37 protein-coding genes (1 of these 37 only partly in view) are annotated in these 46,643 nt (G+C 41.7%); 16 read left to right on the forward strand and 21 right to left on the reverse strand.

Annotated features, from left to right (window positions below; translation table 11 throughout):
• The 3 genes from C9I86_RS12270 to C9I86_RS12280 all read right to left on the reverse strand — a co-directional run.
• Window positions 1-1,031: the 5' portion of a glycerate kinase gene (locus C9I86_RS12270; RefSeq protein WP_107276473.1), read on the reverse strand. It extends 103 nt beyond the left edge of the window; only the first 1,031 of its 1,134 coding nucleotides appear in the window; it begins with the start codon at window positions 1,029-1,031; the stop codon falls past the left edge of the window.
• 15 nt (window positions 1,032-1,046) lie between these two features.
• Entirely contained in the window at window positions 1,047-2,312 is a 1,266-nt protein-coding gene (locus C9I86_RS12275; protein ID WP_107276474.1) for a GntP family permease, read from the reverse strand.
• 130 nt (window positions 2,313-2,442) lie between these two features.
• Window positions 2,443-3,600 carry a sugar diacid recognition domain-containing protein gene (locus C9I86_RS12280; RefSeq protein WP_107276475.1) on the reverse strand — a complete coding sequence of 386 codons (1,158 nt, stop codon included), beginning with the start codon at window positions 3,598-3,600 and terminating at the stop codon, window positions 2,443-2,445.
• A 94-nt stretch (window positions 3,601-3,694) separates the two neighbouring features.
• On the opposite strand from C9I86_RS12280, the gene C9I86_RS12285 reads away from it, so the two are divergent.
• The 6 genes from C9I86_RS12285 to C9I86_RS12310 all read left to right on the forward strand — a co-directional run bounded on the left by C9I86_RS12285 (window position 3,695) and on the right by C9I86_RS12310 (window position 9,899).
• Window positions 3,695-4,063: a YacL family protein gene (locus C9I86_RS12285; RefSeq protein ID WP_080158396.1), complete on the forward strand. Its 369-nt coding sequence runs from the start codon at window positions 3,695-3,697 to the stop codon at window positions 4,061-4,063.
• A 191-nt stretch (window positions 4,064-4,254) separates the two neighbouring features.
• Window positions 4,255-4,593 carry a P-II family nitrogen regulator gene (locus C9I86_RS12290; RefSeq protein ID WP_080158289.1) on the forward strand — a complete coding sequence of 113 codons (339 nt, stop codon included), beginning with the start codon at window positions 4,255-4,257 and terminating at the stop codon, window positions 4,591-4,593.
• A 50-nt stretch (window positions 4,594-4,643) separates the two neighbouring features.
• The gene (locus C9I86_RS12295; RefSeq protein WP_080158288.1) at window positions 4,644-5,873 is read left to right on the forward strand and encodes an ammonium transporter; all 1,230 of its coding nucleotides are present in this window, start codon (window positions 4,644-4,646) and stop codon (window positions 5,871-5,873) included.
• A 176-nt stretch (window positions 5,874-6,049) separates the two neighbouring features.
• Window positions 6,050-7,063 carry a Fe(3+) ABC transporter substrate-binding protein gene (locus tag C9I86_RS12300; protein WP_107276476.1) on the forward strand — a complete coding sequence of 338 codons (1,014 nt, stop codon included), beginning with the start codon at window positions 6,050-6,052 and terminating at the stop codon, window positions 7,061-7,063.
• 170 nt (window positions 7,064-7,233) lie between these two features.
• A complete protein-coding gene (locus C9I86_RS12305; RefSeq protein ID WP_107276477.1) occupies window positions 7,234-8,862 on the forward strand; it encodes an iron ABC transporter permease in 1,629 nt (542 codons plus the stop codon).
• Entirely contained in the window at window positions 8,862-9,899 is a 1,038-nt protein-coding gene (locus C9I86_RS12310) for an ABC transporter ATP-binding protein (RefSeq protein ID WP_107276478.1), read from the forward strand. The genes C9I86_RS12305 and C9I86_RS12310 overlap by 1 nt, the downstream gene beginning before the upstream one ends.
• Window positions 9,900-9,951: 52 nt before the next feature.
• Here C9I86_RS12310 and C9I86_RS12315 read toward each other — a convergent pair whose 3' ends face one another.
• Window positions 9,952-10,560, reverse strand: a complete 609-nt coding sequence (locus tag C9I86_RS12315) for a TetR/AcrR family transcriptional regulator (protein ID WP_107276479.1) — start codon at window positions 10,558-10,560, stop codon at window positions 9,952-9,954.
• Between the two features lie 226 nt (window positions 10,561-10,786).
• On the opposite strand from C9I86_RS12315, the gene hpt reads away from it, so the two are divergent.
• Window positions 10,787-11,320 carry a hypoxanthine phosphoribosyltransferase gene (hpt, locus tag C9I86_RS12320; RefSeq protein ID WP_080158283.1) on the forward strand — a complete coding sequence of 178 codons (534 nt, stop codon included), beginning with the start codon at window positions 10,787-10,789 and terminating at the stop codon, window positions 11,318-11,320.
• Window positions 11,321-11,375: 55 nt separating this feature from the next.
• Here the strand turns inward: hpt and can are convergent, their stop codons facing one another.
• Window positions 11,376-12,071, reverse strand: coding sequence for a carbonate dehydratase (can, locus tag C9I86_RS12325; RefSeq protein ID WP_080158282.1), 696 nt, complete (start codon window positions 12,069-12,071; stop codon window positions 11,376-11,378).
• A 118-nt stretch (window positions 12,072-12,189) separates the two neighbouring features.
• On the opposite strand from can, the gene C9I86_RS12330 reads away from it, so the two are divergent.
• A complete protein-coding gene (locus tag C9I86_RS12330; protein ID WP_080158281.1) occupies window positions 12,190-13,128 on the forward strand; it encodes an ABC transporter ATP-binding protein in 939 nt (312 codons plus the stop codon).
• Window positions 13,125-13,895: an ABC transporter permease gene (locus C9I86_RS12335; RefSeq protein ID WP_080158280.1), complete on the forward strand. Its 771-nt coding sequence runs from the start codon at window positions 13,125-13,127 to the stop codon at window positions 13,893-13,895. Before C9I86_RS12330 ends, C9I86_RS12335 begins: the two co-directional genes overlap by 4 nt.
• 100 nt (window positions 13,896-13,995) lie before the next feature.
• Here the strand turns inward: C9I86_RS12335 and panC are convergent, their stop codons facing one another.
• From panC to sfsA, 7 genes are all read right to left on the reverse strand, one after another.
• Window positions 13,996-14,889, reverse strand: a complete 894-nt coding sequence (gene panC / locus C9I86_RS12340) for a pantoate--beta-alanine ligase (protein ID WP_107276480.1) — start codon at window positions 14,887-14,889, stop codon at window positions 13,996-13,998.
• A 10-nt stretch (window positions 14,890-14,899) separates the two neighbouring features.
• Window positions 14,900-15,694 carry a 3-methyl-2-oxobutanoate hydroxymethyltransferase gene (panB, locus tag C9I86_RS12345; RefSeq protein ID WP_080158278.1) on the reverse strand — a complete coding sequence of 265 codons (795 nt, stop codon included), beginning with the start codon at window positions 15,692-15,694 and terminating at the stop codon, window positions 14,900-14,902.
• Between the two features lie 24 nt (window positions 15,695-15,718).
• Window positions 15,719-16,204 carry a 2-amino-4-hydroxy-6-hydroxymethyldihydropteridine diphosphokinase gene (gene folK / locus C9I86_RS12350; RefSeq protein WP_080158277.1) on the reverse strand — a complete coding sequence of 162 codons (486 nt, stop codon included), beginning with the start codon at window positions 16,202-16,204 and terminating at the stop codon, window positions 15,719-15,721.
• Window positions 16,201-17,631, reverse strand: coding sequence for a polynucleotide adenylyltransferase PcnB (pcnB, locus tag C9I86_RS12355; protein ID WP_107276481.1), 1,431 nt, complete (start codon window positions 17,629-17,631; stop codon window positions 16,201-16,203). The genes folK and pcnB overlap by 4 nt, the downstream gene beginning before the upstream one ends.
• Before the next feature lie 54 nt (window positions 17,632-17,685).
• A complete protein-coding gene (gene gluQRS, locus C9I86_RS12360; RefSeq protein WP_107276482.1) occupies window positions 17,686-18,570 on the reverse strand; it encodes a tRNA glutamyl-Q(34) synthetase GluQRS in 885 nt (294 codons plus the stop codon).
• 321 nt (window positions 18,571-18,891) lie between these two features.
• Window positions 18,892-19,341, reverse strand: coding sequence for an RNA polymerase-binding protein DksA (gene dksA / locus C9I86_RS12365; RefSeq protein WP_080158274.1), 450 nt, complete (start codon window positions 19,339-19,341; stop codon window positions 18,892-18,894).
• Between the two features lie 129 nt (window positions 19,342-19,470).
• The gene (sfsA, locus tag C9I86_RS12370) at window positions 19,471-20,184 is read right to left on the reverse strand and encodes a DNA/RNA nuclease SfsA (RefSeq protein ID WP_107276483.1); all 714 of its coding nucleotides are present in this window, start codon (window positions 20,182-20,184) and stop codon (window positions 19,471-19,473) included.
• Window positions 20,185-20,275: 91 nt separating this feature from the next.
• Here sfsA and hrpB (C9I86_RS12375) point away from each other — a divergent pair, with 91 nt between their 5' ends.
• The 5 genes from hrpB (C9I86_RS12375) to C9I86_RS12395 all read left to right on the forward strand — a co-directional run bounded on the left by hrpB (C9I86_RS12375) (window position 20,276) and on the right by C9I86_RS12395 (window position 28,698).
• Window positions 20,276-22,735 carry an ATP-dependent helicase HrpB gene (gene hrpB / locus C9I86_RS12375; RefSeq protein WP_107276484.1) on the forward strand — a complete coding sequence of 820 codons (2,460 nt, stop codon included), beginning with the start codon at window positions 20,276-20,278 and terminating at the stop codon, window positions 22,733-22,735.
• A 62-nt stretch (window positions 22,736-22,797) separates the two neighbouring features.
• Window positions 22,798-24,240 carry a site-specific integrase gene (locus C9I86_RS12380; RefSeq protein WP_107276485.1) on the forward strand — a complete coding sequence of 481 codons (1,443 nt, stop codon included), beginning with the start codon at window positions 22,798-22,800 and terminating at the stop codon, window positions 24,238-24,240.
• The gene (locus C9I86_RS12385; RefSeq protein WP_107276486.1) at window positions 24,240-26,195 is read left to right on the forward strand and encodes a hypothetical protein; all 1,956 of its coding nucleotides are present in this window, start codon (window positions 24,240-24,242) and stop codon (window positions 26,193-26,195) included. Before C9I86_RS12380 ends, C9I86_RS12385 begins: the two co-directional genes overlap by 1 nt.
• Window positions 26,183-28,282 (forward strand): integrase, encoded by a 2,100-nt coding sequence (locus C9I86_RS12390; protein ID WP_107276487.1) that lies wholly within the window; start codon window positions 26,183-26,185, stop codon window positions 28,280-28,282. Before C9I86_RS12385 ends, C9I86_RS12390 begins: the two co-directional genes overlap by 13 nt.
• 2 nt (window positions 28,283-28,284) lie before the next feature.
• Entirely contained in the window at window positions 28,285-28,698 is a 414-nt protein-coding gene (locus C9I86_RS12395) for a hypothetical protein (RefSeq protein WP_107276488.1), read from the forward strand.
• 110 nt (window positions 28,699-28,808) lie between these two features.
• On the opposite strand, the gene C9I86_RS12400 is transcribed toward C9I86_RS12395, so the two are convergent.
• From C9I86_RS12400 to C9I86_RS12425, 6 genes are all read right to left on the reverse strand, one after another.
• Window positions 28,809-30,206, reverse strand: coding sequence for a hypothetical protein (locus tag C9I86_RS12400; protein ID WP_107276489.1), 1,398 nt, complete (start codon window positions 30,204-30,206; stop codon window positions 28,809-28,811).
• Window positions 30,207-30,208: 2 nt separating this feature from the next.
• Window positions 30,209-33,097 (reverse strand): type I restriction endonuclease subunit R, encoded by a 2,889-nt coding sequence (locus tag C9I86_RS12405; RefSeq protein ID WP_107276490.1) that lies wholly within the window; start codon window positions 33,095-33,097, stop codon window positions 30,209-30,211.
• A gap of 67 nt (window positions 33,098-33,164) precedes the next feature.
• On the reverse strand, window positions 33,165-34,403 hold the full coding sequence (locus C9I86_RS12410) for a restriction endonuclease subunit S (protein ID WP_107276491.1): 1,239 nt from the start codon (window positions 34,401-34,403) through the stop codon (window positions 33,165-33,167).
• On the reverse strand, window positions 34,400-35,971 hold the full coding sequence (locus tag C9I86_RS12415) for a type I restriction-modification system subunit M (RefSeq protein WP_107276492.1): 1,572 nt from the start codon (window positions 35,969-35,971) through the stop codon (window positions 34,400-34,402). The genes C9I86_RS12410 and C9I86_RS12415 overlap by 4 nt, the downstream gene beginning before the upstream one ends.
• Before the next feature lie 82 nt (window positions 35,972-36,053).
• Complete coding sequence (locus tag C9I86_RS12420) at window positions 36,054-37,436, reverse strand: DEAD/DEAH box helicase (protein WP_107276493.1); 1,383 nt, start codon at window positions 37,434-37,436, stop codon at window positions 36,054-36,056.
• Window positions 37,430-37,954, reverse strand: a complete 525-nt coding sequence (locus tag C9I86_RS12425) for a hypothetical protein (protein ID WP_107276494.1) — start codon at window positions 37,952-37,954, stop codon at window positions 37,430-37,432. The genes C9I86_RS12420 and C9I86_RS12425 overlap by 7 nt, the downstream gene beginning before the upstream one ends.
• 102 nt (window positions 37,955-38,056) lie before the next feature.
• On the opposite strand from C9I86_RS12425, the gene C9I86_RS12430 reads away from it, so the two are divergent.
• The gene (locus tag C9I86_RS12430; RefSeq protein ID WP_107276495.1) at window positions 38,057-38,368 is read left to right on the forward strand and encodes a helix-turn-helix domain-containing protein; all 312 of its coding nucleotides are present in this window, start codon (window positions 38,057-38,059) and stop codon (window positions 38,366-38,368) included.
• Between the two features lie 82 nt (window positions 38,369-38,450).
• On the opposite strand, the gene hrpB (C9I86_RS12435) is transcribed toward C9I86_RS12430, so the two are convergent.
• Together hrpB (C9I86_RS12435) and C9I86_RS12440 are read right to left on the reverse strand one after the other, a co-directional pair.
• Complete coding sequence (hrpB, locus tag C9I86_RS12435; RefSeq protein WP_107276496.1) at window positions 38,451-40,916, reverse strand: ATP-dependent helicase HrpB; 2,466 nt, start codon at window positions 40,914-40,916, stop codon at window positions 38,451-38,453.
• Between the two features lie 151 nt (window positions 40,917-41,067).
• Window positions 41,068-42,735, reverse strand: coding sequence for a DNA cytosine methyltransferase (locus tag C9I86_RS12440; protein WP_158258942.1), 1,668 nt, complete (start codon window positions 42,733-42,735; stop codon window positions 41,068-41,070).
• An 819-nt stretch (window positions 42,736-43,554) separates the two neighbouring features.
• On the opposite strand from C9I86_RS12440, the gene mrcB reads away from it, so the two are divergent.
• Window positions 43,555-45,981, forward strand: a complete 2,427-nt coding sequence (gene mrcB / locus C9I86_RS12445; RefSeq protein WP_107276498.1) for a penicillin-binding protein 1B — start codon at window positions 43,555-43,557, stop codon at window positions 45,979-45,981.
• Window positions 45,982-46,317: 336 nt separating this feature from the next.
• On the opposite strand, the gene C9I86_RS12450 is transcribed toward mrcB, so the two are convergent.
• Window positions 46,318-46,643 (reverse strand): integrase core domain-containing protein (locus C9I86_RS12450; RefSeq protein WP_146142631.1); only part of this gene is annotated, 326 nt, incomplete at its 5' end.

The raw sequence follows: 46,643 nt of genomic DNA on the forward strand, positions 1-46,643 counted from the left end.
ACACTAAATACCGCGTCAATTCCATGGTCATAAACCACGCCACAATCTTGGCTTAAACAACCTGCAATACCAATTACGGGTTTATGGTATTGCTTGGCTGTACGTGCGACGCCAATCGGCGTTTTACCATGAATAGTTTGGCTATCAATACGTCCTTCACCTGTGATCACTAGATCTGCATCCTGAACAATGTCGCCCAAGTTAACCGCGTCGATCACGATCTCGATGCCTGAGCGTAATTGAGCATTAAATAAACCTAATAACGCCGCGCCCATACCGCCAGCAGCACCTGCTCCTGCTGTATTTTTAATATCTACACCTAAGTCTTGTTTTATGATTGCGGCATAGTGAGCAAGATGCTGATCAAGCGCGGCAACCATTGCTGGGGTAGCTCCTTTTTGAGGGCCAAACACCTGTGATGCCCCTTTTTCACCACAAAGGGGATTATCAACATCACACGCCACTTCCAGTTTTATATTGACAAGACGAGGATCGACCGTTGTGATATCAATGGTCGCCAGTTGTGCTAATGCTTGACCACCAAACTTAAGCGCTTGACCATTGCTATCTAATAGCTGTACGCCAAGTGCTTGCGCCATACCGATACCGCCGTCATTGGTCGCACTGCCACCGATACCAACAATAATATGGTCAACCCCGTGATCCAGTGCCGCTAGAATCAATTCGCCAGTACCATAACTCGTCGTGAGCATTGGGTTGCGCAGGTCAGGGCTAACAAGGTGCAAGCCAGATGCCGCTGCCATTTCAATAACCGCAGTTTTACCGTCACCCATGAGGCCAAAAAAAGCGTTAACTTGGGTTCCCAAAGGACCTGTAACTGCGTGCTCTATGATGGTGCCGTTACTGGCATCAACCAATGATTGCACCGTGCCTTCGCCGCCATCAGCCATTGGTAATTTAATGTATTCAGCCGTTGGCATCACTTGGCGAAATCCTGCTTCAATTGCAGTTGCCACTTCCATTGCGGTCAGGCTTTCTTTGTATGAGTCAGGAGCAATAATAATTTTCATAATCAATCAGCCTTGTTAAATAGTGAAGCCAAATACGCCAAAGATAAGTGTAGAAACGGTAGCAATCATTAAGCCAACAGCGGTTTCATAAGGGATTAGTTTTAAACGTTCATGCATATCCATATGAACTGAGCCGCCTGTCGCATGGAAGAAGCTACCGTGAGGCATATGGTCAAATACGGTGGCGCCAGCATGGATCATTGCCGCACCTGCAATGGCTGGGACACCTAATTCTAAAATAGTATGACTAAACACGCTTGAGGCTACCGCAGTACCTGCGGTGGTTGATGCTGTGGCTAGTGACATCATGGCACCAGAGATAGGCGCGAGTAAGTAAGAGGGTAATCCCGATGCTGTTAACACATCAATTAAGCCACTTTTTAAGCCTGAATTGGCAATGATGCCCGCGAGAGTACCAGTACCTAGTAACATCACCGCCACTGGCGCCATGCGGTTTAATCCAGAAACCGCAAAGTGGTTGGTATCACGGAAACGCTTCATGGCAATTGCACCCATTAAACCGCCTAATGGAAGGGCGATAAGTGGATCGACATTAATACCAGCGATAGGACGTAGGGCTAATAATGCAATGGCAACTAATGGAGCAACAATGGCGGTAGCAAAAGAGGGTAAACGGCTCAAATCAACATCAATAACTTCGTGGGCTTGGACTTTACTGCCTTTATTGACTAATTTTTTAGCAATAAAGTAAGCAAATAACATTCCACACAGTCCCGGAATAACACCTGCTGCCATGACGGATGTTAGAGGGACATTAAACGCATCTGCCGCAGCAATAGAGTTAGGATTGGGTGACATAACGTTACCCGCTTTACCGCCACCGACCATCGCTAATAGGATCGCCATTTTAGAAAGATCGGCACGACGGGCAATGGCTAATGCAATTGGGGCTACGGTAATAACCGCAACGTCCACAAAGACGCCAACCGCAGTAAGGATCATGGTTGCCATCGCAAGGGCTAATAACGCGCGCGTTTCACCCACTTTTTTGACAATTGTTTCTGCAATGGAGGTTGCGGCACCGGATTCAATTAAGACGCCAGCCAAGACACCAGCGGCGAGAATACGTAATACTGCAGTGACAATACCTTGAGCGCCACCAATCATCATGGTGACGGTCTCGGTTAAAGAGATACCACCAATAATGCCGCCCACCAGAGCACCAATGATCATGCCATAAGCGGGCGGTACGCGTTTTAAAATCAGTCCGATAGCGACGACCAGTGCTGCGAGGGCACCAAGGGTGGATACTTCAACCATTGTTCCATTCCAGTGAAAAGTTAAGATGGCTGCACTGTAGTGAATTTTGAAATGAGAAGCTTTAGGCAAACTAACAAATAAAGTGTGGTTAGCTTGCTAGTAATTTATGCATTTGCACAAATTACGTTAATTATGATTGACTAATGATAGCTAAATACAAACGAGTGATGTCACTTATCTTATTGATTTGTAAGTTGGTTTGTTGCTCGATTTTATCAAGTCGATAACGAAGTGTATTTCGGTGAATATGTAGCACTTGGCAGGTTTGAGCTAAATCACAATTTTGATCAAAAAATGCCGTTAAGGTTTTGACTAAGATTCCACGCGGATCATGATGCTTTAATTTTTCAAGTGGCGCTTGCAGTTGTTGGTAACGCCACGCCTCTGCGGTTATTTTATTGAGGAGCACGGGTAGAATATGATCTTGGTAAAAAAATACCTGTTGTGATGTTTGTTGATGGTGATTAAGTGCTGCTTCCATGGTTGCAGTGGCGGTTAAATAAGATTGTGCCAGCCCTTGAATTGTCGGGAAATAATCGCCTAGCGCAATTTTAATGGTGTAATTGGCTTCTTTATTAATACGTTTTAGCAGCTTATAAACCCGTTTTTGTTCAAGATCCCGTGACCAACCATTGTTAGTGAGTGTGATTGGTTTAAGTACCACCACTTCGTTGCGAGAAACTGAACTAATTGCCACTAAGTTATCCCGTTCAGGGTATTCAAGCAGATGAACTAAATGCTGCAAGTTTTCTAAAGAAAAAGCTTCACCATCATGAGGTAGTACTTTAATGACAGTCGCAATCCGTGGTTGTTCGAGCTCGATTTCTAATCGCTCAGCAATCGTATTTAGCTGCATGTCATCAAGGTTATCGTTATTGATGAGCTGCATCACCAACTCTTCTCGGTGGCGTTTATGCCATTCCACTTGGGTCATTAAAGCGGCTTGCTCAACAATTAGCTCGGCTGTCATTTTGACCAATTCACCATAATTACGCACGTCATCAGGATCCCCTGAAATACCTACGACACCAATAGCTTGTTGCTGAAACATAATTGGCAGATTGATGCCTGGTTTTACCCCTTGCAGTTGTTGAGAGGTTGCTTGATCTATCTCGATAATATGGTGGTTATTCAGCGCCAAAATAGCACCGTCATGGTATTGGTTTAGACGTTGTGGGTCGCCCGAGCCAATAATGCGCCCATGACAATCCATTACATTGACTGAATGCTTAATGATTTTCATAGTACGGGCAACGATTTGTCGAGCAATGGTGGTATTGAGTTGCATTTTAGTGAGAGATCCTGACAATGGGCGCCAAGCGCATTCTGCGAGCAGTGTAGCAGTTAACAACGAAGATGATCAGAGATGGGGTACTAAAGGTATGGATTACGAATTTAAAAAAAATACCTTGGACGGTAGTTATCATGCCATTTTTTCAATGGGCCATGAGGTATTAGGTCATTGGATCATTGACGAGCTTGGCAAGGATGTCGAAAAAATAGATATGGTAATAGATCAACTTAGTGCATTGAAAAATAGTACCAAAGAATGGCGATTAACGGGTGATGAACTGACGTTATGTTTACAAGATAACGAAGCTTTGGTTCAAGCTAACTGTCTGTTTTCTGAAGAAGATGAAGATTTTGAAGAAGATTTTCATTTTTATGATGAAGAAAGTATGTCGGTGTGTGGTTTTGAAGATTTAGCGCAAGCATTAGAAGCTTGGCGAGCATTTGTGATCCGTTTTTAATCAGGTTATTTATCAGTAGCCGTTAGATGCTATATTACAGTGAAAAGGCTGCACCTATATGGTGCGGCCTTTTTTTGTTTATGGTGATTTGTTTTTTAATTTCTTTATTAAACAGTGAGTTAAATAATTGGCACGATGATTGTTTGTTGTTTAATCATAATGGGGAATACATTGAAAGTAAGGAGCAAATCATGAAAATAATTAATGCGATTATTAAGCCATTTAAATTAGATGATGTACGCGAAGCATTGGCCGTTGTCGGTGTTGAAGGAATGACAGTATCAGAAGTAAAAGGATTTGGGCGTCAAAAAGGGCATACCGAATTATACCGTGGCGCTGAATACCAAATTGATTTTTTGCCTAAAGTAAAATTAGAAATCGCGACTCAGGCAGAAAATTTGGATGATATTGTTGATGCTATCAGCAAGGCTGCGCAAACAGGAAAAATCGGTGATGGCAAAATATTTGTTTATGATCTTGAACATGCCGTACGTATTCGAACAGGAGAAGTAGACAGAGAGGCGCTTTAGTCGCAGCATGGATATAGGATCATAAACATCAGGTATAAGGGAAGGTTACCATGGAATTATCAACGACAGTAATTGAATTACGCTACGCACTCGATACATTTTTCTTTTTGATTTCAGGTGCATTAGTGATGTGGATGGCAGCAGGTTTTGCCATGTTAGAAGCAGGTTTAGTCCGTTCAAAAAATACTACTGAAATACTCACCAAGAACTTTTGTTTATACGCCATTGCGTGTACGACATTTTTATTAGTCGGCTATAACATCATGTATGTCGATAACAGCGGCGGTGGTTGGTTACCCTCATTTGGCGCATTAATTGGTACTCAAGCTGAAGGCGCAGATCACTCTTTAGAATCCGATTTCTTTTTTCAGGTCGTCTTTGTTGCTACCGCAATGTCAGTAGTATCAGGCGCGGTTGCTGAGCGTATGAAGTTGTGGTCATTTTTATTATTTTCAGTGGTGTTAACTGGCTTTATTTATCCGGTTGAAGGTTACTGGACATGGGGCGGTGGTTTCCTTTCTGAAGCGGGTTTTAGTGACTTTGCTGGTTCTGGTATCGTTCATATGGCAGGTGCTGCCGCTGCATTAGCGGGTGTATTACTGCTTGGCGCTCGAAAGGGTAAATACGGTAAAAACGGTGAAGTGCACCCTATTCCTGGTTCAAACATGCCTTTAGCTACTGTCGGTACATTTATTCTATGGTTTGGTTGGTTTGGCTTTAACGGTGGTTCACAGTTAATGCTGTCTGATTTTGAGAATGCGACCGCTGTTGGACAAATATTTTTAAACACTAATGCCGCCGCTGCTGCTGGTGCCATTATTGCTCTTGCGGTGTGTAAAATCTTATGGGGTAAAGCTGACCTTACTATGATTCTTAACGGCGCATTGGCCGGCTTGGTTGCCATTACTGCTGACCCATTATCACCATCACCATTAGCTGCAGTTGCGATTGGTGGTGTTGCAGGAGCATTAGTGGTGTTTAGTATTATTGGCTTTGATAAGGTAAAAGTTGATGATCCCGTCGGTGCGATTTCTGTTCATGGCGTGTGTGGTTTATTTGGCTTAATGATGGTGCCGTTAAGTAATCCAGATGCCGATTTCATGACCCAGTTATTTGGTGCTGCGGTTATCTTTGGCTGGGTATTTGGTGCAAGTTTAGTGGTATGGGGAATATTGAAATTCACTATTGGTATTCGTGTCAGTGAAGATGAAGAGCTTGAAGGTATGGACTCACATGACTGTGGTGTTGATGCTTATCCTGAATTTGTCAGTGTAAAATAGCAATAATAGCTGCATTTAAGTGCTGTTAAAGTGTAAAAAAACGTCATCGCTTGCGGTGGCGTTTTTTTGTAATGAAGTGTTACAGCTCGATTGTGTTCGAATGTGAAAAACGTATAATCCTTTATCAATCTAATTGAGAAACATTATCATTACATTTTGCATTAAGGGATTTAGCAATGAAAAAACTTTTAGCTACCGCTGTTTTCTTCGGTTTGACCGCACCTCAAATCGCGACAGCGGCGGAAGAAGTCAATGTCTACTCATACCGCCAGCCATTCCTTGTTGAGCCAATGTTTAATGAGTTCACCAAAGAGACGGGTATTAAGGTTAACGTTAAGTTTGCTAAAGAAGGCATTGCTGAAAAACTTCAGCAAGAAGGTGAGTACAGTCCTGCGGATGTGGTACTGACGACAGATATTAGCCGTTTGGTTGAATTATCAGATAAGCAGCTGGTTCAAGCCGTTGATAGCAAAGTTATTGATACGAATATTCCGGCACAATTTCGTGATAATGAAGATGAGTGGTTTGCATTAACACTGCGTTCTCGTAATGTTTATTCATCAAAAGATCGCGTCGGTAAATTACCCGCATCTTTTGATTACAGTGATTTAGCTAAGCCTGAATGGAAAGGCAAACTTTGTACGCGTTCAGGAAAGCACCCATATAACGTTTCGCTTGTTTCAGCGATGATTGCCCACAATGGTGAAGCGGCAACGAAAACATGGCTTGAAGGTGTGAAAGCGAACTTAGCGCGTAAGCCTCAAGGTAATGACCGTGGTCAAGTACAAGCGGTGAAAGAAGGTTTATGTGATATCGCCATTGGTAACAGCTACTACCTAGGCAAAATGGTTAACGATCCAAACCAAAAAGCATGGGCAGAAGCGGTTGAAATTAACTTCCCAGGCCAACAAGGTAACGGTACTCACGTTAACGTCAGCGGTATGGCAATGGCGAAATACGCACCGAATAAAGATAATGCGCTAAAGTTAATGGAATTCTTAACGGCAACCACAGCCCAACAAATGTATGCTGAAGTGAACTATGAATACCCAGTTAAAGCGGGTGTTAAGCGTTCAGAGTTAGTCGCATCATGGGGCGAATTTAAAGCTGATGATGTATCACTTGATCAAGTAGCACAATACCATAAAGCTGCGATTAAATTGCTTGATGAAGTGAAGTTTGATCTGTAATTAGTTACAAAATAAATGGGGTGTTAAGCCCCATTTTTCAGTTTAACTTAGTCTCTTTTGCAATAAGTTGTGGTAGCTTCTCATGCTTACTTTCAGTGACTGAATTTACTGATGAAGAGGCTTGATATTGCGGGCTTAAATATATTGAAAAACGTACTAAGTAGTAGTAAATGAAAGAAAAGTTTTTATTTTGGCGGGTTAACAGTTGGTTGTTTGGCTCGCTGTTAGTGTTGCCTATTATCGCTATATTTATTACCGCCATGGGTAATTCAGATCAGGTGTTTTCACACTTGATGAATACAGTGATGTCTACCTATGCGTTAAATACCCTTGGGCTGGTGGTTGGTACGGTGTTACTTACCTTAGTTTTTGGGCTTCCAAGTGCATGGTTAATGGCGATGTGCCGTTTACCGGGCGAAAAAATACTTCAATGGGCACTTATTTTACCCCTCGCAATGCCTGGTTATATCGTCGGCTACCTTTACACCCATTGGTTTGATTATGCAGGTCCAATTCAAATTTGGTTGCGTGACTTTTTTGGTTGGCAGCATGTTAGCGATTACTGGTTCCCTGACTTACGCTCATTATGGGGCGCATGTTTTGTCTTAGCGCTGGTGTTATATCCGTATGTGTATTTATTAGTCCGTGCCACGTTCATGGAGCAAAGTAATAACCTGCTTCAATCAGCACGACTATTAGGTTGTTCACCTTGGCAAAGTTTTCGTCGAATTTCATTACCACTAGCGCGTCCTGCGATTGCTGTTGGCGTGTCATTAGTAGCAATGGAAGCCTTGGGTGATTTTGGTACCGTGAGTTATTTTGCTTTAAATACCCTCACGACAGCGGTATACGATACTTGGCTTGGCTATTCTAATCTCAATGCTGCCGCTAAAATTTCTGCAATTATGTTGATGGTTATTTTTTTACTGATCAGTAGCGAGCGTTTTAGTCGTCGTAAGCAAAAAATGTTTCAACAACAATGTGGCAATGACAGCCATACTAAATATCAATTAAGTGGCTGGAAAAAATGGCTGGCGGTAGGTTGGTGTTGGGGATTAGTTGGATGTGCATTTATTTTACCAATGCTGCAATTAGGTTATTACGCCATTGATTATTTCTCAGTAAGTTGGACCGCACAATTTAAGACCTACAGTTTTAATAGCTTAATGGTGTCATTGGCGGTGGCTATGGTGGCTGTTTGTCTTGCTTTAATGGTTAATTTTTATCAACGCTTAGATGGTCGTAGTGTCAGCACTATACCGATGCGATTAGCGTCATTAGGTTATGCTGTACCCGGTACCGTATTAGCGATTGGCGTCATGATCCCTCTAACCAGTGCTGATCATTTAGTGAATGATATTGCTCGAAGCTTAGATCTGGGGCGTCCTGGGCTGATTTTTTCTGGGTCAATGTTTGCGATTATCTTTGCCTTTGTGGTGCGCTTTGCTGCGGTAGCGATTGGTAGCATTGAAAGTAGTTTAGTGAAAATTCCACCCTCGTTAGATATGGCGGCAAAAACTATGGGTTATGCATCGACGCCAATGTTACGTAAAGTGCATTTACCTTTGATTCGTCGAGGATGCTTAATTGCCGGTTTGCTGGTATTTATTGAATCAATGAAAGAACTCAATGCGGCAATCTTATTGCGACCGTTTAATTTTGAAACCTTAGCTACTTACGTGTTTAATTTCGCTTCTGATGAACAGTTAGAAGTGGCGGCTTTTCCCGCTATTTTATTAGTTATTGTAGGCTTGATTCCGCTGGTTATGGTTAATCGTTCTTTGGAGCAAAAACATTAATGAAACATGCATTATCCGTCGCTGATCTTAGTTGTTGTTACCATGGACAGCCAATCTTACAAGATTTGTCGTTAGCGGTAGAACGGGGTGAAATTGTGTGTTTGCTTGGCGCGAGTGGCTGTGGCAAAACAACCTTATTAAAAGCCATCGCAGGGTTATTACCACTTGCTAATGGCAGCATGGCAATCAATGACCGTACCATTGTGGATCAGCAATTATGTTTACCTCCAGAGCAACGTAATATCGGTATGATCTTTCAAGATTATGCCTTATTTCCTCATTTAACGGTGGCTGAAAATATAGCGTTTGGTTTGCGGCATTGGGATAAACCGCGAGTGACAGCCAAGATTAAGCAGATGCTAGAATTGGTACATTTAACGGAGCTTGATGATCGTTATCCACACCAATTATCGGGGGGGCAACAACAGCGGGTTGCGATTGCACGGGCATTAGCCAATGAACCGGATTTAATTTTATTGGATGAGCCGTTTTCTAATATTGATACTCAAGTGCGCCATAGCTTGATTCGTGATATTCGCCAAATATTTAAAGACCAAGGTGTTACCGCTATTTTTGTAACCCACAGTCGAGAAGAAGCGTTTGCCTTTGCTGATAAAATGGCGGTAATGAACCATGGCGTAATTGAACAATTTGGAACGGCGACTGAACTTTACTATCAACCAAGTAGTCGTTTTGTGGCTGAATTTTTAGGTGTCGGATCATATCTACCAGCAACGGTGACAGCAAATCAACAATTACTGACCCCATTTGGTGAGCAAACATGCGCGGCAGAACCACCATTGATGACGGGTACGGATGTGGATTGGTTATTACGACCACAACATTTGACTGTGATGCCAGAAAATGAAGGTAGTGCGGTGATAATTGAACAGCAGTTTATGGGAGACAGCTGTCGTTATATCGTTGAATTTGAAGGGCATAAATTAGTGATTAATTCTAATTTATTATTAAATGTCGGTCAGCGAGTAACGGTGAATGTGATTCCGCATTCCGCGGTTATATTTGCACAAGCATAAGTAAATCAAGGCTTGTGAGAGTAAGCCTTGATTGTTTGCATTAGTTATTTATTTAGTTTTTCTGCGTAAGCACTTGCAGATAAGTTTGCGCTTGTTCACGTAAAATATCTTGATCTGGGTGCTGATTTGCTTGCATGTAAATCACATAACACATGCCATGCAGCATTTTGGCTAAGTTCTCAGGGGGTTGATTAGACGTGATTTCACCGCTATCGATTGCTTGAGAAAAGGCGTGCTGCACTTGCTTGAGGTTCTTTTTGTTGCTTTCAATAAATTGTGGCCACACTTCTTCACGTACGGATGTGCTCCATTCAAACCATACTTTAATCCAATCTTGTTGCTCTAGTACGGTATCAATCAAATTATTTGTGATGCAAGTAAGACGCGCATGTAAGGTTTTATTGGAAGCGCCAATACATTCGGTAAGCAAGTCATTAAATTGGGTTGAAACTTCCATTAAGACTTGTTCAACCAATGCTTCTCGTGTTGGAAAATAGTTAAAAACAGTCGCCACTGATACATTTGCCATTTCTGCAATATCAGCATGGCCTGCACGACCAATACCGCGACGAGAGAAAACTTCAATTGAGTAATCAAGCAGTTGTTGCTTTCTTTTTTCTGGTGATAAGCGTGTACGTGGTTTCTTGGTAATCGTATCCATAATTATTTATTCCCTAACCCTGTTTGTATTTAGCGTATTTATGTTTATTTTTTATACATAAACACTACAGCAGCAACTGAGTTGATTCAAACTGAACTATCAATAAGTGTTTCGGATTTTGGACACTATTGATTAAATAACGCTTAAGATGAATGAATGCTACAATAACGACCTTTGGAATATATAGCCTCAGTAGGCTAACGCGGTCGCGTTGATGGAGAATAAAATGAAGCACACAATCGAAGTAATGATTTCTGAGCAGGATGTCCAGGAACGCATCAAAGAGCTAGGGAAGCAGATCACGGAACATTATAAAGACTCGACAGACCTAGTAATGGTTGGCTTACTACGTGGCTCATTTGTCTTTATGGCAGATTTAGCACGTGCGATTGATATTCCGCATGAAGTGGATTTCATGACAGCATCAAGTTACGGCAATACTATGCAAAGTAATCGTGATGTGCGTATTTTGAAAGACTTAGATGACGACATCAAAGGCAAAGATGTGCTATTGGTGGAAGATATTATCGATACTGGTAATACTTTAAGTAAAGTGTGCGAAATTCTATCGCTACGTGAACCAAAATCAATCAGCATCTGTACGCTATTAGATAAGCCAGAACGTCGTGAAGTTGATGTGAAAGTTGATTGGTACGGCTTTGTTATTCCAGATGAGTTCGTGGTTGGTGTTGGCATCGATTACGCACAAAAATACCGTCATTTACCGTTCATTGGTAAAGTTATTCCAGACGCAGAATAAAATAAAGAAAGCGACCATCATGGTCGCTTTTTTTATGGTTGTTATTCGTTATTCGTTATTTGTTATTTTCTAGCGTGGCTTGATGCTGCATTACTTGCTCTTCAAATGGCGGTAATAACGATGACATCGCTGCTTGATAAGTGATTTCAAGACTTTCACGGCTGGTCGCAGTTACGCCCAAATCTTTTAAAATGCCGTTACTGGTACCGTAAATCCACCCATGAATTTTGACATCTTGGCCTCGATCCCATGCTTGTTGCATGATAGTGGAATTGCCGAGATGATAAACCTGAGAGGCAACATTAATCTCACACAATTTGTCATCCCACTTTTCACGCGGTAGGCTACCCAGATCTGAACGGTGTTTAAGGTACAGATCGCGAATGTGTAATAACCAGTTATTGATAAGCCCTAAAGGTGGGTTTTCGATGGCGGCAGTAACACCGCCGCAGCCATAGTGACCACAGATGATAATATGCTTAACTTTAAGTACATCAACCGCGTACTGAACCACGGATAAGCAATTTAAATCAGTATGGATAACTTGGTTGGCAACATTACGGTGTACAAATAATTCACCGGAGGTTAAACCGGTTAGGCGTTCAGCTGGAACTCGACTGTCAGAACAGCCAATCCAAAGATATTGTGGGTGTTGTGCTTCTGCGAGGTGAGAAAAAAATTCCGGATCTTCATCCTTAATGTTTTCTGACCATGAAAGGTTGTTTGCGAAGAGCTGCTTTATATCTGCCATGATAATGCCTTATATTAATATGTTCCTTACTATACACAAGCTGCGCTGATAGCAAATCGGATTAGTTGTTAGTGTTTTGTCACTAGCCTATAAATATTTAACAGAAAGATTGCATATAATGAACGCTTTAGAAATAAAAAATGTAAGCAAAACTTACAAAGGCGGCGTAAAGGCGCTGAAAAATATGAGTCTTAATGTCGAGCAAGGAGACTTTTTTGCTTTGCTTGGGCCTAACGGTGCGGGTAAATCGACCACCATCGGGATTATTAGCTCGCTGGTTAATAAAACTTCGGGATCCGTGAGTATTTTTGGTTATGACTTAGATACTCAAAAAGTGGATGCTAAAAATCAGCTTGGCCTAGTGCCACAAGAATTTAATTTTAACCCTTTTGAAACCGTTGAACAGATTGTTGTTAATCAGGCGGGTTTTTATGGGGTTGAACGAACACTGGCGAAACAACGGGCACAAAAATATTTAACCCAATTAGATTTGTGGGGTAAACGTCATGATCGTGCTCGTAATCTTTCTGGTGGTATGAAGCGTCGATTAATGATTGCTCGAGCATTAATGCATGAGCCAAAGTTGTTGATTTTAGACGAGCCTACCGCTGGGGTTGATATTGAACTACGTCGCTCAATGTGGACCTTTCTCCAGCGTATTAATCGTGAAGGGGTAACGATCATTTTAACCACTCATTACCTTGAAGAAGCCGAAATGTTGTGTCGCAATATCGGTATTATTAATCATGGTGAGTTAGTTGAGCACACCTCAATGAAAGCCTTATTGAGCCAGCTTGAATTAGAAACCTTTATTTTAGATATTGATACCACAACAGTTACACCAACTCTTGCGGTGGGTGAGTGTCGATTGATAGACAGTAATACTCTTGAAGTCGATCTTAATAAAGGCGATGACTTAAACAGCGTCTTTAGCACCTTAACGACTCAAGGTATTGTGGTGCGTTCAATGCGAAATAAGAGTAACCGTTTAGAAGAGTTATTTGTAAACCTAGTTAATACAGATCGACCTTCTGCTGTGGCAGGTGATAAAGAATGAAAAAACAATATTGGATTGCATTTAAAAGTTTAATTACCAAAGAAATTCATCGATTTACTCGAATTTGGGTACAAACCTTGGTACCACCCGCGATTACGATGACGCTGTATTTTATTATCTTTGGTAATTTGATTGGGCAGCGCATTGGTGACATGGAAGGCTTTAGCTACATGGAATACATTGTGCCCGGACTGATTATGATGTCGGTGATCACTAACTCTTATTCTAATGTTGCCTCCTCTTTTTTTAGTGCCAAATTTCAACATAACATCGAAGAGTTACTCGTTGCACCAGTACCTAACTATATCATTATTGCCGGTTATGTTGGCGGTGGTGTGCTGCGTGGGTTAGGTGTTGGGTTGATTGTTTCTGTGGTGTCATTGTTGTTTGTTTCACTCAATATTGCTCATCTATGGGTGATCATTGCAACGGTAGTGATGACATCGATTGTGTTTTCATTGGGTGGATTAATTAACGCTATTTTTGCACGTACTTTTGATGATATCAGTATTATTCCAACCTTTGTGTTAACCCCATTAACGTATCTTGGTGGTGTGTTCTATTCAATTAATCTATTGCCTGAAGTGTGGCAAGTGGTGTCAAAGGTCAATCCGATTGTGTATATGGTTAATGCCTTTAGATATGGTTTTTTAGGGGTGTCTGATGTGGGTATTGGAACGTCATTTGCGGTATTAAGTGTGTTTGTTATTGCACTTTATGGTGTGGCTTATTACCTGATTTCTCGTGGGATTGGCTTACGTTCATAAGCGTATTGAGCACGAGCTTAAGCTACCTAACAAATAATAGTTAAAAAAATACCGCCCGTTAATGGTTAACGGGCGGTATTTTTTAGTCAGCCTTTAGCTATTAATTAGCTTCAGCGACGTCTTCTTCAACCGCGACAGCAGGGGATAAGTCTACTACTTGGTTGTCGATTAAACGTGCTTTACCTAATTGTGCTGACATTAAAATAACCGCTTGTTGGGTTGTGTCAGTGATAGGCAATAAGGTTACTGCATCACGGATAAAGCTTTTATCTGGTTGCAGGCCTGCAGCACGGAGTTGATCGTTAGCATCAACAATTAATTCGTCATAGTCATTACGACCACCACGCATTTGGCTGCTGATCCAACGCATTGTACGGGCTAAAACAGGTGCACGTTGGCGTTCATCAACGGTAAGGTTACCGTTGCGTGAACTCATGGCTAAGCCATCCATTTCACGTACTGTTGGTACGCCAACAATTTTAATATCCATCGCTAGATCAATCACCATTTGACGAATAAGCGCCAATTGTTGGTAATCTTTCTCGCCAAAACAAGCCACATCGGGTTGGACGATATTAAATAGTTTATTAACGATGGTTGCTACGCCACGGAAATGACCGGGACGTAATTCGCCTTCTAAAATAGTCGATAATCCAAGGACATCAATGTAAGTTTGATTATTAAGCCCGGCTGGGTACATGATTTCTGGGGTTGGAGTAAATACCACATCCACCATATTTTGCTGTTGTAACTTAGCAATATCTTGTTCAAGAGTACGTGGATAATTGGTTAAATCTTCAGTTTTTTCAAACTGCATTGGATTAACAAAAATACTCGCAACAACAACATCAGCATGCTTACGTGCTTTACGCATTAACGTAAGATGGCCTTCATGTAAGTTACCCATGGTTGGAACAAAGGCAATTCGACGGCCTGCGCGGCGCCACGTCGTAATTTGCTCTCTTAACTGGGCAATATCGGCGAATGTTTGCATCTCTTATTCCTTATTCAAAGGTATGCTGAGATCCTGGAAATGCACCAGACTCAACATCTTCAATGTATTTAGTAACCGCAGCACGCATATCTCCTGTTTCTGCAAGGAAGTTCTTAGAGAACTTCGGCATGTAGTTTGCAGAAATACCAAACATGTCGTGCATAACCAGTATTTGGCCATCGGTCGCATTACCCGCACCGATACCAATTACAGGCACATCCACCGCCTTGGTAATACGTTCAGCAAGGCTTGCTGGAACACATTCCAATACGATGATTTGGGCACCAGCTTTAGCGAGGGTAATGGCATCATTAACCATTGTCTCAGCTTGATCCAAATTGCGGCCTTGAACTTTATAACCGCCAAAAATATTGACAGACTGAGGTGTTAAACCAAGGTGAGCACATACAGGGACAGCTCGTTGTGTAAGGGTTGAAATTGTTTCAGCAACCCAAGCGCCACCTTCGATTTTGACCATATTTGCCCCTGCGCGCATTAGTTTTGCGGCATTTTCACAAGCTTGTGCTGGGGTTGCGAAGGTCATGAATGGCATGTCAGCCATTAGCAGCGAGTTAGGGCTGCCTGCACGAACGCTACGCGTATGGTAAGCGATGTCATCAATGGTTACTGGAAGGGTATCGTTACGGCCTTGGAGAACCATGCCTAACGAGTCACCGACTAACATAACCGGCATATTCTGCTGCTCAAATAATTGAGAAAAACTCGCGTCGTATGCTGTTACTGATGCAAATTTACGACCTTCTTGCTTCCATTTTAGGAGATCGTTGATGGTGATTTTTTTCATAGCTTCTTTCTCGCTCTGATGAATTTATGCTTGCCAAATAGCTAAGCCATTACGGTTAACCTGAGTCAATAACGTGCATAAAGAAGTGTGATCAGGCAAAACTAAAGCAGGGTTAATTTCGGCAAGTGGATACAGTACGAACTCCCGTACTTTCATTCCATAGTGCGGCACGGTTAAGCGCTCACACTGGTGCTGTAGATCACCATATAAAAGAATATCGAGATCTAGTGTCCGTGGACCCCAGCGTTCATCTTTGCGAACACGTCCTTGTTCGAGCTCAATTGCTTGAGTGTGATCAAGCAACTCAAGCGGAGCTAATGTGGTGTCGATAGCAACAACCGCATTTATGTAATCAGGTTGATTTTGCGGTCCCATAGGTGTACTGCTGTACAGCGAGGAGACGCTAATAACTTGTGTATTGGGTAGGTGTTGCAGTGCTTTGATAGCAGTTTGAGCTTGGGCGACAGGATCGCCCAAGTTACTACCAATCGCAATATAAGCGCGAATCATGATTTTACTTGTGGTTTTTTACGACGTGGTTGCTGTGGGCGACGACGACGTGGACGACGAGCACCACCATCATTGATGTGAGTTACCATTTGACCGCGTTGGTTGTAATCTGCGTCTTGGAACTCATTCCACCATAGTGCTAATTCTTTGATATCGCTGCCTTCAAACAAGCTACGCATTTCTAAGAAATCATAAGCGGCACGGAATTTAGGGTGTTCCATGGTCTTAAAGGCACGTTTACCGCTACGACGACTAAAGCGCAATTGTTGCTGCCAGATATCGCGAACGGTCGTGGTATGGCGACGTGGAATCGCAATGGAGCGCACTTGTTCGTCAAGAATATCGTTACTGGCAACCATAAAGGCATCATAGAATGATAAGCCACTGGCAAAAGAGACTTCTTCTGCACGGGTCATCATTGGATACCACAGCATTGCAGCATAAATGAAGGCTGGATTAACACGTTTATCTTCAGCCATTCGTTTATCGGTCGAGGCAAGGATATGCTCGATCATTTTCTCTGTTTTGCTGCTGTTATTCTCCGTGAAATGGTCAGATAAAATGGGGAATAACTGCTGGAATAAGTTGTATTCACGCAGCATACGGTAAGTTTCTAGACCTTGACCCGATTGCAGTAGCTTAAGGCTTTCTTCAAACAGACGCGCAGATGGAATATCTTGCATCAGTGTTGCGAGTTCACGAATTGGCGCAGCGGTAACAGGATCTATATCCATGTCTAGCTTAACAGCAAAGCGTACCGCTCGTAGCATACGTACAGGATCTTCACGGTAACGGGTTTCTGGATCACCCATTAATCGAATTACACGATTATTGAGATCTTCAATACCTTTGGCATAGTCAGTAACCGTGAAGTCTTTAACGCTGTAATAAAGTGCGTTAATGGTAAAGTCACGGCGTTCTGCATCTTCTTCGATGGTGCCGTAAACATTATCACGTAATAACATGCCTTCTTCACTGCGAGAAGATAGTTGTGGTTTTTGCTTATCTTTAGGCGGTGTCACTTGTATTGGCGCGTCTGAGTGGTGGCCTCGAAAGGTTGCTACTTCAATAATGTCACGTCCAAATAGGATGTGAGCAAGACGGAAACGACGGCCGATTAAACGACAGTTACGAAACAGTTTTTTGATTTCTTCAGGTGTTGCATTGGTTGCAATATCGAAGTCTTTCGGCTGTTTGTGGAGCAATAAATCGCGGACGCCGCCACCAACAAGGTAAGCGTCGTAACCAGCTTTGTTTAGACGATATAGTACTTTCAGCGCATTTTCGCTGATATCTTTTCGTGAAATGCCGTGCTCTGGGCGTTGGTAAACTTGCAAAGTTTGTTCCTCTGGAACGCGAGTACTACTGTCGCGATTCAATACTTTACGGCAAAAGTTGGCTACTCGATTAAAGATAATACACCCCATTTTGTGCACATGGTTCAACAAACAGCCGTGTATGATATATCACGGCAGACTATTTTAGAATGCTAGTGTGATAGCAGTCGTCTTTGGTAGCTGCTTGAGCTGCCAATGAGTGATGCCCCACTGTAAAATTTGTTCTACGCTTTCTGTGACAAGCTCTGTCGGAGGCGAAAAGCCTAAAAAGCGTAGCGCTGCCATTAATGCAGGCCGAGGATTGTGTTTATCAATCGCTGGCGCATGATTTTGTTTTGACAATTTATTGCCATTGTCAGTAATGGCGAGCGGTAAGTGCAAATAGCTCACTTCAGGATGTCTTAGTTGTCGGTACAGACCAATTTGACGCCCAGTAGGCTCAATTAAATCTGCACCGCGTACAACTTCGGTGATCCCTTGTTCGATATCATCTAGCACTACAGCAAGATTATAAGCAAATAAGCCATCGCGGCGACGAATGATAAAATCTTCACTCGCCAATGCTAATGGCAATTCGATACGGCCATGTAATCGGTCATCGAAATGGGTTATTGGTGTGTCTACTTGTAATCGAACCGCACCATTGCTGTGCCGTTGATTGAGGGTACGACAGGTACCAGGGTAATAGCCGCCCGTTTGTTTAATGTCTTTTCGACTACACTGACAGTAATATGCATTCCCTTGTGCTAACCAAGTTTCGATCTGAGCCTGATAGGCGTCAAGACGTAAACTTTGGTAGATGATATTGCCATCCCACATAAAACCAAAGGCTTCCAGTGTGCGCAGAATATCATCAGCTGCCCCTTGCATTTCGCGAGGTGGATCAAGATCTTCGATCCTAACTATCCATTTCCCTTGCTGAGATTTTGCTTGGAGGTAGCTACCAAGAGCTGCAATTAACGATCCGAAATGCAATGGCCCTGAGGGCGATGGTGCAAAACGACCGACATATTGATTTGTGTTAGTCATACATTAATGAACGGTTATAAAATCCAAATAGATTATTATCTAACTTGGTACGGCAATGTAAATGTCGCCCAGAGTCAGGGGTAAATATGACAAGATATATTCCCTCCAAACTGAATAAGACTCTCTGCAATGAGAGCACTATTCAGTTTGGTGCCTAGTTATCTATAACGCGTGGTTATGACTACAAGGCAGAGCTCGTGCGACATCGGTAAGTAAACAACCATTAGGTTAATTACAGCGTGTTATTTTGAGCGCTAGTGTAAACGAAAGAGGGAGCTTACGCTCCCTCTAAAATTAGCTTTGACCTGATTAAAGGCGTAATTAGCCAGCCATTTGCTTTTCTTTGATCTCTGCAAGTGTTTTACAGTCGATGCAAAGATCTGCAGTTGGACGAGCTTCAAGACGGCGAATGCCGATCTCTACACCACAAGAATCACAGAAGCCGAAATCATCTTCTTCGATACGCTTGATTGTCTTGTCAATTTTCTTGATCAGTTTACGCTCGCGGTCACGATTACGAAGTTCAAGGCTGAACTCTTCTTCTTGTGCGGCACGATCCACTGGATCGGGGAAGTTAGCGGCTTCATCTTGCATGTGGTTTACAGTGCGATCAACTTCAACGCGAAGTTGGTTACGCCATGCTGATAGAATTTTATGGAAATGCTCTAATTGAGCTTCGCCCATGTATTCTTCGCCAGCTTTTTCCTGATAAGGTTCAACCCCAGCAATAGCCAGGATGCCTAGTGATTTTTTAACGTTGGTCTCTGGCATATAGCATCTCCTAATGTACCTAATAACCGTCACTGGTTAATTTTGGGCGGTATCTATACCAGAAAGGTTACTGCGTGGCAATTAATGTATAACTTCAATTCTACGTCAATGTGAAGAAAACAGCATTTTTTATGTCAAATGCTGAAATTGTATACAGTCTTCGAGTTTTATTTCAGCAGCATTGATAGTTGCTCGATAGCAAAGAATTTCCACTCCCGCACTGATAGCTTGGTGTAATAATCGCGCGTATTCTGGATCAATATGCTGCGCAACATTGACCTGATTAATTCCCGTATGTAACACCGCAAAAAATAAAACCGCTCGTGATCCTTGTTGTGCCATTTCGGTCAGTTCGCGTAAATGTTTTTGACCACGAGTAGTAACCGCATCTGGAAAATAACCTTGGCCATTATCAGCCAGCAGAGTCACACTTTTTACTTCAATATAGCAGGGCTGACGGGTTTGTGATTCAAGTAATAAATCAATGCGACTATTTTCAGTACCGTATTTCACTTCAGTACGTAAATTATCGTAACCATTGAGTTCAATGATACGTTGTTGTTCTATCGCTTCTTTAACCAGATGATTGGCTTGAATGGTGTTAACACAAATCCAATCATTGTGCTTTGTTTGCGCTAATTCCCAGCTGTTAGGGTATTTGCGTTTTTTATTATCAGAGGTTGAATACCACACCGTGGTCCCAGGTTCTGCACACCCCGTCATCGCCCCAGTATTGGCGCAGTGAATGGTTCTAATCTCACCATTATCTAATGTGATATCAGCTAAGAAGCGTTTGTAACGTTTAATTAAAGTGGCTGCGTGTAGTGGCGGAGCAAATTTCATTTTGGCCTCAAGTATGGATTATTATTTTTAGTTGTCGGTAGGCTTTCGTTACAATGTGATTCTGTTTTGATCATGACATAAGGTGACGCCCTTGTCACAACTCCCTATTGATGACGTTTTAGCTACTTTGTTTGCGGCACTCGCTAACCATACTCAAATAATTTTAAAAGCTCCACCAGGGGCGGGTAAATCAACCCGTTTGCCATTGGCGTTGTTGGAAACAAATACCATCGAGGGGCGAATTATTATGTTGGAGCCGCGACGGTTAGCGGCGAGAAACATTGCGAGTTATTTGGCGCAGCAATTGGGTGAAGGTGTTGGTCAAACTGTTGGCTTACGAGTGCGTGGTGAAACTAAAGTCAGTGCCCAAACACGGTTAGAGATTGTGACGGAAGGCGTTATGACGCGAATGTTGCAGCATGATCCCGAACTGGCTGGAATTGGGCTAATTATTTTTGATGAGTTTCATGAGCGCAGTATTCATGCCGATACTGCATTAGCGTTAGCGATTGAGGTTCAGCAAGCCCTGCGGGATGATTTACAATTATTGGTAATGTCAGCCACTCTAGATCAAACCGCATTGGCACAGCTACTTCCTACTGCGGCGTATGTTGAGTCACAAGGACGTTGTTTCCCGGTGGAATATCGCTACCAACATGTTAATGACCCTCGGGATGTAATTGATCACATGGCGGCTGCGATTAGCCAGTTACTCGCACAAGAATCCGGTTCGGTATTAGCGTTCTTACCCGGTGTTGGTGAAATAAAACGCCTCGCGCAAGCATTGGCTGCACGTTTATCGACAACCAATAACAATAGCCCTATCAATATTTGTCCGTTGTATGGTCAGTTACCCATCGAACAACAACAGCAAGCCATTAATCCTGCTCCAATCGGTCAACGCAAAGTAGTACTGGCGACCAATATTGCCGAAACCAGTTTGACCATTGAGGGAATTCGATTAGTGGTTGATAGTGGTTTTGAACGGATCGCACAGTGGGAGCCAAAAACAGGGATTAGTCGCTTACAGCAAGTACGTATTGCTCAATCATCGGCAGAGCAGCGTGCGGGTCGTGCTGGACGCTTAGAAGCGGGTATTTGTTTACGGATGTACAGTGAGGAATTATTACAACGTCAACCAGCAACACCTCAACCTGAAATTTTGCGCAGTGATTTAACCGCGCTGGCGATGGAGTTGGTGCAATGGGGATGTCATGATCCACAAGACTTACAATGGCTAGATGTGCCACCAATGATTGCATTGCAACAGTCTCAGCAATTATTGCAGCAATTAGGCGCGATTGATGAACGTGGTCAGCAAACACCACGTGGGCAAGTGATGCAAACTATAGGCGCAGATCCACGTTATGGCGCAATGCTGGCTTTTGCTCAACAAAGCGCACATCAGCAACAAGATCTCACTATTGTAACGACAGCAGCAATGCTGGTGGCGTTATTAGAAGATCCACCACGTGGTATTGATAATCCAGATTTAGCGTTTCAGCTGCACTTACTTGAGACCAAGAAACTCGCTAGAAGTCATGCTTATTTGCAACGGGCGCAACAACACCTTACAACGCTAGCGGTATCTAAAAATACACCGCTCAAGGTTAATAATCATTGGGCGGCTATTTTACTTGCGGTTGGTTTTCCTGATCGTATTGCGCAGTCCCGCACTGATGATGGTCGTTATCAGTTAGCCAATGGTCAAGGGGTAGTACTTGATAGTAGCCAAAGCCTTGCTTCTCAACCATTGTTAGTGGTGGCTGATGTTGTTAAAACCCGTCAAGGTGATAGTCGTATTTTCTCAGCCATTGCAGCTGACGTCAGTGTATTACAACAAACCTTACCGTTATTGTTTACTGAATGTGATTGGCTCGATTGGGATGATAAAAAAGGCCGTTTAAGTGCTGAGCATCGAATTTATTGTGGCAAATTAATTGTCGCGCGTAGCCTTGCTGCCACGCCAGATCCCGCATTAGCCAGTGAAGCATTACTCAACGCAGTTAAACGTAAAGGATTGAGTGTTTTACATTGGACAGAAAAAGCCAATGCATTATTGATTCGTGGTCGTTGTGCCAATCAATGGTTACCTGAACTTGGTTTGCCAGCGTTAGACGAGGCGAGTTTACTCTTTAATGCGGAACAATGGTTATTGCCTTATCTAAACGGGATTACGACGTTAAAAGGCTTACAAAAAGTCAATATGGCGATGGCACTAGAAGCTTATCTTGGTTGGAATAATAAACAACAACTCGATCAATTATTGCCAACCCATTATCAAGTGCCAACGGGATCAAATATAACGATCCGTTATCAAGAACAGCAACAACCCGTGTTGGCGGTTAAGTTACAAGAAATGTTTGGTGAGCCAACAACGCCGACTATCGCTAACGGTAAAGTGGCTTTAGTGCTGGAGTTGTTATCACCAGCGCAACGACCATTGCAGATCACGCAAGATTTAGCGGGTTTTTGGTCGGGATCATACAAGGAAGTTCAAAAAGAAATGAAAGGGCGTTATCCCAAGCGCAATTGGGATCTTCAATATTGACACTGCGTGTGTGATATACAATGATTGACAGGTCAGTGTGTTTTGCATAGGGGAGGTTGCGCATGGAACTGTCTAAGAAAGAAAGGATCATACTCATTCGTCATGTCGAAAATACCTACGCAGAAATAAGCTCAACACCAGTCAGTAAACAATCGATTAGTAGGTCATGTGGAGGTAAGGAAACATATTTTTTGACCCCTCACTTGGCTTTAGATGCAAGGCACGACATCTATTTATTTCCTTTCCTGTTAAACCTTGACGGCTCGCCCTGGGTCGAGGCCAACCTTTTTTTATTCTCCTCAGCCACTGAGAACAAAAAGGGATATACCGTTTCAGATGCGTTACGACAAAGAGCGAGTATGCTGCTCGACTACAAGATATTCTGCGATCATAAAAATATAGACCTTATGAATTTCTCTGGTCGTAAGCCTGCACGACCTACTTACATATACTTTTTCGAGTTATTACAACAGGTAAATAACGGTGATATCAAACGCGCCAATCTGAACAAACGAACAAAGGTTATTTATGACTTTTATAAGTATCTTTCTGAGGAGCCAAGTTCTTTAATAGACCTTGAAAGAGTTGACACTGTTGAGTCTGTGCGGGCTTTTACTAAAAACTCATATGGAAGAAGTTATGGGATTAATATTGAAAAGCGTGGGCAGAGTTTAGCTGTTAGTCGTCAACCCAACCCTGTACGTATTGGTTTTGTTAGAGAGTACGGCGAAGAACTGCGGCCTCTTCGAGATACTGAGTTGGAAGATTTACTGAAAGTTTTACAGACTAAAGCTTTTTCAGTTGATGAACGTCTTATGCACTATATCGCCATGCATACAGGCGCAAGAAAGCAGACTATTCTAACAATGCGAATGAAACACTTAAATGCATTCACACCGGATAAACTCTTGCCTGATGGGACGTATAAGCTCAATGCTGGCCCAGGTACTGGTATTGATACTAAATTTAATAAGCCACAAGTACTGTATTTTCCAAGGGCATTAGCAGAACAAATCTGTGTATATACAAAGTGCCAAAAAGCTAAAGATCGGCGTAATAAGTTTGTATCTAAAAATGGTGACGATTTATATGAAGAGGATATGTATATATTCCTTTCTCCTGAAGGGGAGCCTCATTATATGGCTAAGACAGATCCTAGATATAAGATGAAGAAAAGTAGACCTCAAGGACGTAATACCAATTACATGAAAAAGAAGCTACTGAAATATTCTGGCGAAATATTTCCAACGGATTTTACATTTCACTGGTTACGAGCAACCTTCGCTCTGCGTTATTATCGTTTTCTTCAGCCGCTTTCAGCCAAAGGTATTATTACTGACGGGGATATTGTTTCTATGGTGCAAAAGCGATTACATCATTCAGATCGTTCAACAACCGAGCATTACTTAAAGTTGTTTGATTCGGTTGATGATAGGTTAGCGGCTCAACAGAAGTATGAAGAACGTGTCTTTGATTTATATGGTATCGATTCGGGAGTAGTGTAGTGTCTCATGCGAATTATGTTGTACGAGAAACTGTAATAGTTACGTTGCGTGATTTAGTAGAAAAAGACTATCTACATCCAGAAAAAATCACTGTTTCTTTGTCGAAAGCTGGCAAGAAACAACCTGTGGACTTGGGCGCAATTGCCTATGTTAAGAGAAAATTCGTCCAAGGACAGAATCACAGTGCTAATAATCCTTACCTTGTTATAGAAGAATCATTGATAAAGCATCGTCGAGTTTTTTTGCGCAATCTCATAGAGTATATCGTCACATCTGGATATCAAGAGACCTCTGTGGTGGCTATTATTGGAAGAGTCCGGAGAGCTTTTAATTATATAGACGATCGGGCGTTTTCGGCTTCGTTTTTGAAGGACACTGAACAATCAGAGGTCGCGTACAGAGAAGTATCAAAAGAACTAAAACATAAGATTAATAGCAATCTACTCACACCGAGACAGGCTGAAATAACTCAAGTAAACATTGCTTTTATTATTCAGGTAGCTCACGGAAAACAGGCCGCTGACTTTATGGTTGCAAATACTGTGAAGTTTGTTGGAGATGTAATTGTTACAGCACCTCGCGAACGAAAAGAGTTAAAGTATGCTTACAATATATATAAGTCGCTGGCTGAAGAGCTGACGAGTCTTCTTGTTAAAGAGAAAGATTTGCCCTTTTTGTTGAGACTACCTGACTACACGACCTATTTATTTCCATACGCTACACATAGAGTGACACCCTATTGTAACCGTCCTACTTATGCTTATAACCATGAGCTAGGCAGGTTGGTAACAGAGCAAGAGTATTTTAAAAAGTGCCCAGAAAAGAAAGAGGCGGAATTAAGGGAGAACTTAAAACGCACAACTAAACGGCTTCAAGATGCAAACTTAGATCCTCGCGCAAAGTGCCGTCGAGCTTTTGCCGCCACCGCTATGCAGTCTTATCAGATGTTGTTTATGATGTTGACAGGCGCATATGCAAGTGAAATCGCTCAGTTAAAGTTTGATGGACAATTAGAATTTGAAAAGTCAGTGATTAGCAAGAGTTATCGAGCTATTAAGTTCAGGGCCGCAGGGAGAATTGTCCAATACGATTTGGCATCCGGATCCGTTTCGCTTTTTAGACAGTACTTGAAATTAAGAGAGTGGGTACTGGATGGAAGGAAAGAGAGTTTTTTGTTTTTTGGATTGCAAGTTAAATCGTGGGTACCTGTGCCAGTATGTGAGTCTGCGATAAGGAGCTTTCAGCGTCGTAAAATCATCGGTATATTCATGCCCGAAAATTTTGAAATGCTGACAGCTCGCCAGTTTAGAAAAACGAAAAGCCTTTTTCTACATGAGCAACCAGATATTGATCGTAAAACAGTGGCGGATGTATTAAATCACTCAGAAGAAACAAATGAACGCAGCTATATGGAGGTGTCGCCGGAAAAAGCAAGGGATGAGCTCACAAGCTATTGGGAGGCTGCTCATGAAGCATCGAAGCATATACAGGATGTAGAATCAGAACAAAGTTGCGCTCACAAACCAATTGCTGCTGGCCATTGTGATGATTACCAGAACCCACAACCAGCGATTGAGTCGCCACCTATAGAACCTGACTGTAGAAAACAGTATGGATGTCTTTTTTGTACCCACTATATTTGTCATGCCAATGAGGATGAAGATATCCATAAGTTGTTTAGCCTGCTTTATATTGTCACAGGTGTTCTAAATAGTGTTACAGATACAGGTAAGGCTAATGAGCTTTTTTTGATGCTGTCCGCAAGAGTAAGGCAGATACTCTTACAAATTAAAATGAAATCCCAAATTGGCTGTGAAAAAGTAGATAAAATTGGTGAACAGGTATTTAAACTTGGGGAGCTAACTCCTTACTGGGAGAATCGCCTTCAGCGATATGAAGCTCTAGGTTTGATCTTTCTTGAGAACCAAGAGTTGGAGGGTTTATGGAAAAAATAATATTGAATCGTTGTTATCTTCAAGCGCTAGGTACTGAGGGTTCTAATGTTGAGGAGTGTAATGCGCCGGATGTGTTCACCCTTTCACTAGTCAATAATGTTCCTGATGATTTTGTTCTATGTCGTGACAAAAAAAATGTGGTTACGGCTTATTACGGATCGATGGACTGGAACTTTAAACCTTACCGGCTGGCAGCTACCGGAAACTGTAAAATGAGCTTTGGTTCATTGATGGGAATCAACAATCTTGAAAAAGATATAAAGCTAATTAATGAGATTAAGCAGGTTCTCTTTTGTCTTTTATATCACGTAAGGTCAGGTGCTAATGGTTCTCTATCTATTACAACACTGATGCATTATTACTACATCATAATGCATGCTGCACAATTCTGTATAGATAGCGGGGAAAACCGTTTGCTTGGGCGTCTGAGTTTGTCAGAGCTTTTTTCAAATAAGTGGTATTTAGCTGCTTATGCTAAAACCTTGGAAAATAAACGCAGAAGGCAGAAAGTCCATGCGCTTTTGGGGCATCTTAATATCATCGGTGAAGAACGTCTTGGTTATAAAGTTGTTAATGACTCCAACTTGCATGAAAAATGCGAGCATAATCAGCACCCGTTGATCCCGACAAGAATATATCTTGAGATGATCAACTTTTTGACAGAAAGAGTAGGATATCTCAAGGCTAAGACAGAAAGGTTAGAGTTTTTTATCAAAGAATTTTCCGACCCATTTTATGGCATAAACAAAAAAGGGCAGAAAAAACAGCAACGTGCTCAAGGGATTGTAAACCCTATTATTAGGCCAACCATCCAGGAGGCGATTGTTGATCATGATTTGCAGGATGTTTTTTTGCATCCAGATTACAAAATTAATGGCAGAGCAAAGCTTGTCGGGGCCTTGGCTCGAATTCAGTACGAAATGAAATCACTTATCCATCTATACACAGGAATGCGAAATGACGAAGTGAATAGATTAAAGTATGACTGTGTTTCTAAACTAACCCTAGATAAGCCTATATTAGGTGATAGTGGAAACGTATTGGTTCCTGGTAATTATGTAGAGCTATTGTCGACAACCACTAAGTTTACGGGATATAAGAAAGAAGACTCGTGGTTGGCTCACCCTATAGTTGTGGATGCGATAACTGTACTTCGTAGGATCGTTAGAGGCTATGCATCTATGGTCAGCCTAGACACTGAAGAGTGCCCTCTACTAATTAGTACGGTAAAGATATTCATGAAAAACCACTTTGAAAAAGACAGAGTAGAGGTGACAATTTTCAAAGAAACAGCAAAACAGTTTTGCAATAAACCACAGTTCAAGATAAGAGAAGAAGATTATGATGTATTGCAAGCTAGTGACCCGACCCGAGATTTCTCACTAGATTCAACTTTTCAGTGTGGACAAAGGTGGCCACTAACTACTCATCAATTTAGACGATCTCTTGCATTTTATGCTGTGAATAGTGGTTTTGTATCACTCCCAACTCTCATGAGGCAGTTCAAACATCTTTCACAAGAGATGTCGAAATACTACAGTCGTAATAATGAGAACGTTAAAACTATCTTTGGTCACTATGATGTAAAAGAAAGAAAATACGTGCTTCCATTAAGTCACGTTGCGTATGAGGTTCAGATTGGAATGTCACTTGCTACAGCAGAGGCTCTACTTGCTGACCTTTTAGATGATAGTGTGAGCTTACATGGTAAAACTGGTGGGTATATTGAGAGGGAAAGAGGGAAGCTGAAAAATGGAGAAGTCTTAGTTGAGGAGTTTAAGGAAGAAACTGCCAACAGAGTTCATAGTGGGGAGATGAGCTACAGAAAGACGTTACTTGGTGGTTGTACTAATAGGGAAACTTGTGAGTGCTCAATTTTGGGAGAGTTTGCAGATTGCCTTAGCAGTAAATGTGCAGTTATAGCATCGAGTAATGTTGAAAATTTAATCGCTTCAACGAGGAGAGAGTTGCACTGCTACGAACCAGGTTCTGTTGAGTATTTATCCACAAAGTCAGAACTGGAGGAGTTATTACGCTATAAAAAATACGCTATAGGTCGTGAACACCTTGCATTGAAGGAGGAATAGAATTGATAGCTAAGAGTGGTGTGGAAGTATGTTATGAAGCATTTGAACGTCTTAAAAATGGTAAACCAAATATTGTTAAGTTTATCGGTATTACGCCAGATAAAGTAACCCCTTCAATCGTATCCCAAGAGGCTGGTTTTGATAGTGGATATTTGAAGAGGAAGCGTCTAAACCACCAAGGAATTATTTCCCAGATTGATGCTTTCAAAGAAGAAAGCAAAAAGACAACCTTGTCAAAAGCTGAAATAGTAAGACGTGAAAGTCGCAAGGCTAATAACTACAAAGAAGAGCTCGAAAGGGTTAGGGTGCTTCTAGAGCAGTCTCTAACGCGAGAGTTGTTACTTGTTACTAAAGTTAAGGATTTAGAAAAGCAACTCTACAAATCGAATAAAGTGGCTAGAATGAGAGACCTGTAAATTAAGACTGAAAATATTATCTGAGACCGATAGAGGAAGGGCCGAGAGCATTAGCCACTCCCCTCATTGATTAGCCTATTTACCTTCAACCTACCGTAGAGCTACAAGATTCAAAACTCAGCGTCAGCAGAAGCAGGGACAGGGTTCGTGCCACTAAAATCCCAATCACTACCATCTGAATAATCTTCCAGACGAGCGTTAACATCATGTAATTCAAATGTACTTAGTCCAGCCTCACCAATTACTAACGCATGCTTGACTTCAAAGTCGATATGAACTGAATTTCCAGAAAATGGTTTATCAGGGTGGTTATCTCCCGATAAAGTACATGAATAACTTATGTATAGGCCTTCGTTCTTTACCCACCTATGAGATTTTGTTTCTAAATCATCTAGTTGATCAAAACAATCAACATTAGTGATACTAGTTTCAGAACTGACCGAGTCATTATTCATAAAATCATCTATCAAACCTGCATCCCAAAGCTCTTCAATAGCCCTCTCAGCAACGCTATCTATATCTTGGAGCTGCAATGAATACTGATCCAAAGTCATTTGGATATGTTCGAACAACCAGCTTGAGTCATAATCTTCTTCATTTTCTGATTCGATTATATTATTCAAACAATCAAATAAAGTTTCCGAGTCGTACGAGAGATACTTTATCTTTTTTATGTTCTTGGCTGTGAATGATTCATCTTTGATCAATTGTTCAAAACTTTGATAGCCGAAGGTTGCAGCTATGATTTCTGACAAATGGAATAACGAGTACCGCTTTTCATCATCATTCAAGCTATCCGAAAGAGTATTCATATATTGGTAAGCTAGAGGGAGTCGCAGAGTAAGAAGTTCATTTTCATGCTCAGCTTTCGATAAATCGAAAGCGAATGTCGCCTTCTCTGCATCTTGAAGCTTTTTAGCTTCTTTTCGAGCCAACACCTCATTGGCTAACTTCAGTTCCTTAACTTTTTCTTTTGCCTCAAGGTACTTCTCTTGAATGAGGTTCTTTCTAGCTTCTGCGGCGGCTGCATCTTCTTGCAATTTTTTGGTCTCCGCAACTGAGTTTTCTATCTCAGCACGAACTTCATCTTCCGCAACTTTGTTCTGTAAATTGGCTTTTGCTTTGGCCTTAACTAAACGACCCCTAGCATCTTCTTTATCGACATCCTGATCAACAGTCAGAGAATACCTCAAACCTGCACTATGCTTTTGAACCTGTTGGATAGCTATATGTAAATAAGGACTTAAAAACATATAGATACTTGAGATAGCTAACGGCCACCATATTGTGCTGACGGAATTTTCATGCCCGATAGAAATCCATGCAATTGAATCTTGAAACACTGATATACGAGAGTCTACACTTTGCATTCCAAAGAAAAGCAAAGCTAGTTTATCCCAATTACATAGTACCCAAGACACCAAAAAGGCACCGAAAAATGGACTAGCTAAGCGACTATTGATGTTATTGGTAATCGATCCCCAAATATCTTTTATTGTTTCCGTCATATCTAAAACCCACCAATAAACGTATCAACAAACCCTTTGAACTTCTCAGTCAAGCGGCCAACAATCTTCTTACGTTGCAGTATCGTCGGTTTGGTTTGCAATGTTCTGGCGAAGTCATCTCGTAGTGGCATCTCTTCGCTAAGCTCATAACGGTTCACCAAGATTTCTAGCTTATCAGTATCTAAGTTTTCTTCTGTTGTCATGCTCTCTAAAGCTTCACGTTTCTCTTTTTCCCAGAAGAATTCAAATTCTTCTTCAACATCAGCGTGAGCAGGAATTCCATCAAGATGGTCATTCATGAACTTCTCGATTAGAGCCTTCTTGCTGAGTAACGTTGGGTCTGAGCCAATCAAGTTTGCGATTACCTGACGCTTACGCTCTTTCTCGTCCGTACTCTCTTCTTCGTGCAGTTCACGTAGTAAGTGAAGAATGTAGCCAACATTGACTTCATCACGGTGCATCAACTCAAGCTCAAAATCGACGTCATCAAGTATTGATACTTTCTCTTTGGTTGAGTTCTCACGTAACTGGCGATTTAAATCGGCATATTTGCTGGTGAAGTCCTGAAACTCTTGATCGCTCATTGCAGTCGAGGCCATATCGAAATCAGCGAAATTACCCAGCATATTTTTGAGACGCATCAACTCGCGGAACTGCCTAACAAACAGAGCTTGAGCCTCTTCATCAGGAAGGCTATCAACTGAATCAACTGTTGGTGTGATTGCCATTAACGCTTCATAAGCTTTATCAAAGTCTGCTAACAGGTCTTCAAATGGCGGTATAACGATAGATTCATTCGGCTGCTTGTTAGAGAACAACGTAAATGCATCATCTGCTGCTTTCTTCAGGTTGCGGAAACAGACCACATTACCGTGAGATTTAGTTTCATCTAACAAGCGGTTAGTTCGCGAGAATGCTTGAATGAGTCCGTGATTCTTTAGGTTCTTATCGACATATAACGTATTAAGTTTTGGCGCGTCAAAACCCGTCAAGAACATGTTTACGACAAGAAGAATATCGATCTCTTTGGCTTTCACTCGTTTAGAGATGTTCTTGTAGTAGTTATAGAAAGACTCGCTATCTTTGGTTGTGTAGCTTGTGCCGAACATCTTGTTGTAGTCGCCGATGAAAGACTCAAGCTTATCTCGGCTGTGCAGTTTTACAGCGTCTCCATCATTAAGATACTTCGCTGCGGCTTCTTGAAGCTCTACTGCATCACCCTTACCTAGCTCGTACTCTTCCTCTTCATTGGCTTCATAGCTAAAGATGGTCGCTACTTTAAGGTTGTGCTTGCCTTCCGCTTTCTTCTTAGCAAGCAGTTCATAGTACTGGACCAACTCAGGCACACCAGATACACAGAACATCGCGTTGTAATCGCGACTGTGCGTCTTTCTTCGGTGATGAGCAATAATGTAGTCGGTAATCTTATCAAGACGCGCAGGAGAGCTTAGAAGCTCTTTAGTGTCTATATCTTCAACTTCAATATCAAGATTGTTGTTCGAACCATCTTTGTACTGATAACGACCCACATACTCAATGGCAAACTTCAGAACGTTGTTGTCACGAATTGCATCAACAATCACATAAGGGTGTAAGCATTCACCAAAAAGGTCTTTTGTGGTTTTCTTAATGGATTTTTTAGCCACTGCGTTTTTAGCAAAGATTGGGGTACCCGTAAAACCAAACAGCTGAGCCCCCTTGAAGAACTCTGTGATGTTCTGGTGCGTATCACCAAACTGGCTGCGGTGACACTCATCGAAGATAAAAACAATACGTTTATCTTGTAGCGCTTCCATCTCATTTAGGTAACGCTTTTTAGTCACCACATTATTGAGCTTTTGCAGTGTCGTAACGACAAGTTTACTGTTGCGGTTTTCGTTAATCTTTTTACCTTTAATTGGCTTATCGATTAACTGATGAAACAGCATATTGGTATTGTCTGTACTATCGACACAACCTTTGGCAAAGGCATTAAACTCTAACGCTGTTTGGTAATCGAGATCTTTACGGTCAACAACAAAAACGACTTTATCGACTTCACTTAATGAAGTCATAATCTGCGCCGCTTTAAAAGACGTCAACGTTTTACCTGAACCGGTGGTGTGCCATATGTAACCGTTCAAGTCTGTAGTTTTGACTTGCTTAATGATCTCTTCCACTGCATAGAACTGATACGGGCGCAGCACCATTAAGAACTTACCTGTCTCGTTCAAAACGATGTATTTCGTCAACATGTCCGTTAGGTGCGACGTTGTTAGGAAAGCACTAGCAAAGCTCGGGAGCTGGCTGATTCTCTTATTATCAAAATCCGTCCAGTCAAATGTTTGCTTAGCTGACATATCGCTATTGTTAGAGAAGTACTGGGTGTTCACCCCATTAGAGATAACGAACAACTGGATGAAATTGAACAGGCCGTGGTTGGCATGATACGAGTGCTTTTGGTAGCGCTTAACTTGATTAAACGCCTCTTTTAACTCAACACCACGGCGTTTAAGCTCAATTTGAATAAGAGGAAAACCATTCACCAATACCGTCACGTCATAACGGTTGGTATAGATACCCTTAACTGTAATTTGCTGGGCAACCTGAAAGGTGTTTTTACTGGCATCATCAAACAACAACGTTAAATGTCGGCTATCGCCATCATCCAAGGTAACATCAAGCTGATCTCGTAACGTCTTCGCTTTGGTGAAGATGTTACCTTTCTCTAGCTTGCCCAATACCTGACGAAACTCGGTGTCTGAAAGCGTACATTCATTCACTTTCTCAAGTTGCGCCTTTAGGTTCGCTTCAAGCGCTGTATTATCTTTTAAGGTAACAGCCTCAAAACCTTGAGTGCCAAGCTGAGCAATTACATTGTCTTCTAATTGTTGTTCTGATTGATAAGCCATGTGACGATTTACTTTCCTTGAGTGCCTTTATGTAAAGCCCTAACTGATAGGGCTATGCATATAGAAGTTACACAAACATCTGTTGAAGTAAGCCTTTCTTAAATTGTTTGGTTTGCTCTATTTGTTCTGCGATGGCTTTGATTTTGACATCGATAGCCTGTAGGAACTGAGTAATCTTTTGCTGCTCCTCCAAACAAGGAATATGAACTCTAGTTTTCAACCAACCTTGAGTTTTGAAAAGCAACTTTTCAATATGAACACCATCACTATTGGTGAAGAACGCTCTACGCATAAAAGGAGTCGTTGTGAATCGATTGAAATATTCGATATCTAAAAGCTCTTCAACTGGACGGAATACATTGTATTCATTTGAAACAATAGCGCCATCAAGCTCTGAAGGCACTAGCCCACAAGCACCATGTACAATTTGTCGTTTCGAAATGACGAACTCATTTTCATGAATAGTAAATTGGTTCTTCACAAGTACATCTTTACCTTTGAAATGTCCGCGACTTTTCACACCACCAAACCCACGCTTAACCGTTATAAGCTCATAGGTTTCTTCATCGTCCATGCTTAAAAAATCTGACTGTAAAAGTAATATTTCTTTTAATGCATACTCCTTCCACTCAGGAAACGCCTTACCATCTTCATCTTTGAAACGAACCTTCTGACTGAAAATTTGCTGCATCACACCTTTTTTATACTCTTTAAGTAGACGATAGCTTTCTGTCAATTGGTTGATTTTGGTATCAACAGAAGTTAAGAAGTCAGCGATTTTCCTACATTCATCAGTTTCAGGACTGTAAACCGGAAAAGCTTTCAAAGTACTTAAATTTAGTCCTGATTTAGCTCCTGAATCATTTAATCTATTCAGTCTTTTATGTGTTTGAGGTGCTGTTAAGTAATGAGCTAAAAAACCACAAAGTTCTGACTTTTTAGGCCTAACTAACGCTACATGCTGATTAATATAGGCATCACCAATATCTTTAGGTACTAACCCTATTTTTCCTAATTCAGCCGTAATAGAAACTAAAACGTCACCATGTTCTAGCTTAGTTCTAAATCCATCCCTGCTGGTTTTCGGGACACATACATATTTTAACTCTTCAAGATCAAGATCAAGAACAGGACTCCCTCTTCGAAGGTTCGTCATCCGAATAAACTTTGCCCCTGAAATTGAATAAAATTGAGCCCAATCTCTAGAACCACTAGTGACTAAAAGACTTAGCTCATTAAGAGAATTTGCAGTTAGATCTTTGCTAATATTTGGAAATCTTAGTCTTGGTGATTTTGGCTTATTCACTTCACCACCTCAAACGGAACATCAATACCTAACTCGGCACAATACCCAACGATGATATTGTCAGTTTCTAACATCGCTCGGTCATTTTTTATTAGTAACTTTGATACTTCCGCTAAATTGACATCGTCATCATCTTCAAAAGTATCAACGTAGCGAGAGATGTTTAGGTTGTAATCATTATCTTTTAAATCTGAAGGTGTTGCTGCAAAAGCAAACTTATCGATGGATTGACGATTAGTAACAGCACTAAGAATGCGCTGTAAGTCTCCCTCACGCATTACGTTGTTGTTAGTACCTTTCTCAAAATGGTTACTGGCATCAATGAAGAACACGTCATCGTATGCTTTACGACTCTTTTTCAACACCAGCACACAAGTTGGGATAGAGGTTCCAAAGAATATATTGGCAGGTAAACCAATCACCATATCCAGATAGTTTTTCTCTTTGATTAGATGCTTCCGAATATGCCCTTCTGCCGCGCCGCGGAACAACACACCGTGAGGCAATACCACAGCCATCGTTCCTCCATCATCAAGTTGATGAACCATGTGCTGAACAAAAGCAAAATCCGCTTTAGATTTAGGTGCAAGCTTACCGTAGTCAGAAAAACGCTCATTGTTTAGGTGTAAAGGGTTAGCTGACCAACCAGCAGAGAATGGAGGGTTGGCCACTACCGCACTAAAGCGTTGCTCAATATGTGCTGGAGCTTCTAACGTATCGTCATTCTGAATATCGAAACGATTGTAGTGAACATCGTGCATGATCATGTTCATACGAGCTAAGTTATAAGTGCTTGGGTTTTGCTCTTGCCCGTAGAATTTTAAGTCTGGGTTGTTGGCCTCTTTGGCAACACGTAATAGCAATGAACCAGAACCACACGTTGGGTCATAAACTGATTTTAGATTTGGGTTATCGAGCGTTACAAGCTTAGCTAGCAGCTTAGAAACCATTTGCGGCGTATAGAACTCGCCGGCTTTTTTACCGGCACCACTGGCGAACATGCCAATTAGATACTCGTAAGCATCACCAAGAATATCAATTTCACTGTTTTCTAAGTGAAAGTCGATGTTATCTAGGTGCTCCAGCACTTTAGCAATCAGCTTATTACGAGCATCTGGCGTTTTACCTAGCTTGTTTGATGTTAGGTCTAGCTCATCAAATAGGCCATTGAAGTCATCAGCACTGTCAGCGCCCATCGTGCTTTGCTCGATGTCATTAAGAACATCGCGTACATCATCTAGAATGAACTCACCATTAGCGCCAGCTTCAGCAACTACATGAAATAGCTCAGATGGTTTGAAAAAGTAACCTAGCTTGTCTAACGTTTCTTCTTGAACTGCTTCTAGGTATTCTTGGCCTTCTTCGCTCTTCTCATCAATTTTAGCGAATTGAATACCGTCTTCTGAAAGTAATTCATCAGCGTAGCTGTTTAGCTTATCCGATAGGTATTTGTAGAAGATTAGGCCAAGGATGTAATCACGAAAATCATCGGCAGACATGTTGCCTCGAAGGGTGTTCGCGATGTTCCAAAGCTGTTTCTTTAGTTCTTGTTGATGCTGTTCGACCATGGGAGTTCAGTTACATATAGTTAAGTTGACGATATTGTAACTGAAATAATGGATTAACTAGAGTGCAGAGATCATTTTTAAACTACGAAGCGGCTAGAAAGGCTGAAATTACGCGCTGCTTAAAAGTTCCCAATCGAAGTTCGTCGAATGCACTAAGAGATGCAGTTGAATTGGAACCTGCGCCGATAGTAACACTCCAATTCAACTTTAAATTCACTTCATCTCGGTCTTCTAGGAAGCGATTATCACTTGAATGAGCACGTTGAGATCCTATTTCAAACTCTATCAAGCTATCTATTTTTGCAAACATGCAAGATTCAGGAATGTCTTGTTCAATCCGCTCTGAAAACTCTATCAGGCTTTGCTCTGCAAAAGTAAATAGCCACGCGTGTTGGTTTACTGGCCCATTAACTCTAAGAATACGCCCAAGAACCTGTCTAAAATACAGCTCAGTTTTAACAGAGCTCATATGGCAACAAACTTGAAGCCTAGGAATATCAGTACCCTCACTAATCATTCCAACGCTGACAATCCATTGAGCATCACTTTGGCGATAACGTTCTATTTCTGCTAAAGGTTCTTCGTGGCGATAAGTGACTATTGAGACTGTTTGAGCGTACTTTTGAGAGAGTATCTTTTTAATTGTTTGCGCATGTTGAACGGATGAAGCAACAACTAAACCTCCTGCAGTTGGGGATTGAGTGCGGATTTCTGCGAGCTTTTTACAGCCGAGTCCAAGTAGGTACTCCATCGCTTCTTGGTTATGTATAACACTTTGATAAGACGTTTTAGTCTGCTTAATCATTTCGAGTATGGATGAAAACGATTCTACTTTTTCATCACTGGTTACTGAGAGGTGTTCGTTATCAACTAGAACCAAGTTCGGAGATCTGCAAACCTTGTCAGCAATAGCTTGCTTCAAGGTATATTGGTAATCAACAAGAAGTTGCCCATCAGGAGTACTGTATTCACTCATCACGATAGGTAAGGCATCTGAGCGCCACGGAGTTCCTGACATAGCCAATGTGTAGGTTGCTAGCCCTTGAATCTTTGTGAGTACTTGTTGCCCCCAAACATTTGCATTTTCGATCTCTGAACCCGAGCAATGGTGTATCTCATCAAAGACCACAAACACGCGATGATTACTGAGAGTTTGCCAAAATTCATCATTAAGAAATTGAATGGATTGGTAAGTGAGGGATTGCCCAATGGAACCTAATCCACCGTTAAAAGTACAATTAAGAGTGTGTGAAAAGGTTTTTTTTATACCATCTGAAACGGTTAAAGACGGTGAAAAACACAGAACAAGATCGACCATATCACCTCGCAATAATCTTGAAGCAACCGTTGCTGCAAGTACGGTTTTTCCCGCCCCTGGCGTTGCTTGGCAAAAGAAGTGGGAGCAGTTCGCTTTATATTTTTCCAAGGCTCTTTCTGAGCACTCTTGCTGCCATTTTCTTAGCACGTTTGTTTGCCTTCAGAGAGGGTTTGAAGAACGTTTGTTAATCCGTTTACCTTTCCAAGTAGATGCGCAGAATGCTCTTTTGCTTTATCAAGAAGTGGGATTAACTTGGGTTCTAATTCAGGGAAGCGACGATTAAGAGATTGGTACTCTTCAATCTCTCCAAGCACAATCTCCAATTCACCTTTGTACTGATTACGCTCATGGCTTAATACTGAATAGTCAGGGCTTAAAGCTATATCAACATCAACAGATTCTTGCTTCGGTGTAACCAAAAGAGTTTTAAAAAGGTCTGTCTGAAAGTACCTTTTTTGTTGGCCACTCCCCTCGTTACGAAGCCAATTGTTCTTCATAAAGCGTAAGATTTGTCGGTAAATCCTACGACGAGCATCATCCAAGTCAACATAAGAATCATCTATAGACACAAACGCGTCTCTTAATTCAATAACTGAAAAACCATCCATTCTTTTTTCAATCAATAGCTTGTGCATTTCTGCACTGATTTTTGTAGAACGTTTCATGTACTGCTCATAATGCTCAATAAACTTAGGATTGCTAAGTATACAGAAATCAGTAAAACTTAGACAATCTAAGTTATCGAAGGTTTTTAGAATGAACGCTCTGTGGAATACAACCCAATCCCAACCCGACTCAAGCAAGCCCGTAAACGTGCTGGTATTACTCAAAAGAATTTAGGAGTGATAATTGGTATGGATGAAAGCTCTGCAAGTGGTCGAATGAACCACTATGAAAAAGGTCGGCATACACCTGACATCAGCACATTAAAGAAAATGGCTGATGCACTAGGCGTACCTTTAAATTACTTCTTATGTGAAGATGAAAGTTCTGCTGATTTGGCTATTGCCATCTCAAAGTTATCGATAGAAAAAAGAAATATGCTGCTTGAGTACATTACTAGCATCTCAAATGAATGAGCGTAAGGTTAATTACCTCAATAGGCTATTATATTGAGTCAGGCTCAATATCACTCTAGTACCTCTTAATCAGCTCAACTCACTACATATACTTTTTTATCTTTTTGGTAGGTACGTGACTAGCAGGGTTTTCAGGCCAAGGATGCTTAGGATATCTACCTTTCATCTCTTTTCTCACCTCACAATAAGCACCTTCCCAAAACGCGGCCAAATCACTTGTGATTTGCAATGGCCTTTGAGCTGGTGAAAGCAATTCTAATACTATTGCCACTTTACCATTGGCAATCAGCGGCGAGGATTTTTCACCAAACATTTCCTGTAGTTTTACTGCCAATACTGGATTACTGTTCTCCTGATAACGTATAGCATAGCGAGAACCTGTTGGTACAGTATGGTGAGTTGGCAGCGTCTTATCGAGTTTCTGTTTCTTATCCCAGCCAAGCCTAGCTTCTAGAGCTGCAACTAAATCAAGTCGATCTAGCGCTTTAAGCGTTTTCATTCCGTTCATATAAGGCAATAACCATTCACTAGCTTCAGAAAGCAACGATTCATCATCCATCTCTGGAAGCCCCATCTCAGGTAACCACTCAGCGGCACAGCGGGCACGAACTAGAAGACCTTGAGCTGTTTTGCTCCATGGTAAAACAGTGAGACCTTTGCGTATTACAGCATTTAGCAAAGCTTCGCTAGCCTTTAAGGGATCCGGTTCTCCCATTGATTGGCATTCCATCACTAGCTTTCCACAACAAAGATGCTTTTCTGCTAATAAACGACCTTTTTTGTCATCCCAATCTAATGATTCTCGCCATATAAACAAATGCGGTAGAATTTGTTTGAGGTTCTCCAGTTGCGCTGGAACGGCTGAGAAGATCCGACTGTCTCCTTGTCGTGTCTTAACAATATCGGCAACGACTAACAGCTCTTCATCAGCAAGGGGCTCATCTGGCTTCATCATCGCCCCTTGCCCGTTAGCTAACTGGTACCGGCTGTCTTTACCCCGAGACAGTGCAATACGGTCAGGAAAACCAGCAGCTAGGAGTGGTGCCACCCATTCGTTATCAATCTTCAGGGTTCCGATAGTGGCACCTAATCTATTTAATAGCTGCTTAGCTCTCTGAAGGTAAGCTTTGTTTCGTGGCAATTTACCACTTTCGATAAGGCTAAGTTGGAAGTGCAAGTCAGGATTGTTAATTCCTCTTGGAGGGTCTTCGAGCAACGCAACCAAAATTCCAGCCGTTGTAGCTACTGAACCACCATGTTGCTTAGCTAACAACAGTATTGCGGCATGACGAGGGGCAACACCAAGTTTTTGTATTGCCATCCCCATTTCAGTTAGCTTCCCAGATGCATCGATAGCCCCAAGCATTTCCAATAAGACTTGTGCTTTTTTTAAAGAGGGAGTAGGTGGGAGATCAAGCCAATGTAAATCAGAGGCTGACTGACAGCCCCATTGTACTAACTCCATAAAAAGGGATGTAAGATCGGCCCGTAAGATTTCTGGTTGTGGTGTAGCTGGTTGGCGCTCTAACATATCTTCACTATAGAGGCGTAAACAGATTCCAGCCTCTAGACGACCAGCTCTGCCCGCTCGTTGCTCAGCAGAAGAGCGAGCAATTCGCACCGATTCCAATCGATTTATTCCACTTTTAGGATCCCATAGAGCTATACGCTCAAGGCCGCAATCGACGACCATCCGTATCCCCTCAATAGTCAAGCTGGTTTCAGCAATATTAGTTGTCAACACAACCTTTCGCTTACCTTTAGGCGCGACTGTAATAGCTTGCTGCTGCTGACCCCCTGTTAACTGACCATACAGTGGGCATACCAGAACCTCACTATCGAGTTGACCATCGAGTTGTTCAGCTAAACGACGGATTTCTCCAGCCCCTGGTAAAAAAACCAGCATTGACCCTGACTCTCGAGATAGTAGTGTTACAATTTCTTTTGCTACTGCCCCAATAAAGTTCGCTTTTTCGGTCAATCTTTTATAACGCAACTCCACTGGATAACTTCGTCCTTCAGACTCAATATAACCAGCCTGCGGCAGTAAGTTTATTAGAGCCTCTGCATCCAGTGTTGCCGACATAACTAAAACCTTGAGATCATCACGTAGAGCTTCTTGAACCTCCAAGGTTAATGCTAACGAGAGATCTGCATCTAGGCTACGCTCGTGAAACTCATCAAAAATCAACAAGTCGATCCCCGTCAATTCAGGGTCTTGCTGAAGCATTCTAGTCATAACCCCTTCAGTAACAATCTCAAGCTTAGTACGGCTACTAACTCTGGTTTCCCCTCTAACTCTGAGGCCAATAGTATCGCCAACGTTCTCGCCTAGTTGAGATGCAAGGTAGCTAGCAATGTTCCTTGCTGCAAGCCGACGAGGCTCTAACATTACAATTTTACCGGCAACAATTCCTTGTTGTAACAATACAAGTGGCAAATGAGTTGACTTTCCAGCCCCTGGGGGAGCTTTCAGAATTAGCTGGGAGTTAGTATTAAGTTGGTTAATCAGTGCTGGAAGCACATCATCTATAGGCAGGCTTGGCAATAGAAGTACCTTGGATCATATATGGTTAGGGCATATTCATTATACCCTAACGCAGCATTGAGTGTCTTCAACCTAGGTGAAGCCTTTGTATAGCGAGGCTAGAGATGCATTAAAGGGCCGGTCTAATGTAGCGAACTAGCAACTTAGGGTTTTAAGCGCGTGAGTGGTTATCAGAATACTTTAGCGCGTTATGAATTTGTTGAGTTAGTTCCGATTTTTCAAACATCTCTGAAGGTGCGGTTGTTCTTAACGTGCGAACGACAATTTTTTTATCTCGAAAGCGGTACATCGAATAACTGTTGCCTTCTGACTGAACCCTGCTAAAAGTTAGTCTATCATCACTACGTTTCAGTGTTTCAAAGAGTTTGTGTATGTCATCAACGCTTCGGTCAATAATGTAAAGTACAATATACTTCGAATGCTTGCTTCTTATTTCACCATAACTATCAATCTGCTCTAATGCGCTAGATAACTTTTTCCCAAATATAATATCACTATCAGTTTCTAGGATTTTTTTACATTCAATGATTGCAGATAATGCTTCTTGACCTATTTTACCACTTAGAAGTAGATCGCATCGCCCATTACCGTCTACTTCAGTAACACAATCAATCTCAAACCGAGTTAAACACCCAGACAAGTTTTGGTTAATCTTATTTTCATTATGAACTTTCCTACCGTCCCTGATAAAACTATCTTTATTTTTTGCAAGCATTCTTAGGCCGTCATAAATGTATTCGTCCAAAGTGTCAGGCTTGAAATCATAAACTGGAACCATCGTATTAAAAACGTTCCTGCTTTCAAAAAGCCTATCCGTTAGCCCAATATCATTTTCTTTTTCTACAGGTTTCCTTAGGAAATCAATAATAGATTTACCTAAAAGATACGATAAATGGCTAGGAAAAGAGTTAGTTAATTGATTATAAATTTGAGAAGTTGAGCCAACGAAATCCCAATGATCGGGGTAAGTAAAAACCCTCGCGACTTCTCTTATTTGCAAGGGTCTATCTTTTTCTGGGTGACAAGTTGAGAAGTAGCGGTGGTATGGTATAGGGCAAGGCTCAAACCAAGAAAGACGCCTTAGATCGTTGAATCGGCCATTATGTTTTTTTTGCAATTCTATTGGTAAGTCACGCCCCCTTTTACCTGGAGGTATTTCAGAGATCATATCTTGTATTGTTTTTGAGAACTCAGCTCCTTCGGAGTGAGGGACATCAACGTTGAACATATAGCCACCGAGAAGGGCGTCTTTCAACGTCATTATCCGGCTTCCCTTTTTAGGCCATTTAAATTTGCCTTTATGATATAAGTCTTGTTTGACTCCAATCAAAATTAATCTTTTCTTTTTCAATGGAACTTCATAATCCTGAGTGTTCAATACCTTTGGCTCTAAAAGGACATACCCAAGATTACTTAATTCTTTTTTTATCTCTTTTAATCGTTCACCTCGATGTAACATTAAAAGCGCTGGCACACTCTGCAGCATGACCAATTTTGGTGATATTTGTTTGATAGCACGAGTTAAATGGGAAGGAACATATTCCTCTACTCCTTGAAGCTCAGTTCTGCTCCCTACAACAGAAAAACCTTGAACAGGGAAATCAGCAGACAAGAGATCGACGTTAGTTGAGATAGTAGAAAAATCAACATTAGATATATCACCTGTAACTACATTCCAATTCGGACGATTCAAGCTAAGTGTGTCACAAGCCCGTGGGTCAAAGTCATTTAAAAGTACACACTCCATTCCTGCGTTTTCTAAGCCTAAAGCAGTTCCGCCACAGCCCGCAAATAGCTCGACAAATGTAAAGGTAGACAATATGTTTTCTCACTATAGTTTTTACAGGACTTCAACCGTATAAATATGATTTTCTACATCCTTTGGGGGTGTATTGTGACAAGTCATGCGGTTATCCTAGTGAACCCTTGGGTTGAATTGGCTTGTTGTTATATAAATTCAGACTAAAGAGCCTTATTACAGTGAACAAGCAGCTATGCATATTTTAATATTATCACATCATATATTCGAACAATCAGCCACAACAATCTCGATATTTGCAACCATAGAAAACTCACGGGTTAGGTCTTATCATTCTTTTTGTTTCTTAAAGTTACCTGAATATATTCAAAATTTAAGGTGTAACCTGATGTATCTAGCTCGGAAATTGTACTAAACAAAATTGGAGTTATTCCATAGCAATCAAATGATCTTTAGTGGGGAGGGGAAAGGGTGTTCTATATGGATTAAAAGTGTCAGTATAATAGTATTATGTACCTATCAAATGAAGTTGTGATGCGTGTCAATCACAGGGATGGTTTTATCAATAGTTGTCAAACATTTTTCACTTATTTAACAGTCAATACTATTTGATGATTAAAATCGACTTTACCTACAAGTGATAGTGTTTTTACCACTGTCAATCGTCTATACAATCGCACACTAATCATAATCCATGGCCTGATGATCCTGCAAATCATATTCCAACCCGCAAAATTAAAAAATACCTTTAATGACGATAAACAAGCTCGATACCTGTATATATAATCAGGTATAGTGTTACGGTAAATTTACATTAATGATGCTGGGCAGTGTTATTGCTGCCAGCTTAAATATAGGAATGATGGTAGTTGATTGATTATGATTAAGTTGTCGCAACCCAAAAAAACACCCGCGAAAACTCCCTCGCCTTCGAAAAAAAAAGCGGCGTTAAAACCTGCAGCAAAAAAAGCATCTCCTAAAAAACCAGCAGCAAAAAAAACGCCCGCAAAAAAAAAGCCTTCTAAAAAAGACGCCACGCCTCATCCATGGCTGCGAAAACTTGGGCGTTTAAGTTTTAAAATAATGCTGGTTGTGATCGCTATTTTATTAGTTATTGGTATCTATTTAGATACGGTGGTACGCAATAAAATGGATGGCCAAATTTGGGATCTACCTTCGGTTGTCTATGGTCGTGTGCTGACCTTACATGCGGGTCAAGCAATGACCTTAAGTGATGTTCGCCATGAATTGAATGTATTGCAATATCATAAAGTAGCAACGCCCCAGCGTATGGGCGAGTATTCTGCATCATCAACCCGCATTGAATTAATGCGTCGTCCCTTTAAGTTTGTTGATGATCCGCAGCCGCAACAACATGTCATGCTGACTTTTTCAGGCGGCACTCTGGCTACCATTACCGATCTGACAACCAAGAAATCATTAAAAACCCTCAAGATAGAACCAAAGCTATTAGGGATGTTAGGGCTTACAGGTAATGAGCAACGGATCTTCATGGCGCGGGATCAATTTCCACCATTATTAATCGATGCACTGCTAACAACCGAAGATCGTGATTTTTATCAGCATGAAGGAGTGTCACCGCTGGCAATTTTACGGGCGGTGGTGGTTAACCTCAAAGCGGGACATACCGTGCAAGGGGGCAGTACGCTGACTCAGCAGTTAGCGAAAAATTTATTTTTAAGCCGTGAACGTAGTTTATGGCGCAAAGTACGTGAAGCGTATATCGCCGTTATTATTGATTATCGTTACAGTAAAGATCGGATTTTAGAAGCTTATTTAAATGAAATTTATCTTGGGCAGAATGGTGCCAAAGAAGTGCATGGTTTCCCTCTTGCAGCACGCTTTTATTTTGGGCGTCCGTTAGAAGAACTGCGACCAGATCAACTCGCGATGTTGGTTGGAATGGTGAAAGGGCCATCACAATTTAATCCGTGGCGTCATCCGGAACGCACCATGAAACGTCGTGATTTAGTGTTGATGTTACTGCTGAAAAATAATTACCTTACAGGTGCTGAATATGAAAAAGCCGTATCAGAGCCATTAGGTATTCAAAAGACCCCTAAGATAGCCAGTCGTCAGCCAGCGTATTTTCAACAATTGCAACGTGAACTAGAACAAGATGTTGGTGATATTTACAAATCAGGTAAAGGATTACGTATTTTCAGTACTCTTGATCCAGTGTCGCAACAAGCCGCAGAAAAAACCATTGCGGTGATGGTGCCACGGTTAAATAAAAAAGCTGGTGTCAACGTTGAAACGGCAATGGTAGTGGTTGATCGTCAATATGGTGCAGTAAGAGCACTGATTGGTGGTAGCCGTCCTGGCTACGCTGGATTTAACCGTGCGCTGGATGCCAGTCGTCAAATAGGCTCGCTTGCTAAGCCTGCGGTTTATTTAGCAGCGTTGAGTCAGCCACAGAAGTTTACTTTGGCGACAACACTAAATGATAGTGCCATTGTGCTAAAGGGCAGTAAGGGCACATCGTGGCGACCAAGAAACTATGATCGTAAATTTCGTGGTCAAGTGCCGTTATATTATGCTTTAGCGCATTCATTAAATGTGCCGACGGTAAATTTAGGTTTAAAAGTCGGGTTAGGAACGGTGATTAACACCATGGCTAAACTGGGGGTTAAGCGGGATGAGATTCCACACTTACCCTCAATATTATTAGGCGCGTTTAGTTTATCACCGTTTGAAGTTGCACAAATGTTCCAGAGTATTACCAATAACGGCCGTAAAGCGCCGCTATACAGCTTGGATGCCGTTGTTGATAGTCGAGGACGAGTCCTGTACCAACATCAGTCTAAGATTGAGCAAGTGGTTCCTGAGCAAGCAGCTTGGTTGACAACTTATGATATGAAAAAAGTGGTTAGCCAAGGCACAGCCCGTTTTCTTCAGAGTAAATTTAGTTCGGCTAAGTTAGCGGGTAAAACGGGAACAACGGATAATAACCGTGATAGTTGGTTTGCTGGGGCTGATGGTCGCGAGGTTGGCGTAGTATGGGTTGGAAGGGATGATAATACCCCTGTGCGTTTGACGGGCTCTAGTGGTGCATTACGGGTTTATGCTGATTATCTTGCTCGCCGTCAACCGGTGCCGTTAAATATTGGCTGGCCACCTTACATTACGACGATTAAGTATCAGCGAACATCAAATGGCAGTCTGCGGTTTGATTGTAATGGTAATGTTGCGTTACCTGCATGGGATCGCAATGGGGATTTAAAAGCGAAGTGCCATGATAATCAGCCCGCAACATGGATTAAACATATGTTTGCGGGTGAGTAGAATATAGGTAACAGCAGGGACGAGTTTTCGAGGGGCGAGGAAGAGCTGAAGATAGGGGTAACAGCAGGGGCGAGTTTTCGAGGGGTGAGGAAGAGCTGAAGATAGGTATAACAGCAGGGACGAGTTTTTTAGAGACGAGGAAGAGCTGAAGATAGGTATAACAGCAGGGGCGAGTTTTTTAGAGACGAGGAAGAGCTGAAGATAGGGGTAACAGCAGGGACGAGTTTTTTAGAGACGAGGAAGAGCTGAAGATAGGGGTAACAGCAGGGGCGAGTTTTCGAGGGGTGAGGAAGTGAAGTGGTCAAGTAAAACTGTACACCTTTATAGGTGTTTAAATTAAGCGGCTGTTTCCATCACCACTGGCGGTAAATAGTTGTTATAACTATGGCCCCGCTTAGTGTTGTAATGCTGCAATATATATTTGAGCGTATCCCTTTCCGCTTCTTCATAACTGTTATAGCACTCTTTGGGCATCCACTCCGTTTTGAAACTTCTAAAAAATCGTTCCATTGGGGCATTATCCCAACAATTTCCACGTCGACTCATACTTTGAGTTATTTGGTATTTCCATAATGCCTGCCTGAATTGAAGGCTGGTGTAGTGGCAACCTTGATCTGAATGAAACATCACATTTTGTGGTCGACCACGGCTTTCATAAGCCA

The sequence above is a fragment of the Photobacterium sp. NCIMB 13483 genome, from assembly GCF_003025475.1.
Taxonomy (GTDB): domain Bacteria; phylum Pseudomonadota; class Gammaproteobacteria; order Enterobacterales; family Vibrionaceae; genus Photobacterium; species Photobacterium piscicola.

Coding starts and splice junctions, on each gene's coding strand:
- C9I86_RS12315 (WP_107276479.1), bottom strand. CDS start 10,560: ATGGATACGATTACCAAGAAACCACGTACACGCTTATCACCAGAAAAA.
- C9I86_RS12390 (WP_107276487.1), top strand. CDS start 26,183: ATGGAAAAAATAATATTGAATCGTTGTTATCTTCAAGCGCTAGGTACT.
- C9I86_RS12425 (WP_107276494.1), bottom strand. CDS start 37,954: ATGAAACGTTCTACAAAAATCAGTGCAGAAATGCACAAGCTATTGATT.
- C9I86_RS12330 (WP_080158281.1), top strand. CDS start 12,190: ATGAACGCTTTAGAAATAAAAAATGTAAGCAAAACTTACAAAGGCGGC.
- panB (WP_080158278.1), bottom strand. CDS start 15,694: ATGAAAAAAATCACCATCAACGATCTCCTAAAATGGAAGCAAGAAGGT.
- C9I86_RS12305 (WP_107276477.1), top strand. CDS start 7,234: ATGAAAGAAAAGTTTTTATTTTGGCGGGTTAACAGTTGGTTGTTTGGC.
- mrcB (WP_107276498.1), top strand. CDS start 43,555: ATGATTAAGTTGTCGCAACCCAAAAAAACACCCGCGAAAACTCCCTCG.
- C9I86_RS12310 (WP_107276478.1), top strand. CDS start 8,862: ATGAAACATGCATTATCCGTCGCTGATCTTAGTTGTTGTTACCATGGA.
- C9I86_RS12300 (WP_107276476.1), top strand. CDS start 6,050: ATGAAAAAACTTTTAGCTACCGCTGTTTTCTTCGGTTTGACCGCACCT.
- pcnB (WP_107276481.1), bottom strand. CDS start 17,631: ATGGGGTGTATTATCTTTAATCGAGTAGCCAACTTTTGCCGTAAAGTA.
- C9I86_RS12290 (WP_080158289.1), top strand. CDS start 4,255: ATGAAAATAATTAATGCGATTATTAAGCCATTTAAATTAGATGATGTA.
- gluQRS (WP_107276482.1), bottom strand. CDS start 18,570: ATGACTAACACAAATCAATATGTCGGTCGTTTTGCACCATCGCCCTCA.
- dksA (WP_080158274.1), bottom strand. CDS start 19,341: ATGCCAGAGACCAACGTTAAAAAATCACTAGGCATCCTGGCTATTGCT.
- panC (WP_107276480.1), bottom strand. CDS start 14,889: ATGCAAACATTCGCCGATATTGCCCAGTTAAGAGAGCAAATTACGACG.
- C9I86_RS12335 (WP_080158280.1), top strand. CDS start 13,125: ATGAAAAAACAATATTGGATTGCATTTAAAAGTTTAATTACCAAAGAA.
- C9I86_RS12415 (WP_107276492.1), bottom strand. CDS start 35,971: ATGGTCGAACAGCATCAACAAGAACTAAAGAAACAGCTTTGGAACATC.
- C9I86_RS12275 (WP_107276474.1), bottom strand. CDS start 2,312: ATGGTTGAAGTATCCACCCTTGGTGCCCTCGCAGCACTGGTCGTCGCT.
- C9I86_RS12405 (WP_107276490.1), bottom strand. CDS start 33,097: ATGGCTTATCAATCAGAACAACAATTAGAAGACAATGTAATTGCTCAG.
- C9I86_RS12295 (WP_080158288.1), top strand. CDS start 4,644: ATGGAATTATCAACGACAGTAATTGAATTACGCTACGCACTCGATACA.
- folK (WP_080158277.1), bottom strand. CDS start 16,204: ATGATTCGCGCTTATATTGCGATTGGTAGTAACTTGGGCGATCCTGTC.
- C9I86_RS12285 (WP_080158396.1), top strand. CDS start 3,695: ATGGATTACGAATTTAAAAAAAATACCTTGGACGGTAGTTATCATGCC.
- hpt (WP_080158283.1), top strand. CDS start 10,787: ATGAAGCACACAATCGAAGTAATGATTTCTGAGCAGGATGTCCAGGAA.
- C9I86_RS12280 (WP_107276475.1), bottom strand. CDS start 3,600: ATGCAACTCAATACCACCATTGCTCGACAAATCGTTGCCCGTACTATG.
- C9I86_RS12400 (WP_107276489.1), bottom strand. CDS start 30,206: ATGACGGAAACAATAAAAGATATTTGGGGATCGATTACCAATAACATC.
- sfsA (WP_107276483.1), bottom strand. CDS start 20,184: ATGAAATTTGCTCCGCCACTACACGCAGCCACTTTAATTAAACGTTAC.
- can (WP_080158282.1), bottom strand. CDS start 12,071: ATGGCAGATATAAAGCAGCTCTTCGCAAACAACCTTTCATGGTCAGAA.
- C9I86_RS12380 (WP_107276485.1), top strand. CDS start 22,798: ATGGAACTGTCTAAGAAAGAAAGGATCATACTCATTCGTCATGTCGAA.